The organism is Arthrobacter sp. ISL-65, assembly GCF_018613795.1.
Classification (GTDB): Bacteria; Actinomycetota; Actinomycetes; order Actinomycetales; family Micrococcaceae; genus Arthrobacter.
In genome coordinates, this window is record NZ_JAGGPN010000032.1 from 1 (window position 1) to 56,067 (window position 56,067).

56 protein-coding genes, 1 tRNA gene and 1 pseudogene (1 of these 58 only partly in view) are annotated in these 56,067 nt (G+C 65.6%); 30 read left to right on the forward strand and 28 right to left on the reverse strand.

Annotated elements, in window-relative coordinates:
- Positions 1-291: 291 nt before the first annotated feature.
- Complete coding sequence (locus J7I85_RS13450) at positions 292-663, forward strand: hypothetical protein (RefSeq protein ID WP_214852440.1); 372 nt, start codon at positions 292-294, stop codon at positions 661-663.
- An 18-nt stretch (positions 664-681) separates the two neighbouring features.
- Here J7I85_RS13450 and J7I85_RS13455 read toward each other — a convergent pair whose 3' ends face one another.
- Positions 682-831 (reverse strand): lmo0937 family membrane protein, encoded by a 150-nt coding sequence (locus J7I85_RS13455; protein ID WP_104137503.1) that lies wholly within the window; start codon positions 829-831, stop codon positions 682-684.
- Between the two features lie 267 nt (positions 832-1,098).
- Positions 1,099-2,025 carry a LysR family transcriptional regulator gene (locus J7I85_RS13460; protein WP_214852442.1) on the reverse strand — a complete coding sequence of 309 codons (927 nt, stop codon included), beginning with the start codon at positions 2,023-2,025 and terminating at the stop codon, positions 1,099-1,101.
- Positions 2,026-2,293: 268 nt separating this feature from the next.
- On the opposite strand from J7I85_RS13460, the gene J7I85_RS13465 reads away from it, so the two are divergent.
- Together J7I85_RS13465 and J7I85_RS13470 are read left to right on the forward strand one after the other, a co-directional pair.
- Entirely contained in the window at positions 2,294-2,632 is a 339-nt protein-coding gene (locus tag J7I85_RS13465) for a YgjV family protein (RefSeq protein WP_214852444.1), read from the forward strand.
- 130 nt (positions 2,633-2,762) lie between these two features.
- Positions 2,763-3,128 (forward strand): hypothetical protein, encoded by a 366-nt coding sequence (locus J7I85_RS13470; RefSeq protein ID WP_214852445.1) that lies wholly within the window; start codon positions 2,763-2,765, stop codon positions 3,126-3,128.
- 13 nt (positions 3,129-3,141) lie between these two features.
- Here the strand turns inward: J7I85_RS13470 and J7I85_RS13475 are convergent, their stop codons facing one another.
- The 7 genes from J7I85_RS13475 to J7I85_RS13505 form a co-directional block, all read right to left on the reverse strand.
- Positions 3,142-4,569: an MFS transporter gene (locus tag J7I85_RS13475; protein WP_251024324.1), complete on the reverse strand. Its 1,428-nt coding sequence runs from the start codon at positions 4,567-4,569 to the stop codon at positions 3,142-3,144.
- A gap of 122 nt (positions 4,570-4,691) precedes the next feature.
- The gene (locus tag J7I85_RS13480; RefSeq protein WP_214852447.1) at positions 4,692-6,032 is read right to left on the reverse strand and encodes a NosD domain-containing protein; all 1,341 of its coding nucleotides are present in this window, start codon (positions 6,030-6,032) and stop codon (positions 4,692-4,694) included.
- Positions 6,033-6,110: 78 nt separating this feature from the next.
- On the reverse strand, positions 6,111-7,694 hold the full coding sequence (locus J7I85_RS13485) for a glycoside hydrolase family 32 protein (protein WP_214852449.1): 1,584 nt from the start codon (positions 7,692-7,694) through the stop codon (positions 6,111-6,113).
- Positions 7,695-7,732: 38 nt separating this feature from the next.
- Positions 7,733-8,776: a LacI family DNA-binding transcriptional regulator gene (locus J7I85_RS13490; protein WP_214852451.1), complete on the reverse strand. Its 1,044-nt coding sequence runs from the start codon at positions 8,774-8,776 to the stop codon at positions 7,733-7,735.
- Between the two features lie 210 nt (positions 8,777-8,986).
- On the reverse strand, positions 8,987-9,934 hold the full coding sequence (locus J7I85_RS13495; RefSeq protein ID WP_214852453.1) for a carbohydrate ABC transporter permease: 948 nt from the start codon (positions 9,932-9,934) through the stop codon (positions 8,987-8,989).
- Positions 9,934-10,821, reverse strand: a complete 888-nt coding sequence (locus J7I85_RS13500) for a carbohydrate ABC transporter permease (RefSeq protein ID WP_214852455.1) — start codon at positions 10,819-10,821, stop codon at positions 9,934-9,936. Before J7I85_RS13500 ends, J7I85_RS13495 begins: the two co-directional genes overlap by 1 nt.
- Before the next feature lie 66 nt (positions 10,822-10,887).
- On the reverse strand, positions 10,888-12,171 hold the full coding sequence (locus J7I85_RS13505) for an ABC transporter substrate-binding protein (RefSeq protein WP_214852457.1): 1,284 nt from the start codon (positions 12,169-12,171) through the stop codon (positions 10,888-10,890).
- A 614-nt stretch (positions 12,172-12,785) separates the two neighbouring features.
- On the opposite strand from J7I85_RS13505, the gene J7I85_RS13510 reads away from it, so the two are divergent.
- From J7I85_RS13510 to J7I85_RS13525, 4 genes are all read left to right on the forward strand, one after another.
- On the forward strand, positions 12,786-13,838 hold the full coding sequence (locus J7I85_RS13510) for a 3-oxoacyl-ACP synthase III (RefSeq protein WP_214852459.1): 1,053 nt from the start codon (positions 12,786-12,788) through the stop codon (positions 13,836-13,838).
- Positions 13,832-16,486, forward strand: coding sequence for an alpha/beta fold hydrolase (locus J7I85_RS13515; RefSeq protein WP_214852461.1), 2,655 nt, complete (start codon positions 13,832-13,834; stop codon positions 16,484-16,486). The genes J7I85_RS13510 and J7I85_RS13515 overlap by 7 nt, the downstream gene beginning before the upstream one ends.
- Positions 16,483-17,466 carry an NAD(P)-dependent oxidoreductase gene (locus tag J7I85_RS13520; protein WP_214852463.1) on the forward strand — a complete coding sequence of 328 codons (984 nt, stop codon included), beginning with the start codon at positions 16,483-16,485 and terminating at the stop codon, positions 17,464-17,466. The genes J7I85_RS13515 and J7I85_RS13520 overlap by 4 nt, the downstream gene beginning before the upstream one ends.
- A gap of 337 nt (positions 17,467-17,803) precedes the next feature.
- Positions 17,804-18,106, forward strand: a complete 303-nt coding sequence (locus J7I85_RS13525; RefSeq protein WP_214852465.1) for a DUF4193 domain-containing protein — start codon at positions 17,804-17,806, stop codon at positions 18,104-18,106.
- A gap of 166 nt (positions 18,107-18,272) precedes the next feature.
- Here the strand turns inward: J7I85_RS13525 and J7I85_RS13530 are convergent, their stop codons facing one another.
- Genes J7I85_RS13530 through J7I85_RS13560 form a run of 7 tightly spaced genes read right to left on the reverse strand, consistent with a single transcriptional unit; the run spans position 18,273 to position 23,734 of the window.
- Positions 18,273-19,340, reverse strand: coding sequence for an LLM class flavin-dependent oxidoreductase (locus tag J7I85_RS13530; protein WP_214852468.1), 1,068 nt, complete (start codon positions 19,338-19,340; stop codon positions 18,273-18,275).
- Positions 19,340-19,606 carry a tautomerase family protein gene (locus J7I85_RS13535; protein ID WP_214852470.1) on the reverse strand — a complete coding sequence of 89 codons (267 nt, stop codon included), beginning with the start codon at positions 19,604-19,606 and terminating at the stop codon, positions 19,340-19,342. The genes J7I85_RS13530 and J7I85_RS13535 overlap by 1 nt, the downstream gene beginning before the upstream one ends.
- Positions 19,607-19,611: 5 nt before the next feature.
- A complete protein-coding gene (locus J7I85_RS13540) occupies positions 19,612-21,099 on the reverse strand; it encodes an aldehyde dehydrogenase (protein ID WP_214852472.1) in 1,488 nt (495 codons plus the stop codon).
- The gene (locus tag J7I85_RS13545) at positions 21,089-21,826 is read right to left on the reverse strand and encodes an alpha/beta fold hydrolase (protein ID WP_308159483.1); all 738 of its coding nucleotides are present in this window, start codon (positions 21,824-21,826) and stop codon (positions 21,089-21,091) included. The genes J7I85_RS13540 and J7I85_RS13545 overlap by 11 nt, the downstream gene beginning before the upstream one ends.
- Before the next feature lie 12 nt (positions 21,827-21,838).
- Positions 21,839-22,393: an amino acid synthesis family protein gene (locus tag J7I85_RS13550; protein WP_214852474.1), complete on the reverse strand. Its 555-nt coding sequence runs from the start codon at positions 22,391-22,393 to the stop codon at positions 21,839-21,841.
- The gene (locus J7I85_RS13555) at positions 22,390-23,001 is read right to left on the reverse strand and encodes an amino acid synthesis family protein (protein WP_214852476.1); all 612 of its coding nucleotides are present in this window, start codon (positions 22,999-23,001) and stop codon (positions 22,390-22,392) included. Before J7I85_RS13555 ends, J7I85_RS13550 begins: the two co-directional genes overlap by 4 nt.
- Positions 23,002-23,053: 52 nt before the next feature.
- The gene (locus J7I85_RS13560; protein ID WP_214852478.1) at positions 23,054-23,734 is read right to left on the reverse strand and encodes a GntR family transcriptional regulator; all 681 of its coding nucleotides are present in this window, start codon (positions 23,732-23,734) and stop codon (positions 23,054-23,056) included.
- A gap of 140 nt (positions 23,735-23,874) precedes the next feature.
- On the opposite strand from J7I85_RS13560, the gene J7I85_RS13565 reads away from it, so the two are divergent.
- The 4 genes from J7I85_RS13565 (at position 23,875) to J7I85_RS13580 (ending at position 28,650) form a co-directional block, all read left to right on the forward strand.
- On the forward strand, positions 23,875-24,813 hold the full coding sequence (locus tag J7I85_RS13565) for a flavin reductase (protein ID WP_214852480.1): 939 nt from the start codon (positions 23,875-23,877) through the stop codon (positions 24,811-24,813).
- Positions 24,814-24,930: 117 nt separating this feature from the next.
- Positions 24,931-26,346: a cytosine permease gene (locus J7I85_RS13570; protein ID WP_251024325.1), complete on the forward strand. Its 1,416-nt coding sequence runs from the start codon at positions 24,931-24,933 to the stop codon at positions 26,344-26,346.
- A 97-nt stretch (positions 26,347-26,443) separates the two neighbouring features.
- A complete protein-coding gene (locus J7I85_RS13575; protein ID WP_214852484.1) occupies positions 26,444-27,181 on the forward strand; it encodes an NUDIX domain-containing protein in 738 nt (245 codons plus the stop codon).
- Complete coding sequence (locus J7I85_RS13580; protein ID WP_214852486.1) at positions 27,160-28,650, forward strand: NAD-dependent succinate-semialdehyde dehydrogenase; 1,491 nt, start codon at positions 27,160-27,162, stop codon at positions 28,648-28,650. Before J7I85_RS13575 ends, J7I85_RS13580 begins: the two co-directional genes overlap by 22 nt.
- A gap of 89 nt (positions 28,651-28,739) precedes the next feature.
- On the opposite strand, the gene J7I85_RS13585 is transcribed toward J7I85_RS13580, so the two are convergent.
- Entirely contained in the window at positions 28,740-29,447 is a 708-nt protein-coding gene (locus tag J7I85_RS13585) for an SCO1664 family protein (RefSeq protein ID WP_251024326.1), read from the reverse strand.
- A gap of 1 nt (position 29,448) precedes the next feature.
- Positions 29,449-30,117, reverse strand: a complete 669-nt coding sequence (locus J7I85_RS13590) for an MSMEG_4193 family putative phosphomutase (RefSeq protein WP_214852488.1) — start codon at positions 30,115-30,117, stop codon at positions 29,449-29,451.
- Between the two features lie 146 nt (positions 30,118-30,263).
- Here J7I85_RS13590 and J7I85_RS13595 point away from each other — a divergent pair, with 146 nt between their 5' ends.
- Together J7I85_RS13595 and J7I85_RS13600 are read left to right on the forward strand one after the other, a co-directional pair.
- Complete coding sequence (locus tag J7I85_RS13595; protein ID WP_214852489.1) at positions 30,264-31,664, forward strand: sigma 54-interacting transcriptional regulator; 1,401 nt, start codon at positions 30,264-30,266, stop codon at positions 31,662-31,664.
- A gap of 30 nt (positions 31,665-31,694) precedes the next feature.
- Positions 31,695-33,701 (forward strand): VWA domain-containing protein, encoded by a 2,007-nt coding sequence (locus J7I85_RS13600; RefSeq protein ID WP_214852490.1) that lies wholly within the window; start codon positions 31,695-31,697, stop codon positions 33,699-33,701.
- A 1-nt stretch (position 33,702) separates the two neighbouring features.
- Here J7I85_RS13600 and J7I85_RS13605 read toward each other — a convergent pair whose 3' ends face one another.
- Together J7I85_RS13605 and J7I85_RS13610 are read right to left on the reverse strand one after the other, a co-directional pair.
- Positions 33,703-34,047 carry a hypothetical protein gene (locus tag J7I85_RS13605; RefSeq protein ID WP_214852491.1) on the reverse strand — a complete coding sequence of 115 codons (345 nt, stop codon included), beginning with the start codon at positions 34,045-34,047 and terminating at the stop codon, positions 33,703-33,705.
- A 111-nt stretch (positions 34,048-34,158) separates the two neighbouring features.
- A pseudogene (locus J7I85_RS13610) lies at positions 34,159-34,389 on the reverse strand (transcriptional regulator); the annotation flags it as partial.
- Between the two features lie 72 nt (positions 34,390-34,461).
- Here J7I85_RS13610 and J7I85_RS13615 point away from each other — a divergent pair.
- The 6 genes from J7I85_RS13615 to J7I85_RS13640 all read left to right on the forward strand — a co-directional run bounded on the left by J7I85_RS13615 (position 34,462) and on the right by J7I85_RS13640 (position 38,068).
- Complete coding sequence (locus J7I85_RS13615) at positions 34,462-34,641, forward strand: hypothetical protein (protein ID WP_214852492.1); 180 nt, start codon at positions 34,462-34,464, stop codon at positions 34,639-34,641.
- A gap of 118 nt (positions 34,642-34,759) precedes the next feature.
- Positions 34,760-35,644 (forward strand): aminoglycoside phosphotransferase family protein, encoded by an 885-nt coding sequence (locus J7I85_RS13620; RefSeq protein WP_214852493.1) that lies wholly within the window; start codon positions 34,760-34,762, stop codon positions 35,642-35,644.
- A gap of 105 nt (positions 35,645-35,749) precedes the next feature.
- A complete protein-coding gene (locus tag J7I85_RS13625; protein WP_214852495.1) occupies positions 35,750-36,007 on the forward strand; it encodes a hypothetical protein in 258 nt (85 codons plus the stop codon).
- A 109-nt stretch (positions 36,008-36,116) separates the two neighbouring features.
- Positions 36,117-36,530, forward strand: coding sequence for a VOC family protein (locus J7I85_RS13630; protein WP_214852496.1), 414 nt, complete (start codon positions 36,117-36,119; stop codon positions 36,528-36,530).
- Between the two features lie 27 nt (positions 36,531-36,557).
- Positions 36,558-37,061 (forward strand): ABC transporter substrate-binding protein, encoded by a 504-nt coding sequence (locus J7I85_RS13635; RefSeq protein ID WP_308159484.1) that lies wholly within the window; start codon positions 36,558-36,560, stop codon positions 37,059-37,061.
- Positions 37,058-38,068: a cation transporter gene (locus J7I85_RS13640; RefSeq protein ID WP_214852497.1), complete on the forward strand. Its 1,011-nt coding sequence runs from the start codon at positions 37,058-37,060 to the stop codon at positions 38,066-38,068. Before J7I85_RS13635 ends, J7I85_RS13640 begins: the two co-directional genes overlap by 4 nt.
- A 65-nt stretch (positions 38,069-38,133) precedes the next feature.
- Here the strand turns inward: J7I85_RS13640 and J7I85_RS13645 are convergent, their stop codons facing one another.
- Complete coding sequence (locus J7I85_RS13645; protein ID WP_214852498.1) at positions 38,134-38,778, reverse strand: VOC family protein; 645 nt, start codon at positions 38,776-38,778, stop codon at positions 38,134-38,136.
- 119 nt (positions 38,779-38,897) lie between these two features.
- On the opposite strand from J7I85_RS13645, the gene J7I85_RS13650 reads away from it, so the two are divergent.
- The 6 genes from J7I85_RS13650 (at position 38,898) to J7I85_RS13675 (ending at position 46,233) form a co-directional block, all read left to right on the forward strand.
- On the forward strand, positions 38,898-40,118 hold the full coding sequence (locus J7I85_RS13650) for a DUF5074 domain-containing protein (protein ID WP_214852499.1): 1,221 nt from the start codon (positions 38,898-38,900) through the stop codon (positions 40,116-40,118).
- 42 nt (positions 40,119-40,160) lie between these two features.
- Complete coding sequence (locus tag J7I85_RS13655; protein WP_214852500.1) at positions 40,161-41,162, forward strand: LacI family DNA-binding transcriptional regulator; 1,002 nt, start codon at positions 40,161-40,163, stop codon at positions 41,160-41,162.
- Between the two features lie 231 nt (positions 41,163-41,393).
- On the forward strand, positions 41,394-42,710 hold the full coding sequence (locus J7I85_RS13660; RefSeq protein WP_214852539.1) for an extracellular solute-binding protein: 1,317 nt from the start codon (positions 41,394-41,396) through the stop codon (positions 42,708-42,710).
- Between the two features lie 27 nt (positions 42,711-42,737).
- Positions 42,738-43,730 (forward strand): carbohydrate ABC transporter permease, encoded by a 993-nt coding sequence (locus J7I85_RS13665; RefSeq protein ID WP_251024327.1) that lies wholly within the window; start codon positions 42,738-42,740, stop codon positions 43,728-43,730.
- A gap of 2 nt (positions 43,731-43,732) precedes the next feature.
- Entirely contained in the window at positions 43,733-44,629 is an 897-nt protein-coding gene (locus J7I85_RS13670; RefSeq protein ID WP_214852502.1) for a carbohydrate ABC transporter permease, read from the forward strand.
- A gap of 65 nt (positions 44,630-44,694) precedes the next feature.
- On the forward strand, positions 44,695-46,233 hold the full coding sequence (locus J7I85_RS13675; RefSeq protein ID WP_214852504.1) for an alpha-N-arabinofuranosidase: 1,539 nt from the start codon (positions 44,695-44,697) through the stop codon (positions 46,231-46,233).
- A gap of 127 nt (positions 46,234-46,360) precedes the next feature.
- Here the strand turns inward: J7I85_RS13675 and J7I85_RS13680 are convergent, their stop codons facing one another.
- The 4 genes from J7I85_RS13680 to J7I85_RS13695 are packed head-to-tail and all read right to left on the reverse strand — an operon-like array spanning position 46,361 to position 49,455.
- Positions 46,361-47,410, reverse strand: coding sequence for a sulfate/molybdate ABC transporter ATP-binding protein (locus J7I85_RS13680; RefSeq protein ID WP_214852505.1), 1,050 nt, complete (start codon positions 47,408-47,410; stop codon positions 46,361-46,363).
- Positions 47,407-48,270 carry an ABC transporter permease gene (locus tag J7I85_RS13685; RefSeq protein WP_214852506.1) on the reverse strand — a complete coding sequence of 288 codons (864 nt, stop codon included), beginning with the start codon at positions 48,268-48,270 and terminating at the stop codon, positions 47,407-47,409. Before J7I85_RS13685 ends, J7I85_RS13680 begins: the two co-directional genes overlap by 4 nt.
- A complete protein-coding gene (gene modA / locus J7I85_RS13690; RefSeq protein ID WP_214852507.1) occupies positions 48,245-49,048 on the reverse strand; it encodes a molybdate ABC transporter substrate-binding protein in 804 nt (267 codons plus the stop codon). The genes J7I85_RS13685 and modA overlap by 26 nt, the downstream gene beginning before the upstream one ends.
- Positions 49,045-49,455 (reverse strand): molybdopterin-binding protein, encoded by a 411-nt coding sequence (locus J7I85_RS13695; RefSeq protein ID WP_214852508.1) that lies wholly within the window; start codon positions 49,453-49,455, stop codon positions 49,045-49,047. The genes modA and J7I85_RS13695 overlap by 4 nt, the downstream gene beginning before the upstream one ends.
- 130 nt (positions 49,456-49,585) lie before the next feature.
- Here J7I85_RS13695 and J7I85_RS13700 point away from each other — a divergent pair, with 130 nt between their 5' ends.
- Both J7I85_RS13700 and J7I85_RS13705 read left to right on the forward strand, forming a co-directional pair.
- A complete protein-coding gene (locus tag J7I85_RS13700) occupies positions 49,586-49,930 on the forward strand; it encodes a PadR family transcriptional regulator (RefSeq protein ID WP_214852510.1) in 345 nt (114 codons plus the stop codon).
- Positions 49,927-50,313, forward strand: a complete 387-nt coding sequence (locus J7I85_RS13705; RefSeq protein WP_214852512.1) for a hypothetical protein — start codon at positions 49,927-49,929, stop codon at positions 50,311-50,313. The genes J7I85_RS13700 and J7I85_RS13705 overlap by 4 nt, the downstream gene beginning before the upstream one ends.
- An 18-nt stretch (positions 50,314-50,331) precedes the next feature.
- Here J7I85_RS13705 and J7I85_RS13710 read toward each other — a convergent pair.
- Positions 50,332-50,402: transfer RNA gene (locus J7I85_RS13710), tRNA-Cys, on the reverse strand.
- Positions 50,403-50,561: 159 nt separating this feature from the next.
- Here J7I85_RS13710 and J7I85_RS13715 point away from each other — a divergent pair.
- Entirely contained in the window at positions 50,562-51,077 is a 516-nt protein-coding gene (locus J7I85_RS13715) for a flavin reductase family protein (RefSeq protein WP_214852514.1), read from the forward strand.
- Positions 51,078-51,195: 118 nt separating this feature from the next.
- Here the strand turns inward: J7I85_RS13715 and J7I85_RS13720 are convergent, their stop codons facing one another.
- Together J7I85_RS13720 and J7I85_RS13725 are read right to left on the reverse strand one after the other, a co-directional pair.
- A complete protein-coding gene (locus J7I85_RS13720) occupies positions 51,196-53,373 on the reverse strand; it encodes a glycogen debranching N-terminal domain-containing protein (RefSeq protein WP_214852516.1) in 2,178 nt (725 codons plus the stop codon).
- 100 nt (positions 53,374-53,473) lie between these two features.
- Positions 53,474-54,001: a hypothetical protein gene (locus J7I85_RS13725; protein ID WP_214852518.1), complete on the reverse strand. Its 528-nt coding sequence runs from the start codon at positions 53,999-54,001 to the stop codon at positions 53,474-53,476.
- 301 nt (positions 54,002-54,302) lie between these two features.
- Here J7I85_RS13725 and J7I85_RS13730 point away from each other — a divergent pair, with 301 nt between their 5' ends.
- Positions 54,303-55,511 carry an aspartate transaminase gene (locus J7I85_RS13730; protein WP_214852520.1) on the forward strand — a complete coding sequence of 403 codons (1,209 nt, stop codon included), beginning with the start codon at positions 54,303-54,305 and terminating at the stop codon, positions 55,509-55,511.
- A 50-nt stretch (positions 55,512-55,561) separates the two neighbouring features.
- Positions 55,562-56,067: the 5' portion of a 4-carboxy-4-hydroxy-2-oxoadipate aldolase/oxaloacetate decarboxylase gene (locus J7I85_RS13735; RefSeq protein WP_214852521.1), read on the forward strand. Its footprint extends 172 nt past the window's final position; 506 of the gene's 678 nt are visible here — the first part of the coding sequence; its start codon is at positions 55,562-55,564; its stop codon lies beyond the right edge, outside the window.

The window sequence follows — 56,067 nt, forward strand, 5'->3', positions numbered from 1 at the left end:
CAATGACCGCCTGAATCCGCCTGTTCCTTTCTGAGACGCACTCGAGTTGGCCAAAATCCAACTCGACGTCCGGGCTGAGGCACGCCTTCGCCCGGCTCCTCAGCGTTTGGCCCGCTTCACGGATGGCCCCCTTGACCGGTGCGTCAAGTCGGGTCTCCGGCTCATCACGACGAGTGGCGGCTCCTCCGGGAGCCGCCATTCTCGTGAGGTCCCCCCGCGGCAACCTTTCCTCAAGGAATACGCTGCAGAGTTGATAGCAGCCGGCAGGAGCTCCGGATCGAAAGGGCGGCAATGAATATCAGGCGCACTACTCTGTCGGCAGCGGCACTGCTTGGGGCGCTGGCGATGGCCGGCTGCGCTGCGTCAGCTCCCTCTCCGGCGCCAACAGTTACAGCACCCCCAGCACCCGCAGCACCCGTAGCCCAGAAATTCACGGCAGCGACCAGCGGCAAACTCCTGGCGGCCCGGATCATGGCACGCGCCCAGCCCAAGATCCCCGACGTCAAGATCGCAGGGGTGGAGTGCAAGAACTTCCCAGATCTTAAGGTAGGCACCCACGCCGATTGCCAGATGAGGGTCAACGGCGCCAAGCGCGGGTACCTCGTCACGTTCACCGAGCGCGACGGCCACTACGTTGTCAAGGCGCAGAAGCTCACCTGGTAGCAGGGGCGCAGAGGCAAGCTACACGCGGGAGGACCTGCCGCGGACGAAGTGGAAGATCAGGACCACCACGGCTATAACCAAAAGCAGGTGAATTAGCCCGCCGCCAATGTTGCCGAGCAGGCCGAGAAGCCAGAGAACCGCGATAATTATGGCTATCCAAAGCAACATGAGAGTCTCCTTTGTTTGTTCGCGGATGGAAACGCTAGTTCTGCGTCCCGGCCACTCTGCGTAGATAAGCGGCTGGCAGTAATGACCTGACTGCCAGAGGGTCGCCCGTGGGCGCTGCCGGTAAGGATCATCCTCGTAACCCTCGCTCTCATCGGGCCCGACTCCGCATCTACTGTGGTGCTTATCAGCCTATGCCCGGATCAGGTTGCCGGAAATAGCCATACCTCGCCTAATTGTCGGGAGAACTATGGACAATCAGAGACCAGGTCACGACGTCGACCGCGTGTCGAACGCCGCAGCCGATTCCCGCAGAAGGCGGGCCACTGTGTCCACAGGCAGGCTGGCTGACCGTCGCCGGTCGAACCGTCGCAGAACGATGCGTCGCGTGCCCAGTCCGGGGACGTCCAGGACGTCCACCCCGTCCTGGACGAGGCCGGTCAACGCCAAGGTGGGCACGATGGCAACGCCCTCGCCCGCAGCGACCAGCGCGAGAGCGGTCAGTGTGTCCTGGTACTGATGCACGGTCTCCAACTGGGCACCCGTCGACTCACGGAGCCGGCCTAGGACCGAAGCGTTGGCGGCTGAGGACTCGACGCCGAGCCACGGAAGTGGCAGGCGGCCAAGGTCGATGTTCTCGGTCGAGAGCAGCGCACCCGCGGGAACGACCAGTTTCCAGGGTTCGTCCAGGAGGGGCTCCTCGATCATTCCGGCGCCCAGTGCACGTTGCCCGGCCGTCGTCGTCGAATCGAGCTCGATCACGACGGCGTCGAGCGCCCGCTGCCGGAGCAGCCGCATCAACGCCGGGAAGTCGTCCTCAATCATCCGGATCTGTAATTGCGGGTACTGGATGCGCCACTCGGGCAGGCGCGGGATCACCACCGTGCGGACGAAGCTGGTGAATCCGCCCACTCGCACCACCCCCGCGATGTTTGCCCCGCCTTCCATCCGGGCGCGGGCGACGCTGAGGGCGCGTTCGATCTCCTCGCCGGCTTCGGCTACGGCCAGGCCAGCGGGGGTCAAAACCGAGCCTTTGGGTGTGCGCACCACCAAGGCGTGCCCCGTCTCGTCCTCTAACTTGTTGAGCTGCTGGGACACGGCCGAGGGCGAAATCCCCAGTTCGTCAGCCGCGGCGAGCACCCCGCCCGTGCGGGCAACCGCAAGAAGTACTCGCAGCCGGCGCGGATCGATATCCATGTTAAGTAGTTCTAAACCATGTCTTCAGCAGAATGCAATTGATCTAAAGGCCCTTCTTCCTCATAATTGCTGTTAAAAGCAAGGGCAAAAGAGACAGGCGGGCCCGTCCAGCGAAGGACGTCCCCGCCCGGGCGGCTGAGCACACGCTGTTCCAGCGGTGCCCGAGTCCAGTCGGCAATGGCGCCCCCTACGAAAACAAAAACATATGGCCCGTCATCTCCACTCCGCTCAGCGGATGGCCGCCGGGCAACAACCCTGAAAGGACATCATGGAACTGCTGTGGGAAATCTCCGGTTGGGCAGGCGCTGTTGCGATTCTCAGTGCGTACCTGGCTGTGTCCATGGGTTGGCTGAAGGCCGGCAAGGGCTTCCAGACCGCGAATCTCCTCGGTTCGTGTGCCTTCATTGTCAACGGTGCATTCCACGAAGCATGGCCGTCCGTGGTCACCAACGTCGCCTGGTTCCTCATTTCCGCGGTAGCACTTCTGCGGATGCGCTCCCAGCAGGAGCCGTCGGTTGCTGTTGAGCCCCAGCCGATGCAATTTCCTGGTGTCCCCGAAACCGGCCAGATGGCCATCATTGAAGCGCCGCAAGCACGCTGCGCATAAGCGGACGACGGCGGGACGTTTCGCCGTCGTCCGCTCTCACGACAATTCTGCTGTTACCGGAAACCAAGGCTGGTAGGACTCCCCACAATTCCCCTTATGATTTCGGTACCGCCGTTTTCTAGGGAGTGACGTGCGAGGTACAACGGTCCGGCGGAATTCCGCCACATGGCAGGTCTGGCTCTGGTTGATCGGAGCCGGATTCGCTGTGCTCCTTGCCGGGATCGTCTTCGGACTGCAGAAGGCCGGCCCGCTTTGTGGCAGCCCGCTTTTACCGGACAGTCGTGCCGCTGAAGCATTCGACGCGCTCCACCGCGGCGCCAAAGCAGCGGCGGACTGCTACCGCAGCATCGAGGCCGCCGCGGTTCCTACCTGGATCCTGATTGCGCTGGGCGTCGTCCTGGTTCTGGCGGGCGTGACCGTCCGGATCGTCGTCATCAGCCGGACCGCCCCCTCGATTCAGAAAGCAGGCGGGACCGGAGACGCCAGCCCGCGGTAAGAACGCAGCTTGCTTATGCAGAGGGTGCCGCAGTCTCCGGGGCGTCTGCGGCCGCCCGCGCATACGATGCCGAGACCCGGCGGTAGACCGGCGTCAGAAAAGCCGCCAACGCGGCCGCGATCATGATGATTCCAGCCACCAGGAACACCAGCGCGATGCCGCGGGAGGTGCCCTCGCCCAGGAGCGGGGCCAGTCGGGCTGTGCCCTCGGCGGACCGCGCATACGGGATGATCCAGAACTGGGCGATCGGGGCAATGAGGAATGCGGTGACCGGCGCCGCAGCGGACTCGAATGCCATGGCGAATCCGAACACCCGGCCTTGGCGGGGCAGGGGCACCACCTGTTGGATGACAGTCTGCTCGGCAGCTTCCACGAACGGTATCAGGACCAGGTACAGCCAGATGCCCGCGACGTACAGCCAGGCCCACTCCCGCAGCGTGAACACCGCACCGAGGAGCCCCATCACAGCCACGGCGATGAGCAGGGTGCGCAGCGGGTTGGCGCCGAGCCCGAACTTGCCGATCAATGCGCCGCCCACGATGAACCCGGTGGAGCCGAGAGCAAAGACGGCCCCCCACATCTCCACGGAGAACATCTCCAGCCCGTACGGATCCATCAGCGCCATGTAGACGCCGCCGATGAAGTTGTTGAACGTGGAAAACAGGATGAGCGCGAACAATCCGGCAATGGCAAGCACGGCAGCGAGCGAACCACGCAGATCGAATCCGCCCTGCGCATCAGTGGCGGCCGCGCGCACTTCCTCCGGCATGCGCAGGGTGAGCAGGTGCGCGAACGCCAACGCAGTGAGCACCAGGGCGACGACGATCGTCCACCCCATGCCCAGCAGCCCGACGGACAGCCCGGAGAGCAGGGAGGTGACGATGAACATCAGTCCCTGCACCATGCCCACCAGCCCGTTGGCGTTGGCCCTCCGGTCCGGCTCGATGAGGATGGTGACCGTGGTGGACAACGCGATGTTCCGCATGTTTTCCACCACCGCACCAACCAGGATGATCAGCATGAAGATCCAGAACCAGGGCTGGGCCAGATCCAGGATCCGGGCGGCGGGCGTCAGCAGGAACATAACCCCGGACAGCACGAACATCACCAGGGTGAAGGCGGCAGCGAAGCGCATCACGGCCAGCTTGCGGTAGCGGTCCACGAAGGTGCCGAAGCTGATGCTGGAAAGGGCAATCAACAGCATGTACGCGCCGCCGACCACCCCGGTGGCGATCACGTTGCGCGTCTCCAGGTACACCCAGAACGTCAGTGCGAACCAGAGGTAGCTGGTGGTGATGTTGGCAAGCGCGGTGTTCACCAGAATTCCGGCGAAGGTGCGGGACCGCTGTGCCGGACTGCGCAAGGAAGTATCGACGGCGTCGGGATCGGTCAGAGTCGGAGCCTCGGCGTCCTGGACCGGGGCGGGTTCCTGCTCGGTCATGCGTCCCAGTGTACTGACAGCTGACGGGCACCGATACGGCCCGTAAGCGGACGACGGCGGGACGTCCCGCCGTCGTCCCAATCTGTCCCGCCGTCGTCGGGAGAACACTCCCGCCGGGCCCCCTAGAAACCGACCGTGGGTGTGGCCCTAAAGGCGTTGACAGCCCTATCTGCGATAACTTGGGCGTCACTTCCGGAATCAAGGATCGTATTCCGAGCTGATTCGGAATCGACCATGACGGCCGTAACGGCGAGGCCGTCCGAAGCCTCGGTCGTCAAGAGAGCGTCCACCTGAGCCGAGAAGCAGTCGTCACTTGACTTGGAGTGAACGTCCATCGCCACCACGTGGTTGTTGGAGACGAAGTTGCCAACCCCCGCGATCAGCCGGATGATGACAGGCGTCGCACCTGTCGGCCGGATGCTCTGTGAGTCGATGATCTGGGAGAAGTGGTTGCCGATGACAGAGTTGTTGTTGCCGCTGACACAGAGAAGTCCGTTGAGGTCGTTCAGTCCGTTGTCGACTCCCAGGAAGGGCGTCCAGGGCTCATGGTCACGCAGGAAGTGATTCGTGGCCACGAGGTTTTCCGAACTATTCGCTGCGAGAATCAGCATCCCAGGGTAGAACGAATGCAAACGGTTGTTGGTGACGCTTGAACGCGTGACGCCGTCGAGATGGACGCTGCTCGCGCCACGGGGGAAGACGTTGTTCGCGGTTATCAGGAGCCCGCCATGGTTCTTCGCGTAGATCGAGTGACCCTTGAAGCCTGCTCCGACCAAGTTGTCGGTGATCTTTGATGCCTGTCCCCACCCGCGCAGCTCGATGCAGCTTCCGCATTCAGCGATGAAGTTGTCGTGAACGGAAAGCGCGTCCGCGTTGTAGATAGTGAGGGCGTTCTCAAGGTAGACGAACCCCATGCCGGTTACGCGGAATGAGTCATTGGCGTTTGCGACATAGATACCGGTCTTGCCGTTGACGTAGGTGTTCTCCGGATGCATCCCCGAGCCATCCGAGTCGAAGTGCAACCCGTCGATGCAGAAGTTGGAGAACTCGACCGAGCTGATCCGCGGGCTCCCGCTTCGCTCAACGTAGAAGGCGGCTCCCTTGGATTCCTCCCCGTCTCCGCCGAGGGGAATGTCGACGAGAATGCGGCTCCCTCCGGGCCACAGCTCATGCAAGTCGGGCCATTCGTCTTCGGGAACGTTGAACCGAATGCTCGACGACGTAAAGCCGTGTCCCGAGCCATGGATTTTGAGGAAGCTGACATCGATCACCACCTGCGTACGAAGGTGGTAGTCCCCGGGCGGAATGTAGATCACCGCGCCTGGCTTTCCTCCATTGTTCGCATCGGTTTCGGTCTGCCGGTCCTTGATGTCAGCGATGATGCTGTTGATTACTTCACCGACGTCCTTGTACGGATTGCCGACGGGCCACGTAGTCACGTCGTAGTAGTTGTTGCTTGACATAGGTTCTTCCCTTTGTGTTGTGGTTTCTCAGCCCTTGACGGCGCCGAGAGTCAGGCCAGCCACGAGGCACCTGCAGGGTTAGGTGAGTGTTGAGACCGCGAGCTTCAGTATTGTTGCTGAGCCTCCCTCAGCCGACAGCCAGTTCTCCGGGTTTTTGGTTTCGGGGAAGATGAGATCAGTCAGGACGACCTTGCCGCCCTGGACGAATATTTCGACCGAGCAGTGGTCCACGACGATGAGCAATTTGAGCACACCGTTTTCAAGGTCAACTGGTGCTGACTCGACCGAGGCGAATTTCCCGTGGAAGCAGGTGTTTCCTGATTGTCTGCGGTCAAGGATGAGTTGGGCGCTGGCTGCGTTGTAGCTAAGAATGGTGCCCTTGCTCCCGTCACTGCTTCCGAAGAGCCGGAAATCAAAACGTTCGGCGCTTCCGGGCAGTATCTCCGCCTCGATGATTTGGGCGCTACCGGGTACCGCATCCGGCAGCCGGAGGGCTGAATTTCGCAGCTCAAAGGTGTCTGCGTTCATTTGGTCCTTGGCACTAGGCAGCTCTTCTCCTCCGCAGATGTCGGCCAGGACCGGTTGCTGGATCAGACGGGCGGAGCCGTTGACTGCTGTGAGGCGCACTTCGCGGGCGAGGGTCATCGAGGACCGCCAGGGGGCGGTGGGCAGCTCGTTGGCGTAGTCCCAGTTGTTCATCCAGCCGATGATGATGCGCCGGTCATCCGGGGCGTTGCTAAAGGATACGGACGCGTAGCAGTCGCGTCCCCAGTCCAGCCACAGGCATTGTTGCAAGGCATCGAAGCCCGCCTCGGGGTCGGGGAGGGAAGTCACCCCTGCTGGCGCCGCGAGTGAATCGGCGTCCGGAATGAACCGGGCGCCGTCGAACTGCCCGATGAAGTACTGGCCGCCGGAACCTCCTGCCACTGCGCCGGGGTTGATGTTTACGATCAGTACCCATTTGATGTTGTCTGGGTCTCCGTCCACCGCCAGGGGAAAGAGATCGGGGCACTCCCATTCGCCGGCGTCTGCGTTGGCCGGGCCGAAGTCGCTCAGAAAGTCCCAGGATTTGAGGTCTTCCGAACCATAGAAGACCACCTTTTGGTGCTGCGCTTCGACGGCGACCATGACCCAGCAGGGACCTTGGTCCCCTTGATGGCGGAAGACTTTGGGATCGCGGAAGTTCGCGGAGTTTCTGGTGAGGACAGGGTTTCCTTCGTATTTTCGCCACGTCATTCCTGCGTCTGTGCTGTAGGCCAGAGACTGGGCCTGCGTGCCGCTGTGTTCGGACGCGGCTTTGTAGGCACTGGTGTAAATGGCTACGAGGGCAGGTGCGTCCGCCGTGCCGAAACCGGACGTGTTGCCGTGGTCGACTACGACGCTCCCTGAGAAGATGTCCTCCGTCTCGTCGCAGGCAATGGCAACAGGGTGTTCCGTCCAGTGCAGCAAATCACGGGAGGTGGCGTGGCCCCAGGACATGTTGCCCCAGACGTTGCCGTACGGGTTGTTCTGGAAGAAGAGGTGGTACAGGCCGTCGTAGAAAACCAGGCCATTGGGATCGTTCAGCCAGGTATCCCTAGCCGTGAAGTGGATGGCAGGCCGGAACCTGGAGGTTCCGGCCTGGGCTGTATCCGGGCGTGCGGCGTCAAGGCAACTGGACATGTCTGGCGTTCCTCTTGGAAGTGGAAGGGGCTGGCTGCCTATTGCCGGGGAGCCGCGATGGAATCGCGGCGCACCAGGGGGCAGTCCAGGATGGTCGGGTGATGTGCCATGAGGGCAAGGTCGGTCTTGCCTTCGATGGCATCTATGAGGTTTTCAATGGCCCATGCGCCCATCTCATAGTGGGGCAGGGCGACGGTGGTCAGGGCGGGGTAGAGATTCTCGGCAATCAGCTGCTGGTTATCGAAGCCGACGAACGAGACATCCTGCGGAATCCTGAGGCCAAGCTCGGCGGCCGCCCGGTATGCGCCCATGGCCATGCGGTCGTTGTAGCAGAAGACCGCGGTGGGCCGGCTGTCCGTGCCCAGGAGGCGCAGCGCCGCCTCGTAGCCGCCGGGAACCTCCGAGTGTTCGGACTGGACCAGATCCTCGTGGAAAGGGAGTCCGGCCGCTGCCAGAGTCTCCCGGAAGGCCTGGAGCCGTGAATGGGTCGCCGGCACGTCGTCGGTGTTGTTGATCATGCCGATCCGCGAGTGTCCGGCATCGATGAGGGTCTGCACGGCGGACCTTGCGCCGCCGATTTCGTCCGGAATGACGCACGAAACGGTGTGGCTGATGTCCTCGGAGTCCACCAGGACGGACGGCAGGGCGGCTAGGTTTTTGGGGACGGCCAGCTTGCGGTGGTACATGGTCGCGTACAGGATTCCGTCCACCTGCCGGTCCAGGAGATCGGCCACGTCGCTCTCCCGGGAGTCGTCGGTGCCCGTGCTGGTGGAGTTGATGATCATGAGGTTGTAGCCCCGGGCGCGCGCGGATTCCTCTGCACCGAGGATGATCCTGCCGGCGTGCGGCGTGGTGGCAATTTCCTCGCTGATGAAGCCGATCATGCCGGAGCGCTGCGTGCGGAGTGCGCGGGCCACCCGGTTCGGTCCGTAGCCCAGACGCTGGGCGGCCTCGTGGACGCGTTCCCTCGTCTCCACGCCGACACGGGCGTACGCAACATCGTTCAGGACGTGGGAGACAGTCGTGACGGAAACACCGGCGGCGGCAGCAACGTCCTTGATGCCCACTGACCTGTTATTCATGTGTCTCCCACGTCCTTATGGTTGGTGAAGCTCTTGAGGGGCCGGGTTTACTCGGCGTGCATGCGGGTCTGGTACCAGTAGGCTACCGAGGAATAGTCGGTGCCCTGGCGCCAAGCCGTTGAGCGGGCTATGTGGCTGCCAAAATTCCACGTTTCTTGCGTACCTTTCGATTTTCCCGTGCGGGTTGTTGTTCGATTCGTTGTTGGTGGTTTAGCCCTTGACGGCGCCGAGCGTCATGCCTGCGACGATCTTGCGCTGCAAGAGAAGGGTGAGGAGGATGACCGGGATGGAGTACACGGCGGCCAGCGCCGTCATGGATCCCCAGTCCAGGCCGAACTGGGTCTGGAAGTTTGCGATCACCACGGGGGTGGTCTGGGAGCGGATCGCAGTCATCAGGAGGGCGAAAAGGAATTCGTTCCAGGAGGCCAGGAAGGCGAAGATCGCGGTAACGGCGATGCCGCCGGAGACCACCGGGATCACCACCCGCCAGAGGGCGCCGAGCCTGCTGCAACCGTCCACCGTGGCGGCCTCTTCCAAGTCGTTGGGAACGGCTTCGAAGAAGCTGGACATCAGCCAGATGGAGAGCGGCAGGGAGATCGTGGTGTGGGCAATGGACAGCGCGACAGGAGTGTCGGCGAGGCCCAAGGACGCCATCATGGATGCCAGTGGAATGCCGATGGCCACGGGCGGCACCATGCGGGTGACGAGGGCAGCCATGATGAAGATCCGGCCGCTGAGGGTCTTGTACCGGGTGATGCCGTAGGCCGCCGGTACCGCCAGTACCAGCGACAGCACAGTGCTGATGATGGCCGTCTGGACGCTGTTGATGAAGGAAGCCAGGACGCCGCTGCGGCCCAGTGCGTTGGTGTAGTTCTCCAGCGTCCATTCCCTGGGGAGGATGGTCGGCGGTACCGCGATGGTATCTATGGGGGTTTTGAAGGATGTGAAGAGCAGGTACAGGAAGGGGAACCCGTAGAGCACCATCGCCGCGGCGAGGAGGACCCAGAGCAGGGTCCGGGTACTCCGACGGCCTGCTTCCAGGCCTTCCCGGTTGACACCCCGACGCCTATAGGGTCGCGTGGCGGTGTGCACGGCAGGTTCCGTGGGCACTCCGGCCGGCGCCCCGGCGTCGTGCGTTGTTCGTTCAGCTACGCGCATCAGCTGTCCTTTCCTGGCCGCCAGATGGTGGACACCGCGACGAATGCGACGGCGAGCATGGCCAGCAGGTAGAGGGTGCCCATGGCGCTGGCCAGTCCGGGGTCACCAAAGCGGATCATGGTCCGGTAGATCAGCAGGCTCATGGTTTCCGAGGCGGATTGTGGGCCGCCGTTGGTTTGGATGAGGATGGTATCGAACGCGCGGGCTGCGTCAATTCCGCGGACCACCAGCGCCACGGCGATGACAGGCCGCAGGAGGGGCAGGATGATGCGGAACAGCAGCGCTGGTGCGCGTGCACCGTCCAGGCGTGCTGCTTCGATCAGGTCCCCGGGAATGTTCTGGAGTCCTGCAAAGAGCACCAGGCACATGAACGATGTGGTCAGCCAGATGTCTGGGATGGCCACGGAAAAGAGCACGATGCCCGGATCCGACAGCCAGCCGATCTGGTTGGGGTTGGACAGGACGCCGGCCTGGTGCAGGAGAGTCCCGATGAGGCCGAAGTTGTCGATCATCAGGAACTTCCAGAGGAGACCTGCCACGATAGGCGCGATCATCAGCGGATACATAAAGACGGTCCGCCAGATTTGGGAGCTGCGCCCGAGGGCGGTGAACAGCAGAGCCATTCCCAGCCCCAAGGCGAATTCGAGGGTGACCACCACCAGGGTGTAGGCCAGGGTCCGCCATCCGGCACCCGTGAAGGCCTCGGAGGCGAAGGCCCGGAAGTAGTTGTCCAGGCCCACGAAGTCGCGGGGGCCGCCCGCTATCGGTGAGATCTTGAAGAAGCTGTCCGCCACGAGGCGGAACAGAGGGAAAGCCACAAAAACTGCAAGAAACAGCGCCGCTGGTGTCATCAGGAACAATGCGAAACGGCGATCGGAGATGCGCACGGTTTTCTCTTCCGCTGGTTGGGGCCGCGGCCGGCACCGGTCACCCAGGTGCCGGCCGCGGGGGTCTTACTTGAGGAGGTCCTCGATCTGCTTCTTGGCATCGGCGAGGAGGGTGGCGGAGTCACCGCCGGCCACGGCCTTCTGCAGCATGGGAACCAGGACGGTGTCCACGATCTGCTGCCACTTCTCGGTGGCCGGGCGGGTGGCAGTGGCGTTGCCCTTGAGGGTTTCGATCAGCGGCTTAAAGCTCTCGTAGCCTGCCTTGTCCTGGTACTTCTCAAAAGCAGAGATGCGGGAGGCCAGGCCCAGGCTGGATTCGATGCCCATGCTGTTGTAGTCGTAGGCGCACTTGACGAACTTCTTGGCCGCGTCCATGTTCTTGGTGGCCTTCGGGACGGTGAGGTACCAAGGGCCGGGAACGGCCCCGACGCCGGCAGAACCGGCGATCATGGGAGCCGCTCCCACTTTGCCGGCCACCGGTGAATCCTTGGGAATCTGCCGGTAGGCGTGGGCCCAGAAACGTGTCATCGCCGTCTTGCCCTGGTTGAACAGGTTTTGCGCGGCGGCCCAGTCCACCTGCGCGGCACCGGAGGGAGCGGATTTGGCAAGGCCGACGTAGAAATCAAGCGCTTCCTTGTGGGCGGCGTTGTCAATGACCACCTTGTTGTTCTCGTCCAGGACCATCGGCGAGCCGGCCTGCAGGACGTGGGACAGCCATTCGGTTTCCACACCGCCCTTGACGTCCGTGCCGAACATGCCGTCCTTGGTAAAGAACTCGGAGATGTCCTGATACTGCTTCCAAGTGGTGGGGGCGGCCAGGTCGTAGCCATACTTGGTCTTGAAATCGGCCTTGTTCTTGGCGTCTTCGAACAGGTCCTTGCGGTACAGGATGATTTCGGCGTTGGTCCAGGCGGGCATGCCGATGAAGTGCCCGTCCACGTTGGCTTCCTTGACCAGGGCCGGGAAGATATCCTTTTTCGCCTCGTCGGTGAAAAGCTCGTCAATGGGCTGGACGGCGTCCTTGAAGCTAGGCAGCCATACTGAGTCCAGGGCGGCCACGTCGAAGGAAACGTTGCCGGAGGAAAATTCGCTGGAGAGTCGGTTGAACATGCCGTCGTAAGGCAGTTCGACGAAGTTGGCGCTAACGCCTGTTTCTTTCTTGCACTGTTCGGCCACACCTGTCAGTTCGGCGTGGCCACCGGCCTCGACGAGGACGTTGACTGTGCTGGCGCCGGCGCTACCCGACGTTGCAGCCGGGCCCCCCGCGCCGCAGGCGGTTGCTGCCAGAAGCACCGCGGTGGACAGCCCGCCAATGGCGGTGATCCGGGAAATCGTGGTTCGAGAGGACATCGCTGTCGACTCCCTTTCTTTTGAACGGAATCTACGGTTGGGGTGATGAGGTCTGGAACTCAAGTCATTGTCGGTGAAAAACCGTTTTGCCAAATCGACTTGGCATCAGATTAGGGCCGGTGGCAGAGACGTGTCAAGCATCACTCAGAAGTCTTCTGGGACCTCTTGACGACGCGATGACAGTCGCCATACAGTCGGCTGCGGCCGAGGGGAAATCGTTTTGGCACTTTTGGCAAGATGCCACGTCTTTGCGCCCGGCAGACCACCTTGGCGTTCGGCACCCTCCCCAGCCTTCCGCGCGTTCAATCGGGAAACCTCGGTTCCTCTCGTCACCAATTCAAAGGAGAACAGATAAAGCCCATCCCGGACGTCGGCCGCAGGAGCGTGCTTCGGGCCTTCTCCCTGGACCAGTTCCAACCGTTCCAGAGCAGCAACTCCTTCAGGGCAACGCCGTAAACGCGACGCCATGACAGGGCCCCATCGCGGAGAGAACAACGACGACGACGCCGCCCCAGGGTGATGTCCGCGGCAAATGTGGAGGATCCGGGCTCGCGCCATCATAGTTAAGCTCTTGGGCTTGCACTTATGCGCTTATGGGTACGGTCACCGCATGAATGCAGGACAGAAACGAACAGGGGCTTGAATTGGCAGGGAATGCAACCTTCCGGCATAGCAACACCGCGCTGCTTTCGGTGAGCAGCGTCGAGGCTCCGAGGATCGTGAGTTCCACAGATTTCGACCGGAGGCTGGCTTCGACCTTGCAGCGGCTGAAGTTCCCGCCACGGCTGCTGGAGCGCGTTGCCGGCATAACGCACCGCCGCTGGTGGGCCGCCGGCACATCCTTCGATGATGCGGCAATCGAAGCGGGCGCGAAGGCCCTGGCCGAGGCTGGCATCGAAGCGTCCGAAATCGGCCTGCTGATCAACACCTCGGTCACCCGGCGCAACCTCGAACCGTCTGTCGCGGTGAAGATCCACCACGGACTAAGCCTGCCGTCGTCGGCCATGAACTTCGATCTGGCCAACGCCTGCCTCGGATTCGTCAACGGCATGGCCCTGGCGGCCAACATGATCGACTCCGGCCAGATTAAGTACGCGATGATCGTCAACGGCGAAGATGCCCAGGCCACGCAGGAGGCCACTTTGGCCAGGCTGCAGCGGCCTGAGACGACCCGCGAGGACTTCAACCGCGAGTTCGCCACTCTCACCCTGGGCTCCGGCGCCGCTGCAGCGGTGCTGGGCCCGGCAAACCAGCACCCCGGCGCGCACCGGATCGTCGGCGGCGTGATGCGGGCCGGCACCGAGCATCATGAACTGTGCGTGGGCGGGATCGACGGCATGGCCACCGACACCAAGGGCCTGCTCGACGGCGGCCTGCAGCTCGTGGTGGACGCCTGGCACGAGGCCCAGCCGGAGTGGGACTGGGGCTCGATGGACCGCTACGTCACGCACCAGGTCAGCAATGCCTATACGAAGGCCATCATCGACGCCATCGACCTGGACCCGGACAGGGTGCCCATCACGTTCCCGCACTGGGGAAACGTGGGCCCGGCCTCCCTCCCCATGACCCTCGCCGCCGAGGCGCAAACCCTCGAAACCGGGAACCGCGTGCTGTGCATGGGCGTTGGTTCCGGTCTGAACACCGCCATGATGGAAATCGTTTGGTAGCCGTCGACTGGCCCGGCGTGGACCCCGAATGGTCGCGCGAAATCGACGTGGCGTCATCTTCCGCCGCAGATGACCCCGGAACCGTGCGCCGCTGGCATCTGCTCGACAATGGCGCCCAGCTCTCCCGCCGTGGCCTGACTCCGTCCGGCACTCTGCTGTGCGTGCACGGCAACCCGACATGGTCCTACCTGTGGCGGACCCTGCTGGCCGCCGGAACCGACCCCGCACATGCGTGGCGCGTGGTGGCGGTGGACCAGCTGGACATGGGCTACTCGGAGCGCACCGGCACCTTCCGGCGCCTGGCGGACCGGATCAACGACCTGGGCGACCTTACCGACGCGCTCGGTCTGGACGGGCCGGTGGTCACCGTGGGCCACGACTGGGGCGGCGTGATCAGTTTGGGCTGGGCCCTGGCCCATCCGCAGCAGCTCGCCGGCGTGGTGCTGACCAACACCGCCGTCCACCAGCCCTCCGGCTCCGGAATCCCGCCGGCGCTGCGGCTTGCCCTGCACCCTGCGGTGCACCGCTGGGGAACGACGACGTCGGACACCTTCCTGCGGGTGACGCATTCCTTGGCCCACCCGCCGCTTACCGCTGAGATCCGCAACGCCTTCATGGCCCCCTACCGCGGTGCCGAGCGCCGCACCGGCGTCGGGAACTTCGTCGCGGACATTCCCGCCGACGCGTCGCATCCCAGCTTCCCGGCGCTCAGCGGTGTCGCCGAGGAGCTGCGCGGGCTGAGGGTTCCGGCCCTGATGCTCTGGGGACCGCGGGACCCGATCTTTTCCGACCGGTACCTCAAGGACCTCATCGGCCGGCTACCGCACGCAAGAGTGCACCGCTTCGAGGCGGCCGGCCACCTGGTCGCGGAAGACCGGGACATTGCCACTCCTGTCTTCGAGTGGCTGGCCGAACTTGGCCGGGACAGCGGACCCGATCCTCAACAGACAAACGCCCCGACCGACGGCGTCTCGCCGCTTTGGGCGCCGCTCACCGAGCTGGCGGCGGGAGCCGCCGGCGGGGATATCGCCGTCGCGGAAATGGCCGCGGACGGCAACGTCGCCCGCACGCTCAGCTGGCGGGAGCTTGAACAGAGCATCGCCGCCCTCGCGGCGGGCCTGAAGGAAGCCGGCGTACGGCACGGCTGCCGGGTGAGCCTGATGGTTCCGCCGGGCGTGGACCTGACCGTAGCCCTCTATGCGTGCCTGCGGCTGGGGGCCGTGGCGGTCGTGGCCGACGCCGGGCTGGGAACCAGGGGCCTGAGCCGTGCCGTGAAGGGCGCCACCCCGGATTTCCTCATCGGAATCGACAGGGCGCTGGCAGCTGCCGCGGTACTCGGCTGGCCGGGACGGCGCATCAGTGTGCAGGACCTGCCGGCCGCCCGCCGCCGAATCCTGGGCGCCGAAACCTCCCTCGGCGCCCTCGCCCGGCGCGGAGCGAGCCTCAGCCCGGAACCGCCGGTAGAGGCTCCGGATCCGGATGCCGACGCCGCCGTACTCTTCACGTCCGGCTCCACCGGTCCCGCCAAGGGCGTGCTCTACACGCACCGGCAGCTGGCCGCGATGCGGGATACGGTGGCCGAGACTTTCGGGATCAGACCGGGCGCACGTCTGGTGGCGGGCTTTGCCCCGTTCGCCCTGCTGGGGCCCGCGCTCGGAGCGGTCTCGGTGACGCCTGCCATGGACGTCACTGCGCCCCGAACTTTGACGGCCCCTGCGCTGGCGGATGCCGCCGCGGCCATAGACGCTACCGTGGTTTTCGCCTCGCCGGCGGCCTTGCGCAACGTTCTTGCCACCCGGGATGGCCTGAGCGGGCCTGGGCATAAAGCCCTGGAAGGTGTCGTGTTGCTGCTGTCTGCCGGCGCGCCCATCCCCGAACCGCTCCTGGCGGCGGTGCAGCGGCTGGTGCCCCGGGCCTCGCTGCATACGCCGTACGGGATGACCGAGGCGCTGCCGGTCACCGACATCAGCCTCGAACAAATCCAGGCCGCCGATGCCGACGCTGCCGCCGGAACTGTGGAGGGAGCGGGCAATGGCGTGTGCGTGGGGAGGCCTGTGCATGGCGCCCGCGTGGCCGTCGTCCCACTGGCCGCGGATGGCACCGCGCCCGGGACCGATTTCGTGACGGAAGCTGGGGTGACCGGCGAGATCCTCGTCAGTTCCCCACACGTCAAGGAAGCTTACGACAGGCTCTGGCTGACCCAGCGGGATAGCAGCAGTCTGCCAGGATGGCACCGCACCGGCGACGTCGGGCACTTCGACGCTGCTGGCCGGCTCTGGGTGGAAGGACGTCTCGCCCATGTCGTGACGGCGCCCGGTGCTGTGGTGACGCCCGTGGGCGCTGAGCAGGCCATTGAACGCCTGGACCACGTCGGCCTGGCCGCCGTCGTCGGGGTCGGTCCGTCCGGAACGCAGGCCGTCGTCGCCGTCGTCGAGACCGTACCTCCCGCCCGCAAAGCGGGCCCTGCTGCGCCGCAGCTTGCCGGGCGCGTCCGCGGGGCGGCCCTTGAGGCGGGCGTTAATGTCTCCGCTGTGCTCGCAGTCCCGGCGCAGCCCACCGACATCCGGCACAACGCCAAGATCGACAGGACACGCCTATCCCGGTGGGCTTCACGGGTGCTGGCCGGCGGCCGTCCGGGCCAGCCATGAGGGTCCTCGTCACCGGCGCTAGCGGGCTGCTCGGGCGGGAAGTGGCCCGGCTGCTGGTCCGCCAGGGCCATGCCGTGGCTACGTTCCAGCGCCGTCCATCAGGAGTCGACGGCGCTGCGGACTTCTGCGGGTCCGTCACGGACGACGACGCCGTCTGTCGCGCCGTCGCCGGCGCCGAGGGCGTGATCCACCTGGCCGCGAAAGTGTCTTTTACGGGCCGTGCCGCGGAGTTCGACGAGGTGAACGTCGAAGGCACGCGCCGCCTGCTCCGTGCCGCCCATGCGGGGGGCGTGCGGGACCTGGTGTTCGTCTCCTCCCCGTCCGTGGCCAACTCGGGCGCCGCCATCGCCGGGCTGGGCGCGGAGCCGGCTGACCCGGAGCATGCCCACGGCGACTACTCCCGCACCAAGGCCGAGGCGGAGCTGCTGGCGCTGGCAGCGGACGCTCCGGAATTCCGGGTTGCGGCGGTGCGTCCGCACATCGTCTGGGGCCCCGGCGACACGCAACTGGTGGAACGGGTCCTGGCACGTGCCGGCCGCGGCCGCCTGCCGCTGCTCGACGCCGGTGCGGCCCTGATCGACACCACCTACGTGGACAACGCCGCCTCTGCCATCGTCGCCGCGCTGCACCGCATGGAACACGTCCATGGCAGGGCCCTGGTTGTGAGCAACGGCGAGCCCCGCCCGGTCGGCGAGCTGCTGGCGGGGATCTGCGCTGCGGGGGGCGTCCCCGCGCCGTCGTGGAGTGTGCCGGGTGGGGTGGCACGGGCGGCGGGAGCGGTGGTGGAGAAGCTCTGGACCTGGGCCGGGCGGAAAGAGGAGCCGCCCATGACCAGGTTCCTTGCTGAGCAGCTCTCCACCGCCCACTGGTTCGACCAGCGCGAGACCCGTGAACTCCTTGACTGGACGCCCGCCGTCTCGCTGGATGACGGACTGGCGAAGCTGGCCGAGCACCACAGTTCCCGGTCAGCGGCCGGCTGATGGCCTCCTCACGCTCCCACTAGGAGCGGCTATTTCCGGCGGCTGATGCGCGAATCTCTCGTGTTGACCGTGCGGGCGGGTGGGATCGAACAATAGGGAAAGGTGGGAGCCGATCAGGGCTGCAGAGGTGCTGGTGAACGTGCAAAGCGCTTCATGAGCCATTGAGCAACGCATATTCGGTAACCTCAACAGACACCACCATGATCCGGCCCAAACCTCGACTTGTGCCACGGCCCAAGGCGGGACTACGGTTCACGGGAACAACGGCACATTGGTATGCGTTGCAGTGTCGTGAAAAAGAACATCAGAGAAAACATGAGAAATGAGAAGCACCTAAGTGGCAACTGATTACGACGAAGTCCGTTCCGACGTCAAGGAATCTCAGGACCGTTCGCTGGAGGCATTGCAGTCTGCGAACGCTCCGGATGCCCGCAGCGTCGTCACGGAACTGGACGAAGCAGATGCACTCGATGAAGGGCTGACGCCCGGGGGAGAGATCGTCTCCGAGGAGCTCGTCGTTCAGGTCATCCCTCAGGCCGCGGATGAGTTCACCTGCTATTCCTGTTTCCTGGTCCGGCACCGGTCCCAGCTCGCGCGCGAGAGCAATGGCCAGTCATACTGCATCGAGTGCGAAGGCTAAAATGGCCGCCTGCCAGCGAATGCGGTGAACCCGGTGAAACTGGTGGGTCTCGGTGGTGACGTTTGGGAGTCCTTAAGCACGAACGGACACTTGCGGCGGCCCCATTGTCTGGGCTACAAGTGTCCGTTCGCACTAACCGTTGTCCTGGCTCAGTGGGCAGCTAACATCAGCGTGCCGCGGCTACGGGCTGCTCCTGAAAGGCCGGCACCACGTGCTCGATGAAGAGCTCAAGTGAGCGCTTCTTCTCCTCGTGGGTGAGGCTGTTGTCGGACCAGAGGCTGAACTCGGTGACGCCGAGTGCCTCGTAGTGGCGGAGCCGCTCGATCACCTCATCCGGCGTCCCGATCATCGCCGTCTGGTGCAGGGACTCGGGCGTGAACTCCGGGCGGTCGGCGAACTTCTCCGCGGGGCTGGGCTCGAGGAAGCCGTTCTTTGGAGTGGACTTGTTGCCGAACCAGGCATCAAACGTCCGGTAGAACTTTTGGATGCCCTCGGCCGGACGCCGCCACCCCTCAGGCTCGTCGGCGGGATGGACGTGGGTGTGGCGGAGCACCATGAGGTCCGGGCGGGGGACGCCGGGGTTGTTCTCCACGGCGGTGTCGAACTTGCGCGCGAGGTCTTCGACTTCCTCGTCGCCCTTCATGAGCGGCGTCACCATCACGTTGCAGCCGTTGGCGACGGCGAACTCGTGCGAGGAGATGTCGCGGGCGGCGATCCACATGGGCGGCGTCGGCTTTTGCAGCGGCTTCGGGACGCTGGTGGAGGTCGGGAACTGCCAGACCTCGCCGTCGTGCGCGTAGTCACCTTCCCAAAGTGCGCGCACGGCGGGCACCATCTCGCGCAGGTGCTTGCCTCCGTCGACTGCGGACATGCCGCCCGCTAGGCGGTCGAACTCGAACTGGTAGGCGCCGCGTGCCAGTCCCACTTCCGCCCGGCCGTTGCTGATGACGTCCAGCAGCGCGGTCTCGCCGGCGACGCGGAGCGGGTTCCAGAAGGGCGCGATGATGGTTCCGGCACCCAGCCGGATGCGCGACGTGCGCGCAGCCAGGTAGGCGAGCTGCGGCATGGGACTCGGGGAGATGGTGTACTCCATAGAGTGATGCTCACCAATCCAGACGGTGCTGAAGCCTCCGGCCTCCGCGATGAGCGCGAGTTCCGTCAGGTTCTCGAAGCACTCGCGGTGTGAGACGGACTCGTCCCACCGCTCCATGTGGACGAAGAGGGAAAAGCGCATTAGTAACTCCTTCGATCTGCGGCGATTCCGGCCGCCGCCTGCTGGGTGGGTGCCTGCTGGGCGGGAGCCGCTGCTGCCGTGTTGCGTTCGGCGATGGTCTGGTTGCCGCGGGACCAGTGCTCGTGTTCGATTTCGCGGACGATGACGGTGGTGTTTTCGGGTGCCGCGCCCACAGCGTTCTCGGCGGCGCGGTGAAGCTCGCCGATCAGTGCGCGGAGCTGCTCGGGGGTCCGGCCCCGGGCGATGGAGACTTCGATAAGAGGCAAGGTGTTCAGCTCCTCATGATGAAGGGGTCGGCGATGGGGGACTCATCGGTGTTGATCCAGATGCTCTTGAGCCTGGTGTATTCCCGGATGCTCTCGATCCCGTGCTCGACCCCGACGCCGCTGGTCTTGAAACCTTCGCGCGGGGATCCCGGGGACATGGCACGGTACGTGTTGACCCAGACGGTTCCCGCTTCCAGACGGCTGGCCATCCGGTGTGCCCTGGCCAGGTTGGTGGTCCAGACGCCGGCGGCGAGTCCGTATTGGGTGTCGTTGGCGAGCCGGAGCACCTCCTCCTCGGTTTCGAAGGGCATGATGGCCGCCACGGGGCCGAAGATCTCTTCCCTCACCACCCGCATGGAATTATCGACGTCGGTCAGCACGGTGGGCTCGAAGAAGTAGCCACCGAGGGGGATATTGGGACGGCCGCCGCCCGTCAGGACGGTGGCGCCTTCCGAGACGCCCAGATCAACGTAGCTGGCCACCTTGTCGCGCTGGTCCTGGAAAGCCAGCGGGCCGAGCTCGGTGGCATCGAGGAGCGGATCGCCGATCACGATGCTGCGGGCACGGTTAGCGACGCGTTCCAGCAGTTCGTCGTAGACGGATTTGTGGGCGAAGACGCGGCTTCCCGCGATGCAGGTCTGGCCCGCCGCGGCGAAGATGCCTGCCACAACACCCATCGACGCGTTGGCGATGTCGGCGTCGCCGAAGACGATGTTCGGTGACTTGCCGCCCAGCTCCAGGGTGGAGCCGATGAAGCGGGAGGCCGTTGAAGAAGCGATCCGCGCGCCCGTGGCGGTGCTGCCGGTAAACGAGATCTTGGCCAGCCGCGCGTCGTCCACCAGGGCCGCACCGGCTTCTGCACCGAAGCCGGTGACCACGTTGATCACACCGGCCGGGAACCCCGCCTCATCGGCAAGGGCGGCCAGGCGGAGGACGGTGGCCGAGGTGTATTCGGAGGGTTTGATGACGATGGTGTTGCCGGCCGCGAGGGCGGGCGCCAGCTTGCTGGTGGTCAGCGTCAGCGGTGAGTTCCACGGCGTAATGGCACCAACCACCCCCAGTGGTTCCCGGAGCGTGTAGTTCAGGATGGCGGGCGTGGAACCGGGGATGGTGTCGCCCTGGATCTTGTCGGCCAGCCCGGCGTAGTAGTAGTAATAGTCCGGCATGGCCGCCAGCTGGGCCCGCATCTCCCGCAGGAGCTTGCCGTTGTCCAGGCTTTCCATCCTGGCGAGTTCATCTGCGTGCTCACCAACGAGATCACCCAGACGGCGGAGCAGGTGCCCGCGCTTGGTCTGGCTGAGGTTCCGCCAGTTGGGATTTTCGAAGGCTGCGGACGCCGCTGAGACAGCTCGCTCGACGTCGGCCCCGTTACCCCGCGCGGCCTGGTACAGCACGTCAAGGGTCGCCGGGTTGGTGCTGTCGAAGTATTCACCGGATGACGGCGGAACAAATTCTCCGTTGATGAAGTGCTCGTAGCGGCGATCAGTGGACATGTGAGTGCTCCTTGAAGAAAGCAGTAAGCGTGTTGGCTAGCTCTTGGGGACGTTCCACCGGCATCATGTGGCGCGCACCGCTGATGACGGAGTAGGTGCAGCCAGGGATGGCCGCGGCCAGCCGGGCGCTCATCTCGGGCGTTGACCCAGGGTCCAGCTCGCCGGTCACGGCATGGGAAGGGACGGTGATCAGGGGCAGTTCGGCGGCGATTTCCGCGTCTGCGGTGGCGAACACGCGGTAGCAGGCCAGGAAGGACTTCGGGTCGTTGCTGAGCAGGACTTCCCGCGTCGCTTCGACCAGCTCCGCCGGGACGGCGGACCCTCCCGGATACCAGCGGCGGATTGATGCCTCCACTGTTGCCGGAAAATCAGATTCCGCCGAGGCCAGCCGCAGCATGACAGCGGCGTGCTCCTCGGAAGTGCGAGCGCACACCGAGCCGACCGACACGAGGCTGGCAACCAGGTCAGGCCTGAACCTGGCCAGGTGCTGGGCCACGAGGGCGCCCAGTGAGAAGCCCACCAAGTGCGTATCCGGCTCGAGTCGTTCGGCGACATCCGCCGCAAGCTCGGCAAGCGTCACCCCAACAGGCGCTTGTGGCCGGCGCCCGTGTCCCGGGAGTTCCAGGACTTGGACGTCGTATTCCGGTTCGAGAAATTCGCGAAGGGGCCCCCACATCGACCCGTCGAGGCCGACGCCGTGGATGAGAGCTATGCGGTCGCGGCTCACGGCGGCTGGCACCTACTTCGTTTCGGTGGCGAACGCTGCCAGGCGCTGCTGGGGCCGTCCCTGGGCAGCGGCGGCGAGGGCGATCACGATTTCATCGGCGTGCGGTGCGTCGTTGATCCGCACCTCGATGCTCTGGTGGTGGGAGCGGATGGTGGCGTCGGTGATGTGCTTGAGCGGGATGTCGAAGACAACACCGGCCGGGCCGCGCTTTTCCACTGCCGGCAGGAGCGTGGTGGCGTTGGCGGCGTCGCGGAAATGATTACCAAAGGCCAGTGTGTGGATGAGCCCGGAACCGTGCTCGATTTCGCCGTTCAGCCCGACGATGGCGGCCTTGCCGTACGCTTCGGCCGGGGAGCCGAGGGCTTCGAGTACGCGCGGGGCCAGCAGCGCGCCGATGTCGGAGGCGCTGCCGTCGATGCCGGCGGAGAGGTCTTCGACGAAGCCCTGGCCGGCCCAGGGGTTCTTGACGATGGCGGCGACGACGGCGACCCGGGCGGCCGGGCTGACTTCCCGGCCCCCTTCGATGAGGACGTCTTCGGTCAGGGTGACGATCTTACGGATGCTCATGAAACAAGTTCTCCTAGTGTGTCTGCTTTGACGATGGGGTCGGTGAGGCGGTCACCGATGCGGGAGTGGGGGCGGGGCCCGGTTGATGCACCGAGGACGACGACGATCTCACCCGGGCGGGGTGCGTCACCGATGCGTGTGGTGATGGTTTGGTAGTGGGTCCGTGTTGCTGCGGCGTTCTTGTGCCAGAGGGGGACGACGAGGGTGGCGCCGGCGTCGGCCCGGTCATCGGCGAAGCAGATGATGGATTCACCTTCGAAGTACTCCCGGACGAGGTTGCCGAAGAACGGTGTGTGGACGAGCGCAGCGCCGTGCTCGATTTCACCGTCGGTGCCCACAATCGCGGCCTTGCCGAAGGCCTGGATTGCCTCCACGCCCCCGAGGTTGGCAGCAAGTACATCGGTGAGTTTGCGCGCCAGCACCGGGGCCAGCTGGACCACTTCGTCGTTGAGGTCATCGGCCGCGTCGCCACCCAGCCAGGGGTTGGTGACCACGGCTGCGGCCGTTGCGCGGACTGCCGGAACGGCGGGGGAGGTGCCGTTTTCGAGCAGGATCTCCTCGGCGTAGTACACGATCTTGCGGATGCCGAACCCTTGGTCGCTCATCATTTGGGCCCTTCAGTTATGGAGAAGCGCATGGCTTCCTTTCGTGGTGGTCGGTTCAGTTCCTGCGGTCCGGCGCAGGGTCGGTCAGAGCCTCTCGCGATGAGGCATGAACGTGGTTCCTCATGGCGGATTCGGCCCCGAAGGGGTCTTTATGCTCGATCATGTCCAGGACGGCGCGGTGTTCACGTGTGGAGGCTTCGAGCCGGCCAGGATGTTCAACCGTGCGCAGAACCAGCCGCTGATAGGCGAGCTGGTTCATGAGCCGCTCGTAGTGCTCAACAAGCTTGCGGTTATCGGAGCCGCGAACGATCGTCCAGTGAAACTCGTGCACCAGCCGGGCATAGGCGTCGGTGTCATGGGTGAGCGAAGCCATTTCGGACTCCTCGAGGTTCCGCCGTAGCACGGACAGTTCCTGGACGTCCCCGCGGCGGGCGAGCAGGGATGCCGCGAGACCCTCGAGGGACTCCTTGAGCTGGAAGAGCTCGATGATCTCCCTGCGGGTGGGCTCCCGCACGAAGGTACCAACCTTCGGGCGGATCTCCACCAGCCCTTCGTGCTGAAGCTGCTTAAGTGCTTCACGGATCGGGGTCCGGCTCACGTCGAACTCCTGGGCGAGGAAAGCCTCGGGGACGACTGCCCCCGGGGGGAAGTCGCCTCCCAGTACGAGGCGCCGGATCCTATCCAGGAGCCCGTCCCGGTCGCCTGCTTCCCTGACTACTTCGAGATCATCTTGCATACATGAAAGCCTATGTTGCATGCATCAGGGGCGTCAACACCTTTGGGCGATGTTTCTGAAAAGCCCCAATTTTCAGGGAAATCCGCGGATTTTTATGCTCCTCTTGACCTTGGGGTGTGAGCTGGCTTACCGTCATTGGTATGCAACAGACCTTGGAACCGCTCATTACATCGGCTTGGCTCGCGGCCTGGGACAAGGGAGACCTTGATGCCCTCGATGGCCTCGTAGCCGCCGGCTACACGCGCACCAGCAAGGCGACGGGTGCAACTGTCGACCTTGCTGGCCTCAAGTCAGAGATCGCCGCGGTCCGGGAAGCCTTCCCCGACCTGCGCACGACGGTCGACGACGTCGTCGAAGGGGACGGCACCGTCGCCGTCTTCTGGACCTCCACCGGCACACACACCCATGAATACCTCGGCGTTCCCGCGACGGGACTCACCGTCCAGACCCGGGGCTCGAACATCCTGGTCCTCGAGGACGGCAGGATTGTCAGCGAATCAGTGACCTGGGACGGCAGCGAACTGCTCGCCGGCCTAGGAATCCGGCCCCTGCGCGGCATCGCCGCACCCGCCGTTTCCGACGGCGACGACTTCCCGGAACTCGACCCGGATCTGATGAAGGCCTTCAACCGGCAGTTCATCACCGGCGTTACGGTCGTAACCACCAAGGAAGGCGAAACCCCCAAGGGGCTGGCAGCCAACTCCTACTGCTCGGTCTCGCTCGAACCGCCGCTGGTGCTGGTGTGCGTCCAGAAGACGTCCAGCACCTACTCTGCACTCTTCTCCTCAAGCCACCTCGGCATCAACATCCTGGGAACCGAGCAGCTGGACACGGTGAAGGTTTTCGCCTCGAAAGCCGCGGATAAATTCTCCGAGCTCGACTGGCATGAAGGGCCCAAGGGGAGCCCCCTCCTGGACGGCTCCGCGGCTTCCCTCGAGGCCGAAATCCAGGAACGATTCCAGGCCAAGACGCACACGGTCTTCATCTGCCGGGTCCGCCACGCGGAAACCAGCAGCACGGCACCGATGGTCTACAAGGCCGGACGGTTCTTCGACGGCGCCGAACTCGCCGAACTCTAAAGTTCCGGCGCGGCTGACCACCCTCGGACAGGAAACCAGCCGCGCCGACCCAATCTGCTCTCAAGCAGCGCACCGTAGTGCGCTTCCCACATTAGGACAAAAATGAGCCCAGAAACCATGAGCGCCGCAGAAAACAGCGTCGCCGAAGACCGCGGTTACCGCGACAGCCTCACCAAGATCGAGCCCTACGGCATCGAGCACATCCCCGACGTCGAACGCCATGGGAAGCCCCGCTCGCAGTTCTTCCTCTGGTTCGCCGCCGGAATGAATTTCCCCATCGTCGTCCTCGGATTCAGCGCCACCTACTTCGGCCTCCCCTTCTGGGCTGCAGTCCTGGCGATCGTCCTCGCCGGCGTGACCTCCTCGGCGGGAATGGGATACCTGTCGGCAATGGGAGTCCGGCTCGGCGTCCCCCAGCAGATGCAGGGCCGGGGACCGCTCGGTTTCATCGGCAACCTGTTCCCGGTGGCATATGTGAACGTGTTTGCCGGCATCGGCTGGGCCGCCGTGACCGTCATCCTCGGCGGCCAGGCCATCGCGCTGCTGACCGATATTCCGTTTTGGCTCTCCTCCCTGGTTCTCATGGCCATCCAGCTCGGGGTGGCCGTCATCGGATACAACCTGATCCACTTCCTGCAGCGCATCCTGTCATTCGTTTTGGTTATCGGCTTCGTCTTCATCACCATCGTGGCGGCCGCCAACGGCCGCGTCGTCAACACTTTCAACGAGTCCGCCCCGGGCTTTGACGGCATCGGCGGATGGATCATCTTCTTCGGCTGGTTCTTCTCCTTCATCGTCGCCTGGATGCCGTTCGCCTCCGACTACTCCCGCTACCTGCCCAACACCCCCGGCAACCGCCGCGGTGCCAGCTGGGCGACCATGCTCGGAAACTTCATCACCCTAGTGTGGATGGGCATCCTCGGAACCGTCCTCGGAACGACCACCAGCGCGTCCGACAGCATCGGCGCCCTGAAAGAGGTCATGGGGCCCTGGGCCGCCGTCGGCCTCGGCGTCGTTGCGCTGTCCTCCTTCACCCAAAACTTCCTGAACGTCTACGGCGGTGCCATTTCCATCCAGACCATGGGCGTGCCCGTCAAGCGCCACACCGCCGTCGTCTTCATCTGCGTAGCCTCCTACCTCGTGGCGCTGTGGGGCCAGACCGGGTTCAACAACGGCTTCACTGCATTCCTCAACCTGACCGCCTACTGCATCGCCCCGTACGTCGCGGTCCTCGTGTGCGATTACCTGTTCGGAGGCCGGCGCACCGAGCAGGGCCTGCGCGAACTGTTCGACAAGAGCCGGAAGTTCGAATGGGGCTTCGTGGCCTGGGCCGCCGGCGTGGCACTCTCCTCCCCGTTCTGGATGTCCTCGATCTACACCGGCCCCATCGCCGCCGCCTTCCCGCAGATTGGTGACCTCTCGTACTACGTCGGTGCTGCCGTCGCAGCCGGCGTCTACTTCGCCACCCACCGCCGCCAGCGGCTTTCCGGACGGGAAATGCTCGACCGCAGCCCCGCTGCCCAGACTCTGTGAAACAGGCCTGTTCCAGCCGGGAACTCCTCGCCCGATAAGCACCGCAACACTGGAGGGGACTGGCACGGACTGCGTCACAGTCTGCCCGCGCCGCGCCGTGGTGGCTGTAGTCGTTGAGTGGCGCGGGCGGATCGCACTCTTCAAACGCAGCCAGTCCGTGGGGCACGAGCGTGGCCTCTGGCACTGCATTACCGGGTACCTCGAGCCCCCTGTGTCTCCCCGACAGCAGGCATTGGTTGAGCTTGAGGAAGAGGTGGGGCTGACGCCCCAGGACCTGGCCGGCTTTGAGTCCGGGGAGCCATTGTTGATTTCCGACGCCGGCGGCAACCCCTGGCTGGTGCACACCTTCACCGCGGTCAGCAAGCGGCGCCGGCTGCTGATCAACGACGAGCACGACTCGTACCGGTGGGACGGTTCCCTCCAAGATCAGCCGGTTCTCCAACCGGGTTCCCTGGCTGGACATAGTCATCCAGGGCGTCGTGCCAAACATAGACAGGAAGGCAGCATGATTGTCGTCGAAGGCATCGTCGAAGGCATCGTCGAACACGGCGACCAGCGGGGCAGGCTCGTCGGGTTTCCCACGGCCAACATCCCGCTCGCAGGCGAGGGGATCGAGGACGGTGTCTGGGGAGCGCTCGCAACGGGCCTTTCCGAACATCCACTCCCTGACCGAACAACTGCACCAGGACATCCAACAGGCCCGGGCATCGGCCATCGCCCAGTACCCCATGCTCGTCTCCCAAACGGGCCGGGACCTGTCCGCCGCGGATTCTGGGAAACCGAACATGAGCTACGCATACTAAGGAGCCCGATGTGGCTGAAGCAAAGACTGTGACCACCGAACGGGAGACCGGACTGCTGGAGTCAGTGCCCACCGGGCTGCTGATCAATGGCGAATGGCGGGCCGCGTCCGGCGGAGGCACGTTCGACGTCGAGGACCCGGCAACCGGGAAGGTCCTGGCAACACTGGCCTCGGCCACCAGCGAGGACGCTCTCGCCGCGCTCGATGCAGCGGACGCCGTCCAGGCGGCCTGGGCGCGGACCGCTCCGCGTGAACGGGCAGAGATCCTCCGCCGTGCCTTCGAGCTGGTGACCGAACGGGCGGAGGACTTTGCCCTGCTCATGACCTTGGAGATGGGTAAGCCGCTGGCCGAGGCACGGGGTGAGGTTGCCTATGCGGCTGAGTTCCTGCGCTGGTTCTCGGAAGAGGCGGTGCGTGATTACGGCCGCTACCTGACCACCCCCGAAGGCAAGAACAAGATCCTGGTGCAGCACAAGCCGGTGGGGCCGTGCCTGCTGATCACGCCGTGGAACTTCCCGCTGGCGATGGCCACCCGCAAGGTTGCGCCTGCTGTGGCGGCCGGATGCACCATGGTGCTCAAGCCGGCAAAGCTCACGCCGCTGACCTCTCAGCTTTTCGCGCAGACGATGATGGAAGCGGGCCTGCCGGCCGGTGTGCTGAACGTCGTCTCGTCGTCGTCGGCTTCATCCATCTCCGGGCCCCTGCTGAAGGATGCCCGGCTGCGGAAAATTTCCTTCACGGGCTCGACGCCGGTGGGCAAGCAGCTGATCGCCGAGGCGTCCCAGAACGTGCTGCGCACGTCCATGGAGCTCGGCGGCAACGCACCGTTCATCGTGTTCGAGGACGCCGACTTGGACAAAGCAGTGCAGGGAGCGATGGCCGCGAAGATGCGGAACATGGGCGAGGCCTGCACCGCCGCCAACCGGTTCCTCGTGCACGAGTCCGTGGCGGAGGAGTTTACGGCCAAGTTCGCCGAGGCGATGAAAGCACTTCGCCCCGGCCGCGGCACCGAGAATGGCGTGACAGTCGGCCCGCTGATTGACGGCGGCGCGCGCAAGGATGTGCACGCCCTGGTGGAGGGCGCCGTGACCGCCGGTGCAACGGTGGTCACCGGCGGCGCACCCGTGGATGGCCCCGGCTACTTCTACCAGCCCACGGTGTTGGCTGGTGTATCAGACGGCGCCGAGATTCTGCGCACCGAGATCTTCGGTCCGGTCGCCCCGATCACGACGTTCAGCACCGAGGGACAGGCCATTTCCATGGCCAACTCCACCGAGTACGGCCTTGCCGCCTACCTCTACAGCGGGGACTTCAACCGCCTCCTCCGTGTGTCCGAGCAGATTGAGTTCGGCATGGTCGGCTTCAACGCCGGCGTCATCTCCAACGCCGCGGCACCCTTCGGCGGGGTGAAGCAGTCCGGCCTGGGGCGTGAAGGCGGCTCGGAAGGCATCGCCGAATACACCACCACGCAGTACATCGGCATCGCAGACCCCTACGCCTAGATCCAGGCCTGGCGCGAACGAACACTTGTGGCCCTGAATGGCAGGGCCGCAAGTGTCCGTTCGCGCTGAGCGGGTCGGAGGAGGGTCCCCTACACCAGCGGCCACGGGTAACGCATGCCCGTGCGGTCAACTGGCAGCACCGGTTCGTGCAGCAACCGCCGGACGCGGCGCTGCAGGGCGGTGACCTCCGAGCCGTCGAGGAGCTCCGCCACGTCGGCGGGCACGGAATCGGCGAGCGGAGCGATGTCCTCGAGCAGGGCTTCGGGGATCGGGTCGCCCGCGAAGTCCCAGATCACGGTGCGGAGTTTGAAGGCCGCGGAGAAGCACAGGCCGTGGTCGATGCCCCACACCCGACCGTCGTCGCCGCGCAGCACGTGCCCGCTTTTGCGGTCGGTGTTGTTGGCGATGTAATCGAACAGGGCGATCCGCGCCAGGTCGCGGTGCGTTTCCGGGACATCGGCGTACAGGGTGAAGTAATGCTCGCCGAAGTCGCAGTCGATGAACCACTGCAGCGACCCGACTCCCAACGGTGCCTCCTCGCGGATCACGGTCGTCGGCACGAATCCCCAGCCCAGGGACTCGCTGAGCAGGTATGCCGCACGCTCCCGCCGGTACAGTCCCGGCTCGAAATCCGACAGCGGGCGCTCGCCGGCCTCCGGCTTGTACACCGCATAGGCGGAGTCGTCCCCGCCGGAGACCTCGACGAGGAACGTCTCGTTGCTGCTGCGCGGGATGCGTCCGAGCAGCTCGACCTGCCCTTCGGCAAGAAGCGTCAGCTCGCGTCCACACACAGCCATGTCACGCCCTCAGCCCGCTCAGCGGTTCCGACGTCGAATTCACCATCAGAACGGCCGGCGCCTGACCGTCTGAATAGGAAATGGCTGAGACCGATCCCGGGCTGATGACAATCCGCTGAAAGTGGTCGAGATCGGTGCCGAGGGCGTGGGCAACTGCCGCCTTGATCGGGTCGGCGTGGGAAAAGCAGACGACGACGCCCCCGGCGTGCGCCGCGCCCAGCACCTCGAGCGCTCCGACGATCCGATCCTGCATCTGCGTGAAGCTCTCGCCGTTGGGGAAGCGGAAGGCTGAGGGGTTGTGCTGCACGGTCTGCCATTCCGGCAGGCCGGACAGTTCGGCGAGGGCGACGCCGGTCCACTCACCAAAGGCGCATTCGATGAGGCCGGGCTCCACGCGCACCTCAAGTCCTGTGCTGGCCGCCGTTGGCTCCGCCGTCTCGCAGGTGCGCTCCAGCGGCGAGGAGTAGACGGCGTCGACCATAAGGCCCGCGAGCCGTTCCGCGACCCGTTCGGCCTGCGCCCGGCCACGCTCGGAAAGATGCAGTCCCGGCGCCCTCCCGGGCAGCACCATGCCCGTCGTGGGCGTCTCCCCGTGGCGCACCAGAAGGACGAGCGTGCTCTCCGGTCTCGGCGGCGGTGCGGATGGTGCCGACGGTGTTTCTGCAGTCATCAGCAATAAGAGTAGCGGCAGGGGCCCCACTCGAGCTTGCGAGGGAAGGGGGAGCCGCGGAACGGCGTAAGCCGGAGAGGGGCTGGCGGGCAGGAATCGGAGGAAATTACTCGATTCCCCGCACAGTCAAGGACTACCGTAGAGGGGTGAGTGATCGTCCAGATATCTTCACCGTTGGCGAACTGCGTGCATCCGGGCACGTCCACAAGGACCTGCGCCACGAAATCCGCGACAACCTGATCGCCGCGCTCGCGGCGGGCCGCGATCCGTGGCCGGGGCTGTTCGGGTTCAGCCGGACAGTCCTTCCCCAACTCGAGCGTGCCCTGATTGCCGGCCACGACGTCGTCCTGCTCGGCGAACGCGGGCAGGGCAAGACCCGGCTGCTCCGCACCCTGGCCGGGCTGCTGGACGAGTGGTCGCCGGTGATCGAAGACTCGGAACTCAACGAGCACCCGTTCGAACCGATCACCGAGCAGTCCCGCGCCCGTGCCCTCACAGAGGGCGACCGGATGCGCGTGGCTTGGCGCCACCGCTCGGAGCGGTACGTCGAAAAGCTCGCGACGCCGGACACCTCCGTCGCCGACCTCATCGGCGACGTCGACCCGATGCGGGTCGCCGAAGGCCGCCGGCTGGGGGACCCCGAAACCATCCACTACGGCCTGGTCCCGCGCTCCAACCGCGGGATCATCGCCATCAACGAGCTGCCCGACCTCGCCGAGCGGATCCAGGTGTCGATGCTCAACGTGATGGAGGAACGCGACATCCAGATCCGCGGCTACGTGCTGCGGCTGCCGCTGGACGTGCTGGTCGTCGCATCCGCCAACCCCGAGGACTACACCAACCGCGGCCGGATCATTACGCCCCTGAAGGACCGCTTCGGCGCCGAGATCCGCACCCACTACCCGATCGAGCTGGACGACGAGGTCTCCGTCATCCGCCAGGAGGGGAAGCTGGTGGCTGACGTCCCGCCTGTCATCCTCGAGATCCTGGCCCGCTACACCCGGGCGCTGCGGCAGTCCCCGGCCATCAACCAGACCTCCGGCGTTTCCGCCCGCTTCGGCATCGCGGGCGCCGAAACCGTCGCGGCGGCGGCCCTGCGCCGGGCCAGCGTGCGCGGTGAGGACGAGGCTGTCGCCCGGATCATCGACCTGGAGACCGCCGTGGAAGTCCTCACGGGCAAAATCGAGTTTGAGTCGGGCGAGGAAGGGCGTGAACAGGGCATCCTCGACCACCTCCTGCGCACAGCCACGGCCGAAGCCGTGCGGGCGCACTTCAAGGGTATTGAGATGGGGCCGCTCGTGGCCGCGCTCGATGGCCACACCACCGTGACCACCGGGGACCAGGTCACAGCCCGGGAGTTCCTGCAGAATCTTCCGTCCCTCAACGGATCCGGAAACGGATCGAGTCTCTACGACAAAATCAGTGAGCGCCTGGGCGCGAAAAACGACGGACAGCGCGCCGCCGCCGTTGAACTTGCGCTGGAAGGCCTGTACCTCGCCCGGCGGATCTCCAAGGAGTCCGACGACGAGGCAACGGTCTACGGCTAAGTACAGTTTCTGCTCGGTACAGGAGGCACCATGACCCTGCACAACCGGTCCAAGTACGGCCGGTACGCCGGAGGTCCGGATCCGCTTGCCCCGCCGGTGGACCTGGCTGAGGCACTGGAAGCGATCGCCGAGGACGTGATGGAAGGCTACTCGCCCCGGCATGCCCTGCAGGAGTTCCTGCGGCGCGGCGGCCGGAACCGCGATGGGCTAGACAACCTGGCCCGGCGCGTCCAGCAGCGGCGGAGTGAACTGCTGGGCCGCCATAAGCTGGACGGCACGCTCAGCGAGGTCAGGAAGCTGCTGGACACTGCTGTGCTGGAGGAGCGCAAGCAGCTGGCCCGGGACGCCATGATGGACAACAACGACCGCGCCTTCCGCGAGCTGCAGCTGGAGAACCTGCCCCAGTCCACGGCCGCGGCGGTCAACGAACTGGCTTCCTATGACTGGCAGTCGAGCAGCGCTCGGGAAGCCTACGAACGGATCAAGGACCTGCTGGGCCGCGAAGTTCTTGACCAGCGGTTCGCAGGCATGAAGCAGGCGCTTGAGAACGCGACCGACGAGGACCGCGAAGCCGTGAGCGAGATGCTGCGCGACCTCAACGCGCTGCTCGGCAAGCACCGCCGCGGCGAAGACACCGACGCGGACTTCCGGGAGTTCATGGCCAAGCATGGCCAGTACTTTCCGGAGAATCCGCAGTCCGTCGAGGAGCTGGTGGACGCCCTCGCCAAGCGCGCGGCCGCAGCCCAGCGACTCCTGCAGTCGATGTCCCCCGAGCAGCGCGATGAGCTGATGCGGCTGTCCGCCCAGGCGTTCGGCTCGGCCGAACTCATGGCCCAGCTCAACCAGCTCGACGGCAGCCTGCGGGCCCTGCGCCCCGGCGAGGACTGGAGCGGTTCCGAACGCTTCGGGGGCCAGGAAGGACTCGGACTGGGTGACGGCACCGGCGTGCTGCAGGACATCGCCGAGCTCGACGAGCTGTCCGAACAGCTCTCCCAGCACTACAACGGGTCCACCCTCGACGACCTGGACCTGGACGCCCTCGCCCGCCAGCTCGGGGAGAACGCCGCCGTGACGGCCCGCACCCTCGCGGAGATCGAGCGGGCGATGCAGGACGGCGGCTACATGCGGCGCGGGGCCGACGGCGACCTCAGGCTGTCGCCCCAGGCCATGCGGCGGCTCGGGAAGTCGCTGCTGCGGGACACCGCCAAGCAGCTGTCCGGCCGGCAGGGGCGCCGGGACACGCGCGTCGCCGGGGCCGCCGGCGAGCAGACCGGCTCCAGCCGCCAGTGGGAGTTCGGCGACGCCGAGCCGTGGGACGTCACCCGCACCATAACCAATGCCATCCGGCGCACCAGGGCCGACGGCGGTGATCCGGGCCGCGGACTGCGTCTGGCGGTGGGTGACATCGAGGTGTCGGAGACGGAGGCGCGTACCCAGGCCGCGGTCGTCCTGCTCGCCGACGTTTCCTTCTCGATGGCGGCCGAGGGGCGGTGGGTGCCCATGAAACGCACGGCGCTCGCCCTGCACCACCTGGTCTCCACCCGGTTCCGCGGGGACCGGCTTCAGCTGATCACGTTCGGCCGCTACGCGCAGTCCATGGACATCGGCGAGCTCACGGCCTTGCCGGCGTTTCGCGAGCAGGGAACCAACCTGCACCACGGGCTGCTGCTGGCTGGCCGTTTCTTCCGCCAGCACCCGTCGATGCAGCCCGTCCTGCTTGTGGTGACCGACGGCGAGCCCACCGCGCACCTGATGGGCGACGGCGAGTCGTGGTTCTGCTGGCCGCCGGACCCGGAGACCATCCGCGTTACGGTCGCCGAGCTGGACCGGCTTGGGCGTGCGGGCACGCAGGCCACGTTTTTCCGGCTCGGTGACGACCCGGGCCTTGAACGGTTCGTCCGGCGGCTGGCCCGCCGGGTCGACGGCCGGGTGGTGGCCCCAGACACCGGGGACCTTGGCGCCGCGGTTGTGGGGGAGTACCTCCGTGCCCACTTCCGCGGCCGCGCTTACGACGACGACTGGGCCGCCGGGATTTAGGTCAGGCGGCTACCAGTACTGGTGCGGCGACCGGCAAAACGGTCAGCTTCGGCGCTGTGATTTTCGGTGCGAGGATGCTGAACCGGTAGTCGCGCTGGAGCGGATCGACCGGCAGCGGAAGGTGATGGGAGCGGGCGCAGCCTCGGAGCTCTTCCATGGCCTGGGGTTCCACCTCGGCCAGGGTCATATCCAGCTCCAGTGCCAGCCCCGGAACCAGCGCGTCGGCGCGCTTCATCACGTCGTACAGGCCCTGAATGCTTTGGACAGTCACGTGGCCCTGGGTCTTGACCTGGGCCTTGGCACCGTAGAGGTCAACGCTGACCAGCACCCGCAGCTTCTCGTTCACTAATTTTCTCCCCAATTTAGAAAGGGCCACCACGCTGTGGCCCCCGATCACGATAGACCAATGTGATGTGGCTAACAAGTCGACGGGGTGCGGGGCTGAAACACGGCCGGTTTACTTCTTCTCCTCGACGGGGATTTCTGCCGTTGCCCGTTGGGTGACTGCCCAGCTCGCGAGGACTTTCAGCGCATCCTCGGAGGGGGTCCCCGGCTCGGCCGTGTACACGTTGATCCGCAGCCCGGGATCAGCGGGGAGCTCGAGCGCTTCGAAGCTCAGGTCCAGGTCCCCGACGATCGGGTGGTGGAGCCGTTTGCGGCTCGTGCGGTGGTAATTCACCCTGACCCACATGACCGGATACGTGCAATCCAAGTCGGAATGGTTGGACGCCATCGACACGGCCAGATGCGGTACCACCGGATGGAAACAGTCGAGGCCACCTTCAGCCCCGAGGGGACCGTGCCCGGGTTGATCGCCCGCACGCTCACCGACGCCACAATTTGGGGAGCCAGGGCCACCTGGCGCCTGACGTTGCGCTCCTGGTTCGAGCCCCACGGAGACGGCTGGGTCATAGCACGCACCGTCGCATCAACATGGTGACTCCCCGAGACCGAACTGCTGGAGGGTACTGTCTACTGAACATCGTTTGTTGACAGGGCAGCGTCATGACTACTTGGTTGAGACGATGCCATCGCCGCACTGAAAGGCGGGTCTGTGAATGGCGCGAATGCCGCCGGCCACGGTGGAGGTGAGTGCCGCCGTCGTCCATGCCCTCATCCGGGACCAGCGGCCGGACCTTGCGGGCCGCCCCCTGGTGCGGGTGGCCAACGGCTGGGACAACGCGACCTTCCGGCTCGGTGACGATCTGGCCGTCCGGCTGCCCCGGCGGGACGAGGCGGTACCGCTGATCGTGCACGAGCAGCAGTACCTTCCCGGCATCGCCCGCCGGTCCCCGGTTCCGGTTCCTGTGCCCGTCCATGCCGGCCAGGCGACGTCGGACTTTCCCTGGCCGTGGAGCATCGTCCGGTGGGTTTCCGGCACCGCCGCGGTGGACGCCGCATCGACGGACCGTGCGCTGGCCGTTGACGGACTCGCCGCCTTTCTCATGTCCCTTCACGTGCCCGCCGACGCGGGTGTCCCGGTGAATCCGGTCCGCGGGGTGCCACTGATGGACCGGAACGCCGTGCTGCAGGAACGGCTCGGGGACCGGGAACGCTACCCGCGGTCGGCGGAGTTGAGGGCGCTGTGGGCGCAGGCCTGCGCGGCTCCCGTCTGGGACGGCCCCGCGCTGATGCTCCACGGGGACCTGCACCCGGCCAACATTCTGCTGGCCGCCGACGGGTCGCTGGCCGGCGTGATCGACTTCGGCGATGTGGGGGCCGGGGATCCCGCCGTCGATCTCGCCGTGGGCTGGTTGATGTTCGACGCCGGCGCCCGCCAGCGCTTCATCGGCATGTTTGGCTCCGCAGTGGACGCTGGCACCTGGACGCGCGCCCGCGGCTGGGCCCTCGTCCTGTCCACCGCCATGCTGAGCAACTCCGACGACAATCAGCGGATGTTCTCCGTGGGGAAGTTCGGACTCCGGCAGGTCCTGGCGGGCTGAGGTCCAGGGCATGGAGGCCGTGAAGCGCACACCTGAATTCGGCCGCTTCATAACGACTTGATAAGGGTGCTTATCAACTTCAGTCGGGCTCAATAGACTTTGTTCATGGAACCGCTGGTGTCGATCTTGTTGGTGTTTGCGGTGGCGCTGCTTTGGCTCGCTGTTCCGGTGCTGCTGCTCTCGAGGATCAACCGGGATGAGCGTCGGGCCTGGCGGCAGCAGAGGAAGGCGCTGCGCATGAAGGAGCGCGGTAGCCATAAGAGCCACGTCCCAAAGCGGGCTGTTCTGGCCCGAAAGCGCGGATTCAAGCTTGCGAGGCGTCGCTCCGAGTCGAAGCCGCCGGCGCGCCCGCCCGCCAGCTGACCCGGTAAGGGCACCTAGGAAAGAACGGACGACGGCGGAACCTTCCGCCGTCGTCCGTTCGCTAGCGAAATATGCGTACCACTGCTCGGGCGGCGGTAGGGTGGGGCGCATGGAGATGCGCCTTGAGGTTGTGCAAGTGCCGGTGGCCGATGTGGACGCGGCGAAGTCGTTCTACGTGGAGAAGCTGGGCTTCGTCCTGGACCACGACGTGGAGCACATCCCCGGCATGAGGGTGGTGCAGCTGACGCCCCCGGGATCTGCTGCCTCGATCGTCATCGGGACGGGAATGACCAGCATGGCACCGGGGAGTTTGGAAGGGCTGCAGCTCGTCGTACCCGACATTAACGCGGTGCGCGCCCAGTTGCTGGACCGGGGCGCCGGCATCAGCGAGGTCCAGGACATGGGCGGCGTGCTGTTCGCATTCCTCAGCGACCCGGACGGCAACCGTTGGGTCCTTCAGGGCGCAACGCCCCCGGAGGTCAAGAGCGCGCACTTGGACCCAGGCGCCTCGGTTCAGGAGTAAGAGCCTCTGCGCGAAAGGGTGGATCCAGTGTTGCTCTCAAGGACTCGGGCGGCGAGCGTGCTCGCCATGGTCTTCCTGTTCACCGGCTGCCTGCTCACCGGATGCGCCGTGCCGGCCGACCCGGAAGGAACCCTGGGTAACATCACGGGAGGAACACTCCGTGTCGGCTTCACGGAAAGCATCACCGAGAGCGGCGAATGGGTCCGTGTCGTTCCAGGCAACGACCCCGTAGGCATCGAGCCGGAACTTGTCCGGAGCTTCGCGGCCACCCGAGGGGCCGCCGTCGAGTGGCGCAGCGGCAGCGAACAGGACCTGGTGAGCGACCTCAAGCACGGCGACCTCGACCTGGTGATCGGCGGCTTTGCCGAGGACACACCTTGGTCCAAGGACGCCGGCCTCACCCGCCCCTTCGTGGAAAGCACCGACGAGCGCGGCAAAACCGTCAAGCACGTCCTGCTGGTCCCGCACGGCGAAAACGCCTTCCTGCTGGAACTGGACCGGCACCTGCTGGGCAGGGAGGTGACCCTGTGAGCCCCGCGGACAGCAAAACAGGAGCGCAGTTCGGCCACACCCGGCTCCCGGACGAGCAGCACCAGGCCCTGCGCAAAGCCAGGAAGCTCGAATGGCTGACCATCGCCTTCCTGGCCGTGACCGTCACGCTGGTGTTCCTGGTGCTGGGCAGTTCGCAGGCCATGAAGGCAGCCTGGATCGAGGACCTGCTCTCCTTCCTGCCGCCCATCGCCTTCCTCGTTGCGGCCCGGGTCATCCGCCGTCCGCCCACCGAGCAGCACCCGTACGGCTACCACCGCGCCATCGGTGTTGCCCACGTCGTGGCGGCCGTGGCTCTGCTCGTGATGGGCGGCTACCTGCTCGTTGACTCCGGACTTGCACTCATTACGGCGGAACACCCCACCATCGGCGGCATCGAGCTTTTCGGCCACACGATCTGGCTGGGCTGGCTGATGATCGGCGTCATGCTCGTGATCGCGCTGCCGCCGGTCTTCATCGGCCGGGCCAAGATGAAGGTCGCCGAGAAACTCCACGACAAAGTTCTCTACGCAGATGCAGACATGAACAAGGCCGACTGGATGACTGCAGTCGCCGCTGCCGCTGGAGTGGCGGGCATCGGCATCGGCTGGTGGTGGGCTGACGCTGCCGCGGCCCTCGTCATCTCAGCCAGCATCACGTCCGACGGCGTCAAGAACCTCCGCGGTGCTGTCGCCGACCTGATGGACGCCCGTGCGAGAACGTATGACAACGCACGCCCGCATCCGCTAGGCGCACAGATTGATGCTGCCTTGGCGGACACCGGGTGGGTCGCCCGGGCCCGGAGCCGGATCCGCGACGAAGGCCACGTCCTCCATGTCGAGGCCTTCGTGGTTCCGCGCGAGGGTGTAATCCCGTCCCTGGATGACATCGAACGGGTACGCCGCGAGTGCGTCGCCCTGGACTGGAAAGTGCAGGACATGGTGGTGGTTCCCGTCGCCGAACTGCCCGAGGAATTCCTGCCCGGGGCCACACCCGGCGGCGAACGCTGAGGGACGACGACGACGGCGGGAACCTCCCGCCGTCGTCCGTCCCGTTTGGGGGGACTGACGAAAGATCAGTCCCGTCCCTGCCACGTGCAAATGTCCACCACATTCCCCTCGGGATCGATAAGGGACACCCACGCGGGCGCGTAGCGGTCGCCCAAGATGCGTCCGCCGGCGGCCACGATTGCGTCGATGCGTGCCTGCGCCTGGTCATGCGGAACCGACACGTCCATGTGGATCCGGTTGCGCGGCGGAACAAACTCCTTGTCCTGGAACCACGCGGGCGGGCCAATGAGGTTGGGTTCGATCAGGTCCTCGTCCCCGACGGCGACGTAGCCCAGAGCGGCACGCCAGAACTCCATGACGGCTGGCCGGTCCTCGGCGTCGAACGCGAGCTGGACGTGCTGCACGGACGTAGGGTCCGCCTTCAGCCCAAGCCTGGCGGCAACACCGGAGATGCTGCGGGCAAGCTCCAGGTCGCGGTCGCTGAGCCCAACACCGGGCGTGATGACCTGGACGGTCACGGTATCCGGCCTGAGGTCCACCAGCGGGGCGTGGCCGAGCGCTTCGGCAGCCTCCGCGATCGCGGCAACGAACTTGGCGCCGGTGGCGAAGTCGCCCGTTTCGTAGAGGGTTTTCGCGCCCCAGAAGAGCACGCGCCACTCCCTGACACCGTCGGCGGAAGAGAATTCTGCATCGGAAATCAGTGTGGCCATGCCCCCACTATTCGGAGTCCGCGGGCAGCGGTCAATGGGCCTGACCCGGTAACTAGTAGGCTTCTTTCGATTGGTCTCGCACCGACGCATTATTGGGAAATCTGTTGGGGGAAAATTTCATGAAGTACCGCTGGGCCACGTTCACTGCCGTGGTTGGAGCATTCCTGTGCCTGAGTTCTGTGCCGGCAGGGGCAGCGCCTGACGAGGCAATCTCCATCTACGGCACACCGGTGCGGGTGGCCATTGCTGCGGACGGCACCGCGTACCTGGGCAATTACGGCCAGGGTGGAGGAGTCTTCGTGGTTCCTCCCGGTGCCACCCGGCCGTCCCGCACCATTAGCACCGGAGGACACAGCACCACCGGGCTCGCGCTCGGCCCGGACGGCACCCTCTATGTGGCCACGGCGGACGGGGACCAAAGTGCCGTCGGCGTTATTCCGGCCGGAGATGCAAGCCTGGCACGGACCATTCCGGTGTCCGCCGGACTCCATCCGCTGGCCGCCGGACCGGACGGAACGGTCTACGTCGCCAACTCCGGGGGGAACACCGTCTCCGTCATTGCGCCGAACGGGACCGCGGTGGATCGGACTATCGAAGTCGGAGCTGGCCCGGCGGAAATAGCGGTGGCGAAGGACGGTACCGCGTTCGTGACCAACCAGACCGCCGGGACCGTCTCCGTGATCCCGGCCGGGGCGGATACCGTCGCGCGGACCATTGAGCTGGTCTCCACCACCGGAACGTCAGAGGAGCCGCACGGGATCGCTGCCGGAGCTGACGGAACCGTCTATGTGGCCAACATCAAGTCCGATGACATCGCCGTCATCAAACCCGGCTCCGACACCGTTGCTGAGCGGATCTACGTCGAGGGCGGGCCGCAGGACGTAGCCCTCGCACCGGACGGCTCGCTGTACGTGACGAGCCTGCTGACCCGGAAGCTGTCCGTGATCCGTCCTCACGCCAAGGACGTGGGCGGCTCCATCCCCACCGACGGCGGCCCCGGTCACCTGGCGGTGGCCCCCGACGGTTCTGTCATGGTGATCAGCCCCTCGGTTTCACCGCCGGGCGACGGTGCGGTGGTCCGGTACTCCGCGGCGGCCCTGGCAGCGGCGTCGCAAGGTTCGACGGCGGCAGCGCCGGCTGCGTCCGGTGCGCCGACGGCGGCAGCACCGGCCGCAACCCCGGCCACGGAAGCGACGGCGCAACCAGCCGGCGGCTCCTCCAGTGCCCTGCCTGCCGTGGCCGGCGGGGTGGCGGCAGCCGTCGTCGCCGCCGTTTGGATCCTGGTGAAGGGCCGCCGCAGGAAAGCCGGTCTGGCTGCCGGCGCCGGTCAGGCGGGATAGCGGGCTGTAACATCGTTCACATCCGTCTTTGAAAGGGGAGCAGTGCGCGCAACGGTCAAGGACGTCGCGCGCCGTGCCGGGGTTTCACCCAAGACTGTGTCGAACGTGATGAACGGCGTGGTGCCGGTCAGCGGATCCACCAGGCTCAAGGTGGAGCAGGCCATCCTCGAACTCGACTACGTGCCCAACCTCTCCGCCCGGGGCCTGCGCAACGGCAGGTCGGGCGTCATTGCCCTGGCACTTCCGGACCTGGCCACCCCGTACTCGGCCGAGATTGCGCACCACGTGGTGGAGGTCGCCCACGAACAGGGCTGGAGCATCCAGATCGAGGAAACCGGCTCCGATCCCCGCCGCGAATACGAACTGATGTCCCGGGCGCGGTCCAACCTCATCGACGGCCTGATCCTCAACCCTGTGGTGCTGGACGAAAGTGCCGTTAAAGTGGGCGTCTCCCTACCGCCGGTGGTCCTGCTGGGGGAGGTCTCCCAACAGCTGGCCGACCGCGTGTGGGTGGACAGCGTTGCCGCAGCCCGCGACATGACCCTCGCGCTGGCCCGGACTGGCCGGCGCCGCATCGCCGTGCTGGGAACTGCCGAAGGCCGGCACTCGGCGGCGGCAGTTCTGCGCACCCGCGGCTACCTGGCCGCGCTGGAGGAACTCGGCATCGGCCAGGATGACTCGCTGCTGATCCCCTGCGAGAAGTGGACGCCCCAGACGGCTGCGGACGCGCTCGCCTCCTACCTTGATTCGCACCCGCTCCCGGACGCGCTGTTCTGCTTCACCGACTCCATGGCCATCGGGGCGCTCAGCGTGCTGTGGAGGCGGGGAATCAAGGTTCCGGACGACGTGGCCGTGGCAGGCTTCGACGACATCGCCGACGGGCAATATGCCGTGCCGTCACTAACCACCGTGTCCTTCGACAAGCGCCTGGTGGCCCGTGAGGCCCTGAGCCTCCTCACCCAGCGGATGGCAAACCGCGCCGGGGAGCAGCGGGTGGTCACCGTCGACTACAGGATTGTGGAGCGGGACAGCACCGCCTCTTAGGCGCAACTGCGGCTAATCGAGACCGGTACCTCACATTGTTGGCGCTAACAATTTTCCCTTGTGCCTTGTTTTACAACGATGTAATGTGAGGTCTGCGTCACACGCCAGCCTTCACTGGACCCGGAATGCAGCGAACCGGAACGGCTGGCGCAGTGCCACAAGGATTACTTTCAGCGGACCCATCCAAAGGAGTGACGGGTGAAGCAGTTTGATTTTTTCGCCGGGAAACAGATGTCCGGCAAACAGGTGTCCCGGCGGCAGCTATTGGCAGGAACAGCGGCCCTGGGCAGTGTGTTTGCCGCTGCCGGCCTCACGGGCTGCGGCGGAACCGCCTCGGCAGCCTCTGTTCGGGACATAGCGTTCTGGCATCTGCTGTCCGGCGGTGACGGCATCAAGATGCAGGCCATGATCAGCGCGGCGAACGGGGCCAACCCTGGCTTCAAAGTCCATCCGACCGTCCTGGCGTGGGGCCCGCCGTACTACACCAAGCTGGCCATGGCGTCGGCGGGCGGCAGGCCGCCGGAACTGGCCATCATGCACGCCAGCCGGGTCCCCGGTTACGCACCGGGCGGACTCATCGACCCGTGGGACATGTCCCTGCTGGCGGAGCACGGCGTGACGGCCGAGAGCTTCGCGCCGAGGATCTGGGACAAGAGCCAGCACGACGGCCAGGTGTTCTCGATCGCCCTGGATTCCCACCCCTTCGTCATGTTCTACAACACCGACGTCGCCGGCAAGGCGGGAGTGCTTGGCGCCAACGGCCAGCTGCAGGAAGCGAGCTCCCCGCAGGACTTCCTCGCCATGGCCCGCGAGATGCAGAAGGTGACGCAGGCGCACGGCCTGTCCTTCGGCTACCTGGGCAGCGGATCGCAGATGTGGCGCCTCTTCTACACGCTCTACAAGCAGCACGGGGCGGACATGGAACTCACGCCGGGCCAGCCGATGAAGGCCGACCGGGATGCCGCCGTCGAATCCCTGGAATTCATGGCCTCGCTGTTCGACGACACCGTCGCCGCAAAGAGCGGGGACATCGGCACAGGCATCGCGGAATTTGCCCGCGGAGGCTCGGGGATGCTGTTCAGCGGCGTCTGGGAACTCCCCACCTTCAAGAAGGCGGAGCTGCCCGTCGATGCCGCCACCATTCCCACGCTCTACGGGACGCCGGCGTCGTACGCAGACTCGCATTCCTTCGTCCTGCCGCGGCAATTGAATGTCGACGACGGGAAGCGGCGCGACGTGTACAAGTTCGTCAGCGACATCCTCAAGGGGTCGCTGTCCTGGGCCGAGGCCGGCCACATCCCGGCCTACCAGCCGATTGTGCAGTCGCAGGCGTACCGGGACCTCACGCCGCAGATCCACTACGCCAACGCCGCGGACATCATCGCCTACGATCCCGAGGCCTGGTTCAGCGGCTCGGGTTCTGACTGGCAGACCTACTTTGCCGAAAACGTGCAGAACGTACTCCTCGGCCGCGACAAGGCCGCCGACGGCTGGGACGCCTTTGTCCGCCGCACCAACACCCTTCTTTCCCGGCCGAACCCGGTCTGAGGCCGCTGAGCGACAAAGGAGTCACCGATGAGTTCCTTAGCAACATCCGAAAGTGCTGAGCAGGCGCCGTCCCTGCCCGGCCGGTCCAGCAGAAACCCGTCCCAAACTAACCAGCCCGGAAAGAGCCCAACCAGCACCGCCCAGTCCAGTCCCCGCCGGAGCCGGGACAACCTCAATGGCTGGGGCTTTGCCGCCCCATTCCTGGCGTTCTTCCTGGTCTTCCTCGTCTGGCCGCTGCTGTACGGCCTGTACATGAGCCTCACCGGCAAGTCCCTCACCGGCGCGAACGACAGCCTGATCGGCCTGGCCAACTACGCCGAGGCCCTGGCCGACGCCGACATGTGGCATTCCCTGGGCAACACGCTCTACTTCACGGTGATCAGCACGGTTCCCCTAGTGCTCGTCGCTCTCGTCATGGCCGCACTGGTCAACGTCGGGCTGCCGGCGCAGTGGCTGTGGCGGCTCTCCTACTTCGCCCCGTACCTGCTCGCCTCCACCGTTGTCTCGCTCTTCTTCTCCTGGATGTACAACCCGCAGCTGGGCCTGATCAACGACTCGCTCGCGAAGATCGGGTTGCCCAAGGTGGCCTGGCTGAACGACCCGAACGTCGCCATGTGGGCCATCGTCATCGCCACCCTCTGGTGGACCGTGGGCTTCAACTTCCTGCTGTACCTGGCGGCCATGCAGAACATCCCCGCCCAGCACTACGAGGCGGCATCGCTGGACGGGGCCGGAGCCTGGCGGCAGTTTTTCTCCATCACGCTGCCGCAGCTGACCCCCACGACCGTGATGATCGTGCTCCTGCAGATCCTGGCCTCGCTGAAAATCTTCGATCAGGTCTACCAGATGACGGCCGGCGGCCCCTCCGGTTCCACCCGGCCCGTTGTGGAGTACATCTTCGAAACTGGCTTCACCGGCTACCGGCTGGGCTACTCCGCAGCCATCTCCTACATCTTCTTCGGGCTGATCGTGGCCGTCTCGGTCATGCAGTTCTTCATCACTCGCCGCAGGAGTGCATAACCATGGCAACCCAGACCCTTACCCGCCCAGCCCTTAGCAGCACTTCGGCCGCAAAGCTCCGGCAGCCCCGCAAGAAGATGACGGCCGGCAGGGCTGCCGTCCTTGCAGTCGCCGCAATCCTGGCCGTCCTGTGGCTTGTCCCGTTCGCCTGGGCGACGGCCACCGCTTTCAAGAGTGAGGCGGACGCCGCAGCGCCGAAAATAAGCTGGATCCCGCCGTCGGGCTTTACCGCCGACGCCTTCGTCAAGGTGTTCCAGGACGGCAACATCCCGCTGTGGACATGGAACTCCCTCTACACCTCCGCGGCCATCACCGTGATCACGCTGGCCATCTCCGCACTGGTGGCCTACGCCCTGTCCCGCATCGACTTCCGCGGCAAGAAGGTGCTGATGACGGTGATCATCGCCTCCATCATGATCCCGCCGCCGGTGCTGATCATCCCGCTGTTCTACCAAATGGTGGCGCTGCACATGATTGACACTTCGTGGGCCATCATCCTGCCGCAGGTCATCCACCCCGCCATGGTGTTCGTGCTCAAGAAGTTCTTCGATCAGATCCCGCGCGAGCTCGAGGAGGCCGCGGTGATGGACGGTGCCAGCCGGATGCGGATCTTCACCCAGATCATCCTGCCCCTCTCACGCCCCATCCTGGCCGCCGTCGCAATCTTCGTGTTCATCAGCGCCTGGAACAACTTCCTCTGGCCCTTCATCTCCACCAACGACGGCTCCATCCTGACCCTCCCGGTGGGGCTGCAGACCATCAAGAGCGCCTACGGCATCCAGTACGCGCAGAATATGGCGTCCGCGCTGCTCGCGGCCCTGCCGCTCATCCTCGTTTTCCTGTTCTTCCAGCGCCAGATCATCAAGGGCGTTGCGACGACGGGACTCGCCGGCACCTGACCTAGGCACCTTCGCTTTCCACTGACTATCAACGAACCTGTTCCACAACCAAGGAGATACCCCACATGTCCCGCGCAAGGATCACTCTCGACCGCGACTTCACCATCGGGGAAGTACCCCGCCGCCTTTTCGGCTCCTTCGTTGAGCACATGGGCCGCTGCGTGTACACCGGCATCTACGAGCCCGGCCACCCGGAGGCCGACGAGAACGGCTTCCGCCAGGACGTGCTCAAGCTCGTCAAGGAGCTCGGCGCCACCGTCATCCGCTACCCGGGCGGCAACTTCGTTTCCGGCTACAACTGGGAGGACGGCATCGGCCCCCGGGAAAACCGCCCGCGGCGGCTCGACGGCGCCTGGCACACCCTGGAGACCAACGCCTTCGGCCTGCACGAGTTCGTGGACTGGTCCCGGCAGGCCGGCACCGAAATCATGGAGGCCATCAACCTGGGCACCAGGGGAGTGGACGCGGCCCGCGAGATCGTGGAGTACGCCAACCACCCCGGCGGCACGTACCTCTCGGATTTGCGCGCCAAAAACGGGCACAAGGACCCGTTCAACATCAAGCTGTGGTGCCTCGGCAATGAGATGGACGGGCCCTGGCAGATCGGCCACAAGACCGCTGAAGAGTATGGCCGTCTGGCCCAGGAGGCCGCCAAGGCGATGCGGTTCGTGGACCCGGACATCGAACTGGTGGCCTGCGGCAGCTCCAACTCCGGAATGCCTACCTTCGGGGCCTGGGAGCAGACAGTGCTGACCCACGCCTACGAGGAAGTGGATTACGTCTCGCTGCACGCCTACTACCAGGAGCACGACGGCGACGTCGGCAGCTTCCTCGCCAGCGCCGTCGACACCGACTACTTCATCGCGTCGGTGATCGCCACGGCGGATGCCGTCCGCGCGAAGGGCAAGCACAAGAAGCACATCAACCTGTCCTTCGATGAGTGGAACGTTTGGTACCAGCGCGGCCTCGACACCGAGGACCAGCCGCACAACGTGACCAAGGCCGGCTGGCGCGAGCACCCCCGGGTTATCGAGGACAAGTACAACGTGACGGACGCGGTCGTCGTTGGAACGCTGCTCAACTCGCTGCTCCGGCATGGCGACCGGGTGAAGATCGCCAACCAGGCGCAGCTGGTCAACGTGATCGCGCCGATCTTCAGTGAGGAGAACGGACCGGCCTGGCGCCAGACCATCTTCCACCCCTTCGCCCGGATGGCCGAACTGGCGAAGGGCCAGATCCTGCGCCTGTCCGTCGACTCGGACAAGTACGGGAACGCCCGGTTCGGCGACACCGACCTGGTGGACGTCAGCGCGACGTGGAACGAGGAGACGGGCCGGGTGGCGTTGTTCTTCGCGAACCGCGGCCTGGAGGAGTCGGCCGACGTCGAGGTGGCCCTGCGCGGGTTCGATGCCCGGCAGGTGCTCCGGGCGGAGGTCCTGGAAATCCCGGAGGGCGGGGACCGCCTCACGATCAACGCCCAGGGCAGCCCGGACCGCGTGGGCCTCAAGCCGCTCGAAGGCGCGAAAGCAAGCGGCTCCGAGCTGCGGCTGAGCCTGCCGGCCTTGTCCTGGGCCGTCGTCGAGCTGGACGTGGTCAAGAACTGATCCTTCCCGGGCGGGCGGCCTTTACGGGCTGCCCGCCCGCGGTGCCTACGGCAAGTACATCCGGATCGGCGGAGGCGCGATCATCCTGCCCGGCGTGACGGTGGGGGAGCTCAAGCCGCTTTGCATGCTATGCCGGATAAATGGCGATGGCCGTGGCTTTGATGACGAAGTGGACGGTCATCCCCGGCGTGAGTCCCAGGTCCGCCGAGGCTGCCGGGGTGATGTCCGCGGACAGGCCGCCGGCATGGACGCGGATCTGGTCGCCGTGGGGTTCCAGGTCGGTGATGGTGACAGCGAACGAGTTCCGCGGGCTGCCGTGCTCAGCACTCAGGAAGACCGAGACCGCCGTCGGCGAAAAGACGGCGACGCCGGCCTGGCCGGGGACGGCGCCGTCCTCGGGGTGGGCAGCGATGTCCAGCCCGCCGTCGGAAGTCAGTCCACGGTCGGTGATAGTGCCGGGGAGAAGATTCATGCCCGCCAAACCCGCGGCAAACTTGCTGCGCGGTTTCTCCAGGACCGCGCGGGTGGGCCCTTCCTCGGTGATCCGTCCGCCTTCGACGACGATGGCCCGGTCGGCGAGCATGAGCGCGTCCAGGACATCGTGCGTGATGACGATGGCCCGGCGGTTGGCGAGGACGCGCTTGAGGAGCCTGCGCAGCATGGGGGCGGCATGGATGTCGAGGGCCGCCATGGGTTCGTCGAGGAGCAGCAGTTCGGGTTCCGTGGCCAGGGCACGGGCGATGGCGACGCGCTGCGCCTGGCCGCCCGAAAGCTGGCCGGGCCGCCGGTCCGCGAACTCCGCGGCCTCCACTTCGGCCAGCCAGTGCCGTGCCGTCTGCAGCGCGCCGGCTCGGCTGGCTCCGGCCGCCCGGGGCCCGAAGGCGACATTCTCCAGCACGCTCATGTGCGGAAACAGCAGCGGCTCCTGGGCAAGCAGGGCTGTTCCCCGGGTGTGCGGCGGCAGGAAATGGCTGTTCCCGCCGTCGAGGTTGAACAGAGTCTTCTGTCCGAGCACGGCGTGCCCGCTGTCCGGGCGGAGGAGCCCGGCGATGATCCCCAGCAGCGTCGACTTGCCGGCGCCGTTGGGCCCCAGCACGGCGACGGTTTCGTCAGAGCCGAGCGTGAGGGAGACGTCGAAGTTGCGCGCCTGCAACGTGGCGCTGAGCGTGAAGGTCATTTTGTTCCTGCCTGTAACGGCAGCGCCCGGGGGCGCCGGTAGGAAAGCCCGACGACGGCGACCGCCACAGCGACCAGCACCAGGGAAAGGGCGACGGCGGCATCGGCGTCGGTTTCCCGCTGCAGGTAGATCTCCAGCGGCAGGGTACGCGTGACGCCCTGGAGGCTGCCGGCGAAGGTCAGGGTGGCGCCGAATTCCCCCAGGCAGCGCGCGAACGACAACACGGCACCGGAGGCGAGCCCGGGCAGTACCAGCGGGATGCTGACGCGGCGCAGCACCGTGGTGGGACGGGCGCCGAGGGTTGCCGCGACGGCCTCGTACTTGGTGCCCGCGGTGCGCAGGGCGCCCTCGAGGCTGACCACCAGGAACGGCAGCGCAACGAACGTCTGGGCAAGAACGACGGCGGTGGTGGAGAAGGCGATCTGGATCCCCGCCAGCTCAAGGCTCCGCCCGAGCAGGCCCTGGCGGCCGAACGTGTACAGCAGGGCGATGCCGCCGACGACCGGCGGCAGGACCAGGGGAAGCAGCACGAAGGCCCGCAGCAGGCGCTGGCCTGGGAAACTGGCACGCGCCAGGACGAGGGCCAGCGGCACGCCGAGTACGATGCACAGCACGGTGCTGGTTGCCGACGTTCGCAGGCTCAGGCCCAGCGCGGTAAGGGAGGGCTCCGAGGTGATGAGCGGGATGAACTGCCCCCAGTTGACCTTGGCCACCATGGCGGCCAGCGGCAGCAGGACAAACACGGCTCCTGCTGCCGCGAGGGCGAACACCCAGGGCGGAACACCGGTGTATCCGGTGTCCCGCCGGCCTGTTTTGCGGGCTGTCCAAGCCTTGCTACGGGGTGCCGAAGCCGGCGTCACTGAGGACCTTCCTGCCTTCGCTGCCGGTGACCATGGCGATGAAGGCCTTGGCCAGTTCCTTGTTTTTGCTGCTGCCCACGGTGGCGATCGGGTAGGTGTTCACGGCCTTGTCCGACTCACTGAACGGGATGCCCTTGACCTTGTCGCCCGCGTTCCGGACGTCGGTGACATAAACCAGCCCGGCGTCGGCTTCCCCTGAGGTGACCTTGCCGAGCACATCACTCACGGAGGATTCCTCGCTGACAGGTTTCAGGGTGGTTCCGGTGGCCTTCTCCACCGTCTCGGTGGCGGAGCCGCAGGGAACCTGCGGTGCGCAGACCACCACCTTTACGCCCGGCTTCGCCAGGTCCGCGAAGGAGCTGATCGACGCCGGATTGGCCGGCGGAACCGCGATCTCCAGGACGTTCGTGGCGAAGTTGCTTGCCGTTCCGTCGATGAGCTTGGCGTCGGAGAGTTTGGCCATGTTCCTGGTGTCGGCGGAGGCGACAACGTCGGCCGGGGCGCCCTGGGTAATCTGCGTGACCAGGTCCGAGGACCCGGCAAAGTTGAGCATGACCTTGGTGTCCGGGTTTGCGGCCTCGAACTCGGAGGCGATCTTGGTGAACGTCGTCTTCAGGGACGCGGCGGCGTAAATAGTCACGGTGCCGGTACCGGCCGCCGTCGAACCGCCGCTCTGGTTTGTGCCGCTCGCCGTATTGGAAGCGGCGCAGCCGGCCAGCCCGGCTGCGAGGACGCCGGTGGCCAGCAGGGCGCCGATGCGCACGCGGGTGACGTTCAAATGATGCTCTTTCCCTGGGGTGTTTCGATGATGACGGTGGTGGCTTTGACCACGGCGGTGGCCACGGACCCGAGTTCCAGGCCGAGTTCACGGACGGCTTCGCTGCTCATCAGGGAGACGACGCGGAAGGGGCCGCACTGCAGCTCCACCTGGGCCATGACCTTGTCCGCGGTGATGCCGGTGACCAGGCCAACGAACCGGTTGCGGGCAGAGCTGCCTACACGGGTGGGGTCCTCGGGCAGCTGCGCCTGGTCGCGGGCGAGGTGGGCGAGTTCAATTCCCTCGACGGCCAGCCGGCCGGAGGCGTCCTTGACCGGGGTCAAGGTCCCGTTCTCGGTCCAGCGGCGGACGGTGTCGTCGCTGACCCCCAGGAAACGCGCGGCTTCGGAGATGCGGTTTTTCGGCATGACACCATATTCCACTATCTGCGGAGATTTAGGGAGATTTTTAACGCAAATTCGACTTTTACCGCAGCTTCCAACGGTTCATGCGACAACAAGGATTGCCATCCGATCTAAGTAGTGCCACTATCTATCCATGGGCGCAATTGACTGGCAGCAGGAGCTGACCCGGGCTGCGCTCCCGCATGCAGTGCTCGCGCTCCTAATGAACGGTGAGATGCACGGCTACGCCATGATCGACGTGCTCCGCTCCGGAGGGTTCCCGAAGACCAAGGGCGGCACGCTGTATCCCTTGTTGCGGCGGCTGGAGGATCAGGGACTGGTCAGCCATGTGTGGCAGCACGACTCGGCGGGGCCGGGCCGCAAGCAGTTCGCCATCACCGGCGAGGGCCGTGCGGAACTGGCCCGCGCGGCGGACGCCTGGCAGCAGATGGACGAAGCACTCAGCAGGATTCGGATAAGCAGACAGGAAACCCCATGACGTACGAGCGCGACCTGGCCTTCAACCTTCGGATCCGTGGCATCTCCGAGCCGCAGATCGCCGAAACGCTGGAGGAGGTGCGGGCCCACGAGGCGGCCACCGGAACGCCGGCACAGGACGAGTTCGGGGCTGCACAGGACTACGCCAAGCAGTTCCCAAAGGGAAGGCGGCGGTCACGGGGAACGACAGTGACCACCGTCGCCGTGGCAGTATCCCTGGTGTACGTGCTGGCCGTCGTCGTCACGCCCTTCCTGGGCATTGACATCCGGGAGAGCGTGGGGCCAATAACGCTCCTGCCGGCGCTCGCCGTAATCCTGGGAGGCGTCCTCGTCGGTTTCCTGACCGACTACCTCCGCCCGGCGCCGTCGTCCTCCCGAACCTGAGCTGTCCTCTCGAACCGGACGTGATGGCGGGATTCGAACCCGCGTCAACGGTTTTGCAGACCGCTCCCTGTCCTCTCGGGCACACCACGTACCCGTAGCCTAGGCAAGCTCTGGCCGGGTGCGATTTTGTTACGCCTCGCTTCGGCCGGTGAAGCTGCGTTTCAGTGCGCGTCAGTACGTTGCAGCCGGGGTTGGGAAGCGGGCAGCAAGGTGCTTGATTGGGTCTACACGCTTCGAAAGGACTCGCCATGACGGAACTCTCAGACCTCAGCCCGCGTCGGATCCGCAACGTGCTGGGCCACTTCGCAACGGGCCTGACCGTGATCACTGCGGCCACCGAGAACGGCCCTGCCGGGTTCACCTGCCAGTCCTTTGCGTCGCTCTCACTGGAGCCGGCGCTGGTGACCTTCAGCCCGGCGCGGACCTCCAGCAGCTGGCCGCTGCTGCGCCGGGCGGGCCGCGTCACCGTCAACATCCTTCCGGCCGACCACCAGCACCTCGCTGCCCAGTTCGCGCGGTCCGGCGCGGACAAGTTCGCTGGCGTCGACCACTCTCCGTCACCCCTCGGCAACCCTGTCCTCGACGGCGCCCTGGCCTGGGTGGACTGCGAGCTGCACCAGGAGTACGACGGCGGCGACCACACCATCGTGGTGGCCGCGGTCCACGCCCTGAGTGCCCGTTCCGACGTCGATCCCCTTCTTTTTTTCAAGGGTGACTACGTCTCCGTGCAGCCACGGGTCAAAATCCTGGAGGGCGCCGCATGACACGGGTCAAGGCCACGTCGCGGCGGCGCGGCCGCCGGCACGTTCCGCCGGGCAGGGACGCCAAATGTACGGCAATCGCGACGGCGTGCGCCTCCGGACGGCTTGACCCCTACACCGGCTACCGGCCCCAGTTTTCCAGCCGCTCCCTTCGGCGGTGATCGGCCTGCTCCACCAGTTCTGACATCCATGGCCGGTGCCCCTGGTGGAGCGTCATCCCTTCAGGCAGCCCTTGGACGGACGGGACGGAATTGGCAATGTCGATGGTGATGCGGCCGCCGCCCAAGGGAGCGTTAGAGATGTGCAGGTCCCCAAAAGACTCGGGAAGAACTGGATCCATCCACACGCCACCGGCGGAAACGACCGGGTCATACCGCATCAGGCTCGTCACCAGCTGGATCGGTGCGGTCGCTGCCCAGGCCTGCGGAGAGCACGCCGTCGGATACGGAACAGGGGCGGCGAGCTGCTCCCGGCTAAAACCGCAGAACAGTTCCGGGAGCCGGCCGTCGGAGTATTCGGCCGCGTCCATGATGCCGGTGGCGATCCGCTGCGCCTCAGCAACGAAGCCATAGCGGAGGAGTCCGGCTGCGACGATTGCGTTGTCGTGCGGCCACACCGATCCGTTGTGGTAGCTGGCAGGGTTGTAGGCGCCCATGTCGCTGGCCAGAGTGCGCACGCCCCAGCCGCTGAACATCTCGGGGGACATCAGCCGCTTGGCCACCATGGGAGCCTTGTCCTCGTCAATGAGGCCCTGCAACATGCAGTGACCCATGTTCGAAGCGCAGGCATCCACCTGTCTTTTCTTGCCGTCCAGGGCAATGGCGTAGTACCCGCGTTCAGGGATCCAGAACTGTTCGTTGAACTGTTTCTTCAGCCGGGCCGCGCGGTCGGCGAGCTCATTACCAAAAGCCGTGTCCCCGGCGTCGTACGCCAGCCATGCGCGCGAAAGGTACGCGACGTACACGTAGGCCTGGACCTCGCAGAGTGCGATCGGCGGCTCGGCCAATTTGCCGTTGGCAAAGTTGATTCCGTCCCAGGAATCCTTCCAGCCCTGGTTGATCAGGCCCTGGTCGTTGAGGCGCTCGTACTCGACGAAGCCGTCACCGTCCCTGTCCCCGTATTTCATGATCCACTCGAGGGCGCGGTCCGCATGCGGCAGCAAGGCGGCGATCGTGTCCGCAGCGAAGCCCCAGCGGTTGACCGCCCCGAGCACCATCAGGAAAAGGGGCGTCGCATCGACGCTGCCGTAGTAGGCCGACTTGCCGCCCAGGGACAGCCCGCTGGAAACGTCGAGCCGGACCTCATGGAGGATCTTCCCCGGTTCCTCCTCAGTCATGGGGTCCACCACGGATCCCTGACGGTCTGCCAAAGTCTGTAGCGTGCCCAGCGCCAGGGACGGGTCCACTGGCATCGCCATGACTGAAGCCCAGAGCGAGTCCCTGCCGAACAGGGTCATGAACCAGGGCGCCCCGGCAGCTACCACGACGCGTTCAGGATGGTCGGGGTCCTCGATCCGAAGGGCACCCAGATCGTCGTAACTGCGGCGCAGGGTGCGTTCAACAGACCGATTGCCCATCTGCAGGACCGGTATCTTCGCCACCCAATCCCGCCGGCGGAGGTCCCTGGGGGACAAACCGTCGCCCTCGGAATGGACGAAAGCCACCGCCGAATCGGATCCCTCGGTGCTGGGCAGCACGGTCAAGACCGTGCTCCAGTGACCGTGCGCCGGTACTGTTGCCCGGTACGTCACAGTGTCCGCCGAAATGTCTGCACCAGGGGCCTGGACCACCACGCCCTTCCGGACGCCCTGCCACGCCGCACGAATGGTGAGCGTGCCGCCGTCGGCCTGCCGGTTTTCGTCCCAGCGCCGCAGGATCCGGGCCTCTTTCACCTCGAAAAGGTCCGCAAAGTCTGCGCCGGTCTTCAGTGCGATGACGCATTCTGCCGGCTCGAGCGAGTAGTTCCGGACGGTGACCTGCTCCTGGATGCCGGCCCCCACTTCACGCAGCCGCTCCACGATCAGCGGACTGTCGGCGTAGCTGTCAGAGCGGGGAACCCGGCCCACAAACAGTGCCCGGTACGGCTCCTTCGTCTCGGCCGCCAGCGGCTCAAGCGCCAGGCCATCAACGGTCAGGCTCCAGCCCGAGAGGATGCGCGCGTCCTGCACAAAGAGACCGTGCGGATGGTCGGCACTGATGTCCCCGTTCGGCAAGGAAATACAGAAGGATGATCCCTCGACCAAAGTGACCGTCCCGGCCCCCAAAGGGCCCGCCGCCGTATCGGCATTCCATCCAGCCATCGGGGCCACCTCCAAGCCACCAGCAACAGCGTGCAGTTTGACGCTACGCTTGCTTGCCCTGCCTAGCTAGGGCTTGACGGGCACGACGCCGGGTGCAGACTTACGCCGGGACGGCGCCGGATTCCGGCTGGACGCCCCACGTCATCTTCCGGATGGTCTCGCGCTGCAGCCCGCTGAGGGCGGCCAGCTCGTAGTCATCCAGAACTCCCCGCCGTCGTGCTCCTGCCAGGAGGTTCAGGCGGCGGTCTTCCAGGGTGGTCTTGGATTCTTCAAGTTCAGCCAGCTCCGACTTGAGCTGGCGGATCGAGGCAAGGTGCTGCTCCGCCGGTAGCCCGGACGGGAGAAGGTCGTCGGACGACAGGCCCACGGTGCGGACCGCCCAGCGGGAGAGTTCCGCGGCTTCGGCGAGGCGGGTGACCTTCATGCCGTCGCAGAGCGCCTGGGCGATCTGCTGGTTCAGCCGGACGGAGAGGGCGCGCATGCTGGTGGCGTTGAAGGAAATCCGCTGGCGGCTGTCCCGGAGCAGCTTGCGCGTCTTTTCCGCCTGGGCAGCGGCCTTGTCGGGTTTCGCGGTCCCGCGGTAGCGGTAGTAGCCTTCCCGGCGGTGGTCGCGGTGCAGAACAGCCAAGAGCACTCCTAGGTTCGGATTGACGTCGGACGGCGCCGGACGACGGAGCCGCTTCTACGGCACCTGCCCAGCGGCCCGACTTATGTAGAAGGCTAGGCAGAACAGGCGGAGGCGCGGAAATACCTATAGTGCGTGGAGCCATAACCAAAAAGTTTGGGTTGGGGTGCTTCGGCAAAGGACGACGGCGGTCCATAAGAGACGCTTATCCGTCCACGCAGATTAGGTCTTATCCAGACCGGCCGGGATTCCCTAGTGTCGAAGGGACGAGTATCGCTCCCTCCTGACTCCCTAGGAAGAGACCATGTCTGAATTTGAACCTGCATCGCGAGTGTCCCGCATCAAGCAATCTGCCAGCGTGGCCGCAGCGGCCCGCGTGCGTGAGCTGAAGGCAGAAGGGCGCCGGATCCTGGACCTGACGGTCGGCGAGCCGGACTTCGATACCCCTGAGCACATCAAGGCGGCGGCGGTTGAGGCGATCAGCAAGGGCGAGACGAAGTACACCTCGGTCACCGGCACGCCAGCACTGCAGAAGGCGATCCTGGAGACCATCGAACAGCGCACCGGCATCCACTACACCCCGGCTGAGATCACCATCGGCGGTGGCGCCAAGCAGGTGATCTTTACGGCGTTCATGGCTTCCCTGGACGCGGGCGACGAGGTTGTGGTTCCCGCACCATACTGGGTTTCCTACCCGGACATGGTGCTCGCGAACGAGGGCACCCCGGTGGTTGTCACCTGCGGCGAGGAGTCTGGCTTTAAGCTCACCCCCGAAGCCTTGGCCGGGGCGCTCAACGAGCGGACCAAGTGGGTCATCCTCAACACCCCCTCGAACCCCACAGGTGCTGTGTACTCCCCGTCGGAATTGCGGGCCCTGGCGGATGTCCTCGCGAACGTCCCGCAGGTTTATGTCCTGACGGACGAGATCTACGACCAGATCTACTTCGGCTCCGGCCGAATCCAGAGCCTGGTGGAGGTTGCTCCGGAACTCAAGGACCGCATCCTTGCCGTCAACGGCGTTTCGAAGGCCTACGCCATGACCGGCTGGCGGCTGGGTTACGCGGCCGGACCGGCACCGCTCATCGCGGCGATCAACAAGCTGCAGTCGCAGATCTCCTCCTGCCCGTCCTCGGTGAGCCAGGCCGCCAGCGCCGCCGCGCTCACCGGCGACCAGACCTTCGTGCGGGAAAGTGTTGAGGTTTACCGCAGCCGCCGCGACGCGGCGGTAGCCGCCCTGAACGCCGTCGACGGCCTTTCATGCGCGACGCCGGAAGGAGCCTTTTACGCGTATGTCAACTGCGGCGGCGCCATCGGCAAGACCGCCCCGGAAGGGAAGGTCATCGCCAACGACGAGGACTTCACGCTCTACCTTTTGGAGGCAGCCTCCGTCGCCGTCATCCAGGGCTCGGCCTATGGACTGGGCCCGTACTTCCGCATCTCCTACGCCACCAGCCTCGATGTCATTGAAGAGTCCATCGCAGCCATCGACAAGGCCGTCCGGGCCCTCAGCTAACCCCCGCCAACGGGCCCGCAGCTTACCCCCACTAAATGAAGGAAAATTCCGTGATCCACGTAAAGACCAACATCGAACGACCCGCCGCCGACGCCGTCCGCCGCCTGGCGCAGTTCTCCTCAGCCACGATCCACGAAGCACAGGGCCGCAAGGGCGCGCTCAGCTCCAAGATCAAGCCGATCGCCCGCAGCATGTCCTTCTGCGGTCCCGCCACCACTGTCCGCTGCGCCCCGCGGGACAACCTCATGCTCCAGGTGGCCATCCACTACGCCGAGGCCGGCGACGTTATCCTGGCCGCGGCGGGGGAGTACGAGGAAGCCGGCACGTTCGGCGACGTCCTCGGCAACGCCATGAAGGCCAAGGGCCTCGCCGGCCTGGTGACGGACTCCGGTGTCCGCGACACCCAGGACCTCATCGAGCTGGGTCTGCCCGTCTTCTCCGGCAGTGTCTCCATCAAGGGCACCGTTAAGGAAACCATCGGCCCGATCAACCACCCCGTGGTTTTCGGTGACGAGATCATCTACCCGGGCGACGTCCTGCGCGGCGACGCCGACGG

Coding starts and splice junctions, on each gene's coding strand:
- J7I85_RS13450 (WP_214852440.1), top strand. CDS start 292: ATGAATATCAGGCGCACTACTCTGTCGGCAGCGGCACTGCTTGGGGCG.
- J7I85_RS13455 (WP_104137503.1), bottom strand. CDS start 831: ATGTTGCTTTGGATAGCCATAATTATCGCGGTTCTCTGGCTTCTCGGC.
- J7I85_RS13460 (WP_214852442.1), bottom strand. CDS start 2,025: ATGGATATCGATCCGCGCCGGCTGCGAGTACTTCTTGCGGTTGCCCGC.
- J7I85_RS13465 (WP_214852444.1), top strand. CDS start 2,294: ATGGAACTGCTGTGGGAAATCTCCGGTTGGGCAGGCGCTGTTGCGATT.
- J7I85_RS13475 (WP_251024324.1), bottom strand. CDS start 4,569: ATGACCGAGCAGGAACCCGCCCCGGTCCAGGACGCCGAGGCTCCGACT.
- J7I85_RS13480 (WP_214852447.1), bottom strand. CDS start 6,032: ATGTCAAGCAACAACTACTACGACGTGACTACGTGGCCCGTCGGCAAT.
- J7I85_RS13485 (WP_214852449.1), bottom strand. CDS start 7,694: ATGTCCAGTTGCCTTGACGCCGCACGCCCGGATACAGCCCAGGCCGGA.
- J7I85_RS13490 (WP_214852451.1), bottom strand. CDS start 8,776: ATGAATAACAGGTCAGTGGGCATCAAGGACGTTGCTGCCGCCGCCGGT.
- J7I85_RS13495 (WP_214852453.1), bottom strand. CDS start 9,934: ATGCGCGTAGCTGAACGAACAACGCACGACGCCGGGGCGCCGGCCGGA.
- J7I85_RS13505 (WP_214852457.1), bottom strand. CDS start 12,171: ATGTCCTCTCGAACCACGATTTCCCGGATCACCGCCATTGGCGGGCTG.
- J7I85_RS13510 (WP_214852459.1), top strand. CDS start 12,786: ATGCAGGACAGAAACGAACAGGGGCTTGAATTGGCAGGGAATGCAACC.
- J7I85_RS13520 (WP_214852463.1), top strand. CDS start 16,483: ATGAGGGTCCTCGTCACCGGCGCTAGCGGGCTGCTCGGGCGGGAAGTG.
- J7I85_RS13530 (WP_214852468.1), bottom strand. CDS start 19,340: ATGCGCTTTTCCCTCTTCGTCCACATGGAGCGGTGGGACGAGTCCGTC.
- J7I85_RS13540 (WP_214852472.1), bottom strand. CDS start 21,099: ATGTCCACTGATCGCCGCTACGAGCACTTCATCAACGGAGAATTTGTT.
- J7I85_RS13550 (WP_214852474.1), bottom strand. CDS start 22,393: ATGAGCATCCGTAAGATCGTCACCCTGACCGAAGACGTCCTCATCGAA.
- J7I85_RS13555 (WP_214852476.1), bottom strand. CDS start 23,001: ATGATGAGCGACCAAGGGTTCGGCATCCGCAAGATCGTGTACTACGCC.
- J7I85_RS13560 (WP_214852478.1), bottom strand. CDS start 23,734: ATGCAAGATGATCTCGAAGTAGTCAGGGAAGCAGGCGACCGGGACGGG.
- J7I85_RS13565 (WP_214852480.1), top strand. CDS start 23,875: ATGCAACAGACCTTGGAACCGCTCATTACATCGGCTTGGCTCGCGGCC.
- J7I85_RS13570 (WP_251024325.1), top strand. CDS start 24,931: ATGAGCGCCGCAGAAAACAGCGTCGCCGAAGACCGCGGTTACCGCGAC.
- J7I85_RS13585 (WP_251024326.1), bottom strand. CDS start 29,447: ATGGCTGTGTGTGGACGCGAGCTGACGCTTCTTGCCGAAGGGCAGGTC.
- J7I85_RS13590 (WP_214852488.1), bottom strand. CDS start 30,117: ATGACTGCAGAAACACCGTCGGCACCATCCGCACCGCCGCCGAGACCG.
- J7I85_RS13600 (WP_214852490.1), top strand. CDS start 31,695: ATGACCCTGCACAACCGGTCCAAGTACGGCCGGTACGCCGGAGGTCCG.
- J7I85_RS13615 (WP_214852492.1), top strand. CDS start 34,462: ATGGAAACAGTCGAGGCCACCTTCAGCCCCGAGGGGACCGTGCCCGGG.
- J7I85_RS13620 (WP_214852493.1), top strand. CDS start 34,760: ATGGCGCGAATGCCGCCGGCCACGGTGGAGGTGAGTGCCGCCGTCGTC.
- J7I85_RS13625 (WP_214852495.1), top strand. CDS start 35,750: ATGGAACCGCTGGTGTCGATCTTGTTGGTGTTTGCGGTGGCGCTGCTT.
- J7I85_RS13630 (WP_214852496.1), top strand. CDS start 36,117: ATGGAGATGCGCCTTGAGGTTGTGCAAGTGCCGGTGGCCGATGTGGAC.
- J7I85_RS13645 (WP_214852498.1), bottom strand. CDS start 38,778: ATGGCCACACTGATTTCCGATGCAGAATTCTCTTCCGCCGACGGTGTC.
- J7I85_RS13650 (WP_214852499.1), top strand. CDS start 38,898: ATGAAGTACCGCTGGGCCACGTTCACTGCCGTGGTTGGAGCATTCCTG.
- J7I85_RS13660 (WP_214852539.1), top strand. CDS start 41,394: ATGTCCGGCAAACAGGTGTCCCGGCGGCAGCTATTGGCAGGAACAGCG.
- J7I85_RS13665 (WP_251024327.1), top strand. CDS start 42,738: ATGAGTTCCTTAGCAACATCCGAAAGTGCTGAGCAGGCGCCGTCCCTG.
- J7I85_RS13670 (WP_214852502.1), top strand. CDS start 43,733: ATGGCAACCCAGACCCTTACCCGCCCAGCCCTTAGCAGCACTTCGGCC.
- J7I85_RS13675 (WP_214852504.1), top strand. CDS start 44,695: ATGTCCCGCGCAAGGATCACTCTCGACCGCGACTTCACCATCGGGGAA.
- J7I85_RS13680 (WP_214852505.1), bottom strand. CDS start 47,410: ATGACCTTCACGCTCAGCGCCACGTTGCAGGCGCGCAACTTCGACGTC.
- J7I85_RS13695 (WP_214852508.1), bottom strand. CDS start 49,455: ATGCCGAAAAACCGCATCTCCGAAGCCGCGCGTTTCCTGGGGGTCAGC.
- J7I85_RS13700 (WP_214852510.1), top strand. CDS start 49,586: ATGGGCGCAATTGACTGGCAGCAGGAGCTGACCCGGGCTGCGCTCCCG.
- J7I85_RS13705 (WP_214852512.1), top strand. CDS start 49,927: ATGACGTACGAGCGCGACCTGGCCTTCAACCTTCGGATCCGTGGCATC.
- J7I85_RS13715 (WP_214852514.1), top strand. CDS start 50,562: ATGACGGAACTCTCAGACCTCAGCCCGCGTCGGATCCGCAACGTGCTG.
- J7I85_RS13720 (WP_214852516.1), bottom strand. CDS start 53,373: ATGGCTGGATGGAATGCCGATACGGCGGCGGGCCCTTTGGGGGCCGGG.
- J7I85_RS13730 (WP_214852520.1), top strand. CDS start 54,303: ATGTCTGAATTTGAACCTGCATCGCGAGTGTCCCGCATCAAGCAATCT.